Source organism: Streptomyces sp. NPDC005752, from assembly GCF_040630715.1.
GTDB lineage: Bacteria > Actinomycetota > Actinomycetes > Streptomycetales > Streptomycetaceae > Streptomyces.
Genome location: NZ_JBEXYB010000005.1, coordinates 1 through 56,992 on the forward strand (window position 1 = coordinate 1; position 56,992 = coordinate 56,992).

The window sequence follows — 56,992 nt, forward strand, 5'->3', positions numbered from 1 at the left end:
CGCGCGCGGCGCGCGACCCCCGCTGGCGGCCCCCCCCCGCGGCTCTTCGTACGTGCGTCTGGGGGAAAGCCCTCAGGGAGTCAGGGGATCAGCGGCGGGCGGTCCGCGCCCGGGCCGTCGTCGGGGCGGGGGCGCGCGGGTGTGCCGTCCTCCCGGATGACCTCCCCCTGGACCACCTTGCCGTCGGGCCGGTGGATACGGGCCTGCTGGAAGGCGCCCGAGATGCCTCCCGGAGCCGCCGCCCTCATCCGGCGGTCGAGGGAGCGTTCCGCGTAGCGTCCGAGCACGGAGCGGACGGGGGGCAGCAGGAGCAGCAGTCCCGCCGCGTCGGAGATCAAGCCGGGGATCAGCAGAAGCAGGCCGCCGAGCATCAGGAGGCCGTTGCCCTTGCTGCCGCTCCGGGGCTCGGCCGGGGTGGCGGGAGCGCCGGGCTGCCCCGGCATCTGCTGGAGGGTCTCGGTGAGGTTGCGGAAGGCCCGCCGGCCCGCCCGCTTGATCACCGCGGCACCGAGCACGGCGCCGGCGACCAGGATCAGCAGCACGGTGAAGCCGTTCGCCGCGTCGGCCACGACGGTCAGCAGCCAGATCTCCAGCACCAGCCAGGCGGCGACGCCCAGCGGCAGGAGGGTGCGGGCGCGTGAGCGCCGTGGACGGGTCGGAGGCGGTGTGCCGGTCGTCATGCCCCCAGTGTGCCTGTACCGGCGTGCAGGCGGCGTAAGGGGGTGATCATGAGGCCGCGGACGGGACCGGTCAGGGACCCTTGCGTCCCAGCACCTTGTTGGCCCGGCCGGTGATGCCCCAGCCGGTGACGCGCCACAGCGCCTCGACGAGGATGTCGCGGCTCATCTTGGAGTCGCCGATCTCCCGCTCCATGAAGGTGATCGGCACCTCGACGACGTGATAGCCCGCCTCGACGGCCCGCCGGGCGAGGTCGACCTGGAAGCAGTACCCCTGCGAGGCGACCTCGTCGAGACCGAGACCGTCCAGGGTCCCGGTGCGGAAGGCCCGGTAACCGCCGGTGACGTCGCGCACCGAGAGGCCCAGCAGCATCCGGGAGTAGAGGCTGCCGCCGCGCGAGATCATCTCGCGGTGCCTGGGCCAGTTGACCACCCGGCCGCCGGGGACCCATCGCGAGCCCAGGACCAGGTCGGCGCCCTTCAGCGCGGTGAGGAGTCGGGGCAGTTCCTCGGGCTGGTGCGAGCCGTCCGCGTCCATCTCGACCAGGACGCCGTAACCGTGCTCGGAGCCCCAGCGGAACCCGGCCAGATAGGCGGCGCCGAGCCCTTCCTTGCCCTTGCGGTGAAGGACGTGCACCTGGCTGTCGACGGCCGCGAGCTCGTCGGCGACCTTGCCGGTGCCGTCGGGGCTGTTGTCGTCGGCGACGAGGATGTCCGCTTCCGGAACGGCGGCGCGCACCCGGGCGACGATCAGCTTGACGTTCTCGGCCTCGTTGTAGGTCGGAATGATCACCAAGACTGTGCCGAGCGGGCCGAACTGCCTCTGACCGCCGTCGTTCACTACTGCCCCTTAAAGTCCGTACGCAGGTGCACACCATATCCAGCGGGCCGCACCCTGACTCCGCCGTGGTCACGGGGCGGCGTGTACCGCGGGGACAGAAGCGTGGAACTGCGGACAGAAGGAAGCACTGCGGGATGGGGGCCCGGCGTCCTTCGGGCCGACCTGGGATCCGCTGGCTGCGGGTCGACCGAGAGCCGTTGTCTACTGAACCTCCGGGCCCCACCCGGGTCACACCTGCCGTCCGGACGAAACCCTCCCTCGCCACCGAGGCGCCGGCGCTGAACCTGGCTGTCAGTGGTGGTGCACCGGTGCGGCACACCGCCCCATGACCCAGCGGCGTTCGACGACTGCGTGGAGGTTTGACCGGTCGGACGTCCAGTGGTGGACCCGGCCGAACCTACCGGCCCGCGGGCGCTTTCTGTCAATAGCCGTCCTACCTGCCGTTTCTCCCGAAAGCGCCTGGTCAGTGCGGAGGACTCGCAGGTCGCGGAAGAACCCTCGCGACTTCGATCGGCGGTACGAAATCTACCGACGTCACTCGTTCGGCCGTACGTAGACAGTTTGTCCGAAGACCACCGTGCGCAGACAGACCGGAAGTTCCGCGCCCGGAGAGAGATCGGGCAGGCCAGGGGTACCGGAGCGCGGATCGGTGGACCAGCGCGCCACCCGGTCGTCGGGGGTCTGGACCAGCAGTTCGCCACTACGCCAGACTGCGTAGTCGGCCGGCGCTCCCGGTACCAGAACGCCTCCGTCGTCCCGCCCCACGGCCCGCCAGCCGCCCCGCGTGTGGGCGGCGAAACCGGCCCGTACGGAGACACGGTGCTCAGGTGTGCGGTGATGGGCCGCGGCCCGCACGGTCCCCCAGGGGTCGAGCGGGGTGACCGGACTGTCCGAGCCGAAGGCGAGGGGCACCCCGGCGCGCAGCAGGGACGCGTACGGATTGAGGGTCGCCGCGCGCTCCGCGCCCAGACGACGGGCGTACATGCCGTCGTGCCCGCCCCAGGCCGCGTCGAAGGCCGGCTGGACGGATGCGGTGAGGCCGAGTTCGGCGAAGGCGGCGACGGTCTCGGGCGTGAGCATCTCGGCGTGTTCCACCCGGTGCCTGGCGGCCCGGACGCGGGCGAGTCCGAGGGACTCGGCGGCGGTCCGGACGCCCGCCACCACGGCGGAGACCGCCGCGTCGCCGATGGCGTGGAAACCGGCCTGGAGTCCCGCCTCGGTGCACGCCGTCACATGTGCGGCGATCCGCGCGGCGTCGAGCCGCGCGCTGCCGGTGTGCGGGGCGTCCGCGTACGGCTCGTGCAGGAGGGCGGTGTGCGAGCCCAGGGAGCCGTCGACGAAGAGGTCACCGGCCGCACCGAGGGCACCGAGCTCCCGGATCCGACGGGTCCCCTTCGCGTCCTCGACGGGCTCGGCCCAGTAACCGAAGACCCGGGGGCCGGGGTGCTCGGAGGCGAGCTCCAGAAGCCCGGTGAAGTCCTCCTCGTCCGAGATCTCGGGGCCCGCGCACTCGTGCACGGTCCCGATGCCGAGCGAGGCGGCGTGCGCCAGGGCGGCGCGCTGGGCCGCTGCCCGCTGCCGCGGCGTCACGGCACCGTGGGCCGCCGCGCGCACCGCGTGGTGGGCGTCGCCGGTCAGGGGGGCGTCGGGGTGGTAGCCGGACAGCTCGGTCACGCCCGGGACGAGGTCGAGCAGCGCGGTGGTCACGACGGCGGAGTGGACGTCCACACGCGGCAGGTAGACGGCCCTGCCGACTGCGGCGTCGTCGAGCTCCCGGCGCGTGGGAGGCCGCTGCTCGGGCCAGCGAGCCGCGTCCCATCCGTGCCCGAGGATCACCCCGCCCTCCGCATGACCGTCGGCGAACGCGCGTACGAGTCCGAGGGCCTCTGTGAGCGTGCGCGCACCGGAGAGGTCCAGCCCCGTGAGGGCGAGTCCGGTCGATGTGGTGTGGACGTGCGAGTCGGTGAACGCGGGGGTGACCAGCGCCCCTTCCAGGTCGATCACCTCGTCGACACCGCTCGCGAAGGCGTCGGCCGCCCCCTCCGAGCCCACCCAGGCGACATGGCCGCGTTCGACCACCATCGCTGTGGCGAACGGATCGGCGGGGCTGTGGACTTCTCCACCGCGCAGCAGCACGGTGCGGTGTTCGCTCTGGCGGGCGGTGCTCTCGGTCATGGGACCAGTCTCGCGCCTGCCCGGACCGGCCCCTCCCCCGGCCCCACCCCAGCGCCGGGCGGAAGACCTCAGACGCGCGGCGGCCGTGCCTCGTAGGGCGTGGAGAGAACGACGGTGGTCCGGGTGGACACGCCGGCCAGCGTGCGGATCCGGGTGAGCAGGTGCTCGAGCTCCAGCGGGCTGGAGACCCGCACCTTGAGGATGTAGTTCTCGTCACCCGCGACGCTGTGGCAGGCCTCCAGCTCCGGCACGCCGGCGAGCCGTTCGGCGATGTCGTCGGGCGCGCTCGGGTCGAAGGGTTTCACCGAGATGAACGCGGTGAGGGGCAGGCCCACGGCCTCGGGGTCGACGACCGCGGCGTAGCCCCGGATCACCCCGCGCTGCTCCAGCCGGCGGACACGCTGATGAACGGCCGAGGTGGACAGGCCGGTGGCCTTGCCCAGGTCGGTGTAGCTCATCCGCCCGTCCTTGACGAGCAACTCCACAATCTGACGGTCCAGCTCCTCCATGCGGATCAACCTATGCCCCGGTTCCCTCCAGGCACAGCCGCGGGAGCTCCGGAAGGGCACGATCAGGTGGCATGTGACGAATGCCACAGATTTACGGGTGGGTAGCTGACGGCCTCGCGGTTACGGCCGACTTCCGACGGGAAGTGCTTGCTGTGGCCGAGGCCGTGGCGCCTGGCCGGCCCACCCGAGGGGGGAAAGAACCCATGCAGAGCTTGAAGCTCACAGGACGTACCGAACCGGAACCCGACGCGGACCCCGCGTACTCCGCTCCGGACGAGGACACCGTCCTCGACGCGTACGACACGTTCGAGATGTACCGGGTGATCTGCCCGGACTGCGCACAGCCGATCGCCCTGCTGGCGGACGAGGACGTGCTTCCCGAGCACGCGCTGTGCCCCTCGCCGTGGAATCCGTTCGTCCTCACCGTCTGCCCCGGCACGAACCGCGACGCCTCGCGGGCCCGCCCCGCCGACGAGTCGCTGGAGGTCCAGGAGCAGGAAACGGCACTGCTGCTGACGCTGCCTCAGGGACTCGACTGGCGGATGCAGCCCTTCTCGCACGCCGGCGGCCCGGGTTCACGCCCGCTTCGGTACGCCTCGCAGACGCGGCGTACCGCCGCCTGACGCCGGCGCGCCCCGAGGGCGCGTACCTGCGCGCACCACGACGGCCGGGCCGGCGTGGTGCGGTCGGTCCACCGGACGGCCGGTGGCCGCGGCACCCGAGGAACGGGCGCGCGAATCGGCCGGACAGTGACCCCGGACCCCATGACGGCGTTGGTTCCGTATGACCACGCTCCATTCAGCGGCCGGCCCCGCCCGCCGCCGGCTCGCCGCACCGACGCCCGGAGAATCGGTTTCCCTGCCCGGACCGTCGTCCCGGGAGTCCGCACGGCAGTCCGTGCCGCACAGCACCGACCCGCCCATCTACCGGGCCATGCTGCGCCTTTGGGAGAGCGCGGGACGGACCCTGCCGGGCCGTCACGACCAGGAGTGGAACCGGATCATGACGACACCGGTCTGGTCCGACCGGCCGGTCCGGATCAGCGCGTCTCGGGACCCGCGAGGTGACGGGCGATGACCATGCGCTGGATCTGATTGGTGCCCTCGACGATCTGGAGCACCTTGGCCTCGCGCATCAGCCGCTCGACCGGGAAGTCGAGGGTGTAGCCGTATCCTCCGAGCACCTGGACCGCGTCGGTGGTCACCCGCATGGCCGCGTCGGTGCAGAAGAGCTTCGCCATCGCCGCCTGCCTCGAGAAGGGCCGGCCCGCGTCGCGGAGCCGAGCAGCCTCCAGGTAGAGCGCCCGGCCGGCCTCGATCTGGGTCGCCATGTCGGCGAGCATGAAGCGCAGCCCCTGGAAGTCCGCGACGGGCCGGCCGAACTGGCGCCGGTCGGTGGCGTATCGGACCGCCTCGTCCAGGGCGGCCTGCGCGACGCCGACGGCGCAGGCGGCGATCCCCAGCCGCCCCGAGTCGAGAGCGGACAGTGCGATGGCGAAGCCCTGGCCTTCGTCCCCGATACGGCGGTCGCCGGAGATCCGTACGCCGTCGAAGTGCAGCTGGGCGGTGGGTGAGCCCTTCATGCCCATCTTCTTCTCGGGCAGCGCCGCGTGGAGACCCTCGGCGTCTCCGGGGACGAGGAAGGCGGTGATCCCACGGGGGCCGTCCTCCCCGGTGCGGGCCAGGACCGTGCAGAAGTCGGCGATGCCGCCGTGAGTGATCCACGCCTTGGTCCCGGTGAGCACCCAGTCCTCGCCGTCCTTGACGGCCTTCGTGCGGAGCGAGGCCGCGTCGGAGCCCGAGGACGGCTCGGAGAGGCAGTACGCACCGAGCAGGCCGCCCGAGAGCATCGCGGGGAGGTGTGCGGCCCGCTGGGCCTCGGTGCCGTACCCGGCGAGGGCGTGGCAGGCGAGCGAGTGGACGCTGACGCCGAGGCCGACGGTGAGGCGGGCGGCCGCCAGCTCTTCGAGGACCTGGAGGTAGACCTCGTACGGCTGGTCGCCGCCGCCGTAGGCGGAGCCGTACGGCAGTCCGAGCAGGCCGGCTTCGGAGAGCAGCGAGAAGACCTGGCGCGGGAAGAGACCCGCTTCCTCCTCCTCCGCGGCCCGGGGGGCGATTTCCTTCGACACGATGTCGCGTACGAGCTCGACGAGCTGCCGGGACTCCTCGGTGGGCAGACGGCGTTCCACCGGCTGCGTGGCACGGTCGGACATGACGGCGCTCTCCTCCCTGTCGGGCGTGACGACGGACGCGCGCGGGGTGTGCGGCACCGCCGGGTGGTCCCGGGCGGTGCCCGGAAATCTACGGCTCCCCAGCCGATCCTGCCTTCCCGGATCACGGGAGGCGCTGGCCAGCGGCTGTGGCGCGTTGAGTATGCCCGATCGGAGCCCGTGCGTCACCGGGCAGCCGGGGCCCCGGTCGGCGAAATTGGTCCGAACCATTGACCCAACTGGTCTAGTCCTTCTACGGTCTCCCCCAACGCCTCATCGCGTCCATGCCAATTCGGATGGCCGAGGGCACACACCCCCCACACCCAAGCCCTCCCCCACGAGGAGCAACAATGACCGGACTTCACCGTCCTCGCGCCCGTCTCAGGGCGCTCGTCGCCACCGCCTGTACCGCCGCGCTCGGAGCCGCTCTCCTCGGCATCGCCGGTACGTCCTCGGCGGGCGCGGCCTCCGCCGCCCCCGAGGCCGTCGCACCGGCGGCCGCCCCCACCGCGGCCGGCGACAAGGTGGTCGGATACTTCACCAACTGGGGTGTCTACGACCGCAATTACCACGTCAAGAACATCGAGACGTCGGGTTCGGCCGACAAACTGACGCACATCAACTACGCCTTCGGTAACGTCCAGGGCGGCAAGTGCACCATCGGGGACAGCTACGCCGACCACGAGAAGGCGTACACGGCCGACCAGTCGGTGGACGGCGTCGCGGACACCTGGGACCAGGAACTGCGCGGCAACTTCAACCAGTTGCGCAAGCTGAAGAAGCTGCACCCGGACCTGAAGGTTCTCTGGTCCTTCGGCGGCTGGAGCTGGTCCGGCGGCTTCGCCGAGGCGGCGCAGAACCCCGCCGCCTTCGCCGAGTCCTGCTACGGCCTGGTCGAGGACCCGCGCTGGGCGGACGTCTTCGACGGCATCGACATCGACTGGGAGTACCCGAACGCCTGCGGCCTGACCTGCGACACCAGCGGCCGCGACGCCTACGGCGGCCTCCTGTCGGCCCTGCGGTCGAAGTTCGGCACGGACAACCTGATCACTTCGGCTATCACGGCGGACGGGTCCGACGGCGGCAAGATCGACGCGGCGGACTACGCGGGGGCGGCGCAGTACCTGGACTGGTACAACCCGATGACCTACGACTTCTTCGGCGCGTTCGCGGCACAGGGACCGACGGCTCCGCACTCACCTCTGACCTCCTACCCGGGCATCCCGACGGAGGGGTTCAACAGCGACGCGGCGATCTCCAAGCTCAAGGGCCTGGGTATCCCTTCGGAGAAGCTCCTGCTGGGCATCGGCTTCTACGGGCGCGGCTGGACCGGCGTCACCCAGGCGGAGCCGGGTGGCACTGCGACCGGGGCGGCCCCGGGGACGTACGAGGCGGGCATCGAGGACTACAAGGTCCTCAAGAGCAGCTGCCCGGCCACCGGCACGGTCGCCGGCACCGCGTACGCCCACTGCGGCACCAACTGGTGGAGCTACGACACCCCGGCCACCATCGCCACGAAGATGGACTACAAGAACGAGCAGGGCCTGGGCGGCACCTTCTTCTGGGAGCTCAGCGGCGACACCGCGAACGGTGAGCTCATCAAGGCCATCAACTAGCTCCGGCGGGGTACACGCACCGCAGGGCGGGTCAGGGGTGGGGTGCCGGGCGGGCACCCCACCTCACCCGTCCACGAGAGTGACGGCAGGTCAGACCCCTCCTCGCATCGCACTCGGTCGTCGTGACCCGGCCCGCCGTGGCCGGTGTCGCCGACCTCGTCCGGCTCTACACCCCACCTTCGGCGACGGGCCTACCCGCGACGCGACCGGAGTGCCGCCGGATACGGCCGGAGCGGTGCAGATCCCGTTCACAGCCGCCCGACGGCTGAGGCTCGATCCCCTCCCCTCCCCCACGTCACACGGGCGCCACCGGGCGTGAGCTCCCCCGCGCTGTCCGGCCGATGCGACGCCGGACGGGTGGATGGCCCCCGGCGACGGACCGACGCCGACGAGCGGCCGTAGCGGGTCCCCCGGACGCATGACGGATCACCCGCGCCCCTGTCGCCCGGAACGGCGGCCCGAGAAGGCGGCCGAGTGGCCACAAGCGTGGCTCGACAGGATTCCGCCGGACCACGCATCCCGCGGATCGAGGGCCGGGCCATCGGCACCGGACCGGCACTACGCCCGCGCGCCGCGCGCCCTGATCGCCGGCGGCGAGGCCTGACCGCCCCTCCTTGTCCCGCACGAACTCCCGCACGAACTGCCGCCCGACGTCGTCGCGGCCGGATGCAGGGGAGCGGGCCCCGGTCCACGCGGGCAAGGACCCGACGCGAGGGTGCCGACCGGGGACGCCGAACCGGCCCCTGCCGGAGCAGGCCGCCCGGCGGGGGCCAGGCAACTTCTACAAGCGAGTAGAAGCATAGAGTTGTCCCGGCGGGCCGGGGTGCGCTCCGAAAAACCCGCACGTACAGGTCGGAATCAAGCTCCTGAGCCGATCCCAGGGCCCCCTGACGGCGATCACCTCCTGAACGCCTGCCGGTGCCGGGCGGGCGCCATGTCTGTGCCGGACGGTGCGCCCGGTGGCCGGGAACGCGATTCCGGTCAGAATCGTTTTGCGTATGCACACCTAGTTGAGGAGCTCTCGCTTGTCCGCCAGATCGACGGACCCTTACGAACACAGTCCCCGGCCATCCCGCCCAGCGCTTACTGAGCACGGCACCCGGCGGGGTGGTGTCGGATGAGTGCCGCACAGGCCTGGCTCGGCGTGCTGTCCGTTTTCGTGCTGACCGCGGGAACGGGCTACTTCGTCGCCCAGGAGTTCGCCTACGTCTCCGCCGACCGGCTCGCGCTCGCCCGTCAGGCCGAGGCCGGTGACAGGAAGGCCGCCCGCGCACTGACGGTGCTGGGGCGGTTGTCGTTCATGCTCTCGGGCGCCCAGCTCGGCATCACGGTGACCGGTCTGGTCGTCGGCTTCATCGCCGAGCCGTCCGTCTCGGCCCTCCTGCGGCCGGTCCTGTCCGGCCTCGGCATTCCCGACGGCGCCGTGACCGGCATCTCCGTCGTACTCGCCTTCGTGCTCGCCACCGCGGTGCAGATGGTACTGGGCGAACTCGCCCCGAAGAACCTGGCCATCGCCGTCCCGGAGCGGCTGGCCAAGGCGCTGTCCGGCTCCACACTGGCGTACCTCAAGATCGTCGGACCCGTGGTGCGGATCTTCGACGGGGCGGCCAACAAGTTGCTTCGCAAGGTCGGTATCGAGCCGGTCGAGGAGCTGCACCACGGTGCCACCCTGGAGGAACTCGGCCATCTGATCGGCGAGTCCCACGAGCAGGGGCAGTTGCCGCGCGGTACGGCCGAACTGCTCGACCACGCTCTGGAGTTCTCCGAGCGGACGCTGCACACGGTGATGGTGCCGCGTGCCGACGCGGTCTTCGTCCGCAAGGACGCCACGGCCGCCGAGGCGATCGGTCTCATCGGCAAGCACGGCCACTCCAACTACCCGGTGCTCGGCGACCACCCCGACGACGTCGCGGGTGTGCTGGGTGTGCGGGAGCTCATGGGGCTGCCCGTGAGGCGGCTCACCGGCGCCACCGCCGGCGCCGTGGCACGCGGGGCGCTCCTGCTGCCGGACACGCTGCCCCTGCCGGGTGCCGTCGAGCGCATGCGGGAGCGGGACGACGAGTTCGCCGTGGTCCTGGACGAACACGGCGGTGTGGCGGGTGTCGTCACCTACGAGGACATCGCCGAGGAGCTGGTGGGTGACATCGCCGACGAGTCGGACACGGTCACCGCGGTGGCCGTCGCGGACGGCGACGGCTGGATCGTGGACGCCGGGCGCCGCCTGGACGAGGTGGCCGAGACCACCGGCATCGAACTGCCCGCCGAGGAGGACTACGACACCGTGGCCGGCCTGATCATCGACCGGCTCGGACGCTTCCCGGCCATCGGCGACCGTCTCACGGTGCCGCTGCCGCACGGCGCTGCAGCGGTGATCGACGTACGCGCCCTGGACCGGCACGTGCCGGAACGCATCCGTATCGAGCGTCTGGCCGACGAGCCGGAGGAGCAGGCATGAGTTTCCCGATGGCGCTCTTCGTCACCGTGCTGCTGCTGGTGGGCAGCGGTTTCTTCGTAGCGGCCGAGTTCGCGCTGGTGGCCGCCAAGCGGCACCGCATGGAAAGGGCCGTGGCCGAGGGACAGCGCGGCGCCAAGGCGGCGTTGGCCGGTATGCGTGAGCTGTCGCTGATGCTGGCCGGCGCCCAGCTCGGCATCACGGTGTGCACGCTGGGCCTGGGGTCGGTGTCGAAGCCGGCGATCTCCCACGAGTTGGACCCGCTGCTGCACGAGCTGGGGCTTCCCAGCGCGCTCAGTTACGGTGTCGCGTTCGCCGTGGCGATGATCGTGGTGGTGTTCCTGCACATGGTGCTCGGCGAGATGGCCCCCAAGTCCTGGGCCATCGCCCACCCCGAGCGCTCCGCGATGCTGCTCTCCCCACCCTTCCGGAGCGTCGTGAAGACCGTGCGCCCCCTGATCTGGGTCCTCAACAGGATGAGCAACGGCCTGGTGCGGCTGTGCCGGGTCGCCCCGCGCGACGAGCTGACCTCCGTCCACAACCGCGAGCAGCTCACGCACCTGGTGGAGGAGTCGGAGCGTCTCGGCCTGATCAGCGAGACCGACTCCGAACTGCTGACGCGCTCGCTGACCGAGCCGGAGACGCCGGTGCGCGATCTGCAGATCCCGGCCGCCGACATCTCCGCCGTCGACGGCGAGGCGGACGCGGAACAGATCCTGCGCCTGGCCGCAGACACCGACCGCACCCGGCTGCTGGTCCGCCGCCAGGGGACCGTCCTAGGGTCGGTGCACGCCCGTGACGTCCTCGTCGCGCGTGCCCAGGGAAGGGACACCGTCGCGCGTGAGCTGGCCCGTCCCGTGCCGGAACTGACGGAGGACGCCACGGTCGCCGAGGCGATCGAACTCCTGCGCAGGCGCCGGGCCTCGCTCGCCGTCGTCCGGGACGCATCAGGCACACTCACCGGCATGGTCAGCCTCGACGACCTGCTGGCCCGCTTCCTTCAGCCGCAGAAGGCGTAACCGGGGCGGATGTGCGAGCGTCCCGGCACGGTGCCGGGGCGCTCGCACACGCGGTACCGGCGCGATGCCGTCCAGAGCCGTGGCATGCCCGGGGCGACACCTCACCGGCCCGCTCAGCCGACCGCATCCGGCTCCGGGAGACAGCCGCCGGGTCGGCATGGCTGGACGGACCCCTCGGGGCGCGGGCTCCGATCCGGGCGCCGCTCACGGGGCTCCCCCACAGCCCCGGGGTCCAAGACCGGCGACCGGACCACCGCGTGCCGACCGCCGGCGGCGGGAGCGGCCGGCAACGGCCGGCAACGGCCGACGGTGGCATCACACGACACCGCGTGGCACCACTCTGGCGCCACCCACGGCCACCTCATACTTCTACGAACGTCCGCACCGGCGCGGCACCTCCAATTCTTGAACATGCAACACCGGATTCACGCAGGTCAAAGCGACAACGTCAGCAATCGGACACCAAAACGCCGGACCGCCGCTTGCGCATGGCGCCACAGTGATGCCACTATGGCGCCATGGACCTCACGCCGTATGTCGACACCTTGCGCCGCGAACTCGCGGTGGCCGCCGAAGCGGGCGGCGAAGAAGCCCGCGCCCTCGCAGACAGGCTCACCGCCCCCCTGGAGTCGGCGACCCGGCTGACCATGCTCAATGTGCTCTCCGCCGCGACGGACGAGATCACCCGTGAACTCGCCCCCGGGTCGGTCGACGTACGGCTGCGCGGGCTCGACCCCGACTTCGTGGTGACCCTGCCGGCCACCGGTGGAGGCGCACCCCCGGAAGCGGCAGCACCACGCGAACCGCTCACGAACCCGGCCCCGGCCGACGGCGACGAGGGGGGCACCGCCCGCGTCAACCTGCGCCTGCCCGCCCATCTCAAGGCCCGGGCCGAGGAAGCCGCCACCCGCGAGGGCCTGTCGGTCAACGCCTGGCTGGTGCGGGCCGTTTCGGCAGCGGTCGACGGCGGGACGCGACCGCGTACGACGGAGAAGGCGCAGACCGTCGGACAGAGCTTCACGGGCTGGGTGCGCTAGCCGAAACCTTCGCCCGCGCCACTTCACCCACACCACACCCCACCAGCGGGGACGACCTGAAGACCCAAGAGGACGGGACAGCCATGCCTTCTTTCGACACTCCCGAAGCGATCTCGGTCACGGCACACGTGGAGGCCGGTTCCATCCAGTTCACCGCGGGCGACCGCCTCGACACCGTGGTCGAGGTGCGACCCCGCGACCCGAAGAAGGAACTGGACGTGCGGACCGCCGACCAGACCGAGGCCACGTACGCGAACGGCGCTCTGACCGTCCGGACACCCAAGTCCAGTCTGTTCGGCCGGACCGGCACCGTCGACGTGACGGTCGAACTGCCCGCGGGTTCACGCATCGACATGACAGGTGCCTGGGCCCAGGTACTCAGCGAGGGCCGGCTCGGCGAGGTCCGGGCAAAGGTGTCGTCCGGTGACGTCCGCCTCGACACCACCGGGCCACTGCACCTGAAGGCGTCCCACGGATCGATCACCGTGGACCGGGTCGAGGGCATGGCCGAGATCACCACCAGCTCCGGCAGCCTGCGCGTCGGACTCGTCGACGGTCCCGCAGTCCTGAAGAACTCGCACGGCACCACGACTGTCGGCGCCGCGACCGGAGAGCTGCGGGTGAGCGGCGCCAACGGCGACATCGAGATCCGGCGAGCCGAAGGCTCGGTGACCGCCACCACCGCCCACGGCACCCTGCGGGTGGACGGAGTGGCACGCGGCACCGTCCAGTTGGAGACCGCGTACGGCGCCATCGACGTCAGCGTCCGTGAAGGCACGGCCGCCTGGCTCGACGTCCACGCGGGCTCCGGACAGGTGCGCAACTCGCTCACCTCGTCCGAGGCGCCGGAACCGTCCGAGGACACCATCAAGATCCGCGCCCGCACCCGGCACGGCAACATCGACATCCGGCGCGCCAAGGCCTGACCCCGACGGATCCGGCCCCTACTCCACCCCCCGTCAATCCACCCAAGACTTCTACCGGGAGGGCCACATGCCTTCTTCTGTCATGCCCACATCCAGTCAAGATGGAGCTCCACAGTCCCCCGCCGCCGTCTGCGCCGTAGGTCTGCGCAAGTCCTACGGCGACAGGACCGTCCTCGACGGCATCGATCTGTACATCCCTGCCGGGTCCGTGTTCGCACTGCTGGGTCCGAACGGCGCCGGGAAGACCACCGCGGTGAAGATCCTCTCCACGCTCGTCCCGGCCGACGGCGGGCAGGCCCACGTCGGTGGCCACGACATCGCCACCGCCCCACAGTCCGTGCGCGCCACGATCGGTGTCACCGGGCAGTTCTCCGCCGTGGACGGCCTGATCACCGGCGAGGAGAACATGCTCCTCATGGCGGACCTGCACCACCTGCCCAGGAACGAGGGCCGCCGCATCACCACCCGGCTCCTGGAACGCTTCGACCTGGTGGACGCCGCGAAGAAACCCGCCCAGAGCTACTCCGGCGGCATGAAACGCCGCCTCGACATCGCCATGACCCTCGTCGGCAGCCCGCGCATCATCTTCCTCGACGAACCCACCACCGGCCTCGACCCCCGCTCCCGCCACACCATGTGGGGAATCATCCGCGAACTCGTCACCGACGGCGTCACCGTCTTCCTCACCACCCAGTACCTCGAAGAAGCCGACGAACTCGCCGACCGCATCGCCGTCCTCAACAACGGCAGGATCGCCGCCGAAGGAAGCGCCGACGAACTCAAACGACTCATCCCCGGCGGCCACGTCCGCCTCCGCTTCACCGACCCCGCCACCTACCACGCCGCCGCATCCGCACTCCGCGAAGTCACCAGGAACGACGACGCACTCTCCCTCCACATCCCCAGCGACGGAAGCCAACGCGAACTGCGCTCCCTCCTCGACCGACTCGACTCCGCCGGCATCGAAGCCGACGAACTCACCGTCCACACACCCGACCTCGACGACGTCTTCTTCGCCCTGACCGGCGACACCGAACTCCCCCACCAGACCCACCAGAGCAACCCGAGCAACCGGACCGACCAGACCAAGGAGGACGTCCGATGAGCTCCCTCTCCCTCGCCGTACGCGACTCGACCACCATGCTGCGCCGCAACCTCCTGCACGCCCGGCGCTACCCGTCCATGACCCTCAACCTGCTGCTCACCCCCGTCATGCTCCTCCTGCTCTTCGTCTACGTCTTCGGCGAGGTGATGAGCGCGGGCATCGGGGACGGCGGGGCCGACCGGTCCGACTACATCGCGTATCTCATCCCGGGCATCCTGCTGATGACCGTCGGCGGCACCACGATCGGCACCGCGGTGTCCGTCTCCATGGACATGACCGAGGGCATCGTCGCCCGCTTCCGCACGATGGCCGTCAGCCGCGGTTCGGTCCTCATCGGGCACGTCGTCGGCAGCGTGCTGCAGTGCGTGGCGAGCGTGGTCCTCGTCGGGGCCGTGGGGGTGGCCATCGGGTTCCGTTCCACGGACGCCACAGCGCTGGAGTGGTTGGCGGCGCTCGGGCTGCTCGTACTGTTCTCCCTGGCGCTCACCTGGATCGCGGTCGGTATGGGGCTGTCCGGTCCGAACCCCGAGGCCGCCAGCAACAACGCCGTACCGCTCATCTTCCTGCCGCTCATCTCCAGCGCTTTCGTCCCGGTCGACGCGATGCCGGGATGGTTCCAGCCGGTCGCCGAGTACCAGCCGTTCACCCCGGCCATCGAGACCCTCCGGGGACTGCTGCTGGGCAGCGAGATCGGCCACAACGGCTGGCTTGCCGTCGCCTGGTGCCTGGGGCTCGTCGTCCTCGGTTACTTCTGGTCCCGGTCGCTGTTCGGCCGCGACCCCCGGTAGGGGAAGGACGGGTCAGCATTCCGTTCCGTTCCAGGGCGGCGGACTCCGACACCCGTCGGAGTGCGCCGCCCTGTCGTGGCTCGCGATCGGCGTCAACTCGGTTCAGGAGCTGAGCTTCCTCAGTTCCGCGGCGAGTAGTGACGCGGCCGGAAGCCCTGGAGAGGTCAACACCTAGCCATCGTGGCAGGTCACAAGGGCACCCGGTCTCTGCGGAGACATGTGAACGGTGGAGGCGTGCGGTCGCTTCAGGGCGTGTAGACGGCGTCGCTGCCGTACAGCTGCCTGGTGAACGCGGAGACATCGGCACTGCGATCGGCGCCGTCGAGGTTGTACGTCAGATAGACGCCGTAGCCCTCGCCGACGGTGCGGCGCGCGAGGTCAGTGACCGTGCTCTGCGAGGTCCGGCCGATCTCGACGGCCGCCGGGGACAGCTTCGACTTGGGCAGCGCCATGCCGGGGACCTGCCAGGTGCCGTAGTACGGGTTCCAGGCGTAGTCGAAGGCGGAGGAGACGTCCACACCGCCGTGGGACAGGCGCGACGCGGCCGGCCCGATGTTGTACAGGCTGATGATCTTGTCCGGCATGTCCGCGCGCAGTGCCGTCACCAGGTTCACGAACGAGCTGTCGTTGGGCTGGCCGGTGCCGTTGTTGCCGTAATCGGCGTATTCGTCGTCGAAGTCGATGCCGTCGAGGCCGTAGGTGGCCACGGTGTCCGACAGTTGTTGGGCGAACGCCGAAGCCGCTTGCTGGTCGGGGAAGTTGGCGAATCCCGCGCCCTGGTGGTTGCCGAGCACCGAGAGGACGACCTTGATGCCCTTCTGCTGCAACGGCCGTATCTGCGTGGCGGCGTTGTCGAGGACGTGCTGCACGTTCTCGTTGAAGGACAGGTACGCCGCCTTCGCGCCCGTGTCGTAGTTGATGTTCGCTGCGAAGATCACGGCGACGTCGAAGACGTTGCCTCCACCGCCGGCGAGGGTGTACTTGCCCACGTTGAGCATGCTGTTGTTGTTCACCTCGACGTAGGCCACCGAGGTCGGCCCCTGTTTCGCGGGAGCGGGGGCCGCTGCCGCGCCGGTCGTGGCGGTCGTACCGGAGGCGAGGACCGCGACGGCCGAGAGTGCGAGCGCGGCCGCCCGCAATCTGCTCCGTACCGGAGTGGACATTGCCGATCGGCCTCCCGTCGCATGGCCGGCGCCCGACCTGTCCGGGAAGCGCCGAGTGAGCCCTCCGAGCCTTCCGCTCCCGTGGGTGAATTTCGAGGATCTCGCGCGAACTCTCACCACACCCACGCACGTTCCACCTCAACCCGACACCTCTGCACGCGAAGTGACGTGTCCTCCAGCCATCCTCGCTGCCCACCGGTACACGGCCCGATGGTTCCCGGACCTGCAGCTTCTCTCCTGCATGGACCAACTGCCATGTTCTGTGGGCGACATGGCCGGGCTGGTCCTTCGCCCGACCAACCCGGAGCTCGTCGAGCCGGGACGCATCGGGGAGCGGGACGGACGGAGCTAACCTTTCCGCAACGACATCCGTGCGTTCGACCTACCGGTCAGGACGCCGGGCCCGGAGGCGCCGTACGCGGTTCCACGCACCGGGCCGCGTCTGTGCCCGGGACACCCGAGCGCTGGTCAGGCACGGTACGGAGGGGTAGCTCCAGGCCCTTGGCCCGAGCTCAGGAGAGTCCACCAACTGAGCAGTTGTGACCGGGTCGGACCGCCCTTGTGTAATCAGTGCGCATATTTTTCGCAGTGATACGCGCCCGTAGCCGCGTGCAACGTCATAGGATCATGCCGCCCCAGGGGGCCCGCCTACCCCAGGCAGCGCTGTCCCCCGACGCACGGTTCACCCCTTCCCGCACCGTCTGCCCGTCCTCAACGGCCGCGCCCTGCGCCGACGTCCCCCGACCGACGCCCCCCACAACCCGTTAACAGGTATCTGCGTGTCACCGATACTCAGCACCGGTTCCGGCAACGGAGCCGCGAAGTGAAAATCAATCGTCGCCTCGTCCTCCTCGTGACCGCGCCGCTCACCGTGGCCATCACCTTCTCGGTTCTGGCCCTCGCACCCGCCACCAACCAGGCGCTCCAGGCCAACCGGCTGACGTCGATGGTCGATGCCGCCACCGGCGCGGGGGAGTTGACCCACCAATTACAGCGTGAGCGGGCAGCGGCCACCGCCCTGGTCTCCGGGCAGGCGAGCTCGGACGCCTTCCGCGTCCGAGCCGACGCGACCGATGCGAGCATCGCGAGATTCCGGGACCGGACCGGCCACCTCTCCGGGGTGCCCGGCAACGCACAGGACGCCCTGGACCGCATCGACCGCTTCATCGACGAGATGCCCGCGCTCCGCGCGCAGGTGCGCTCGGGCAGCAGCACCATCTCCGCGCTCGCCTTCGGCTACCGGATCGTGATCGCCGACCTCAACGGCTACCGCGACGGCATCGCACAGGCGGACGGCGTCGATGCCGACATCGCGGACCGGATCCGCGCCGCCGCCGCACTGTCCGAGGCGTCCGAGCACACGGCCCAGCAGCAGGTCACCGTGATGAGGGCACAGGCCGCGGGCGGTTTCACCACCGCCTCCCAGCGGACGTTCGACGCGAGCCGGCTGGGCTACACCGAGTCGATCGGCGTCATGTTCGACCTCGGCCCCGGCCAGTGGCGGACCTGGCTGGAGCGCACGCTCTCCGGAGCGAAGGCACTGGAGGCGCGACGGCTCGAGGACGAGATCGGGCGTGCGGGGACCGGCACGGACCTCACGGTCACTCCGAAGGAGTGGCAGAAGGCCTCCAACGACCGGCAGACCCTGCTGCGTTCGGTGGAGAAACGGATCGACGAGTCCGTCTTCACCCTGGTCTCCGACACGCGCACCACGCTCATGTGGACGGCGGGTGCCGAGGTCGCCCTGGTCGTACTGACCCTGGTCGGCGCCGTCGTCGTCGCGATCCGCCTGGGCCGCGTCATGATCCGGCGGCTGCACGACCTGCGCAACGCCGCTCACGAGGTGGCCCATACCGGACTGCCCGCCGTGATGAGTGAGCTGTCCCAGCCAGGCGCACTGAGCGGGGCGACGCCGGAACAGGTGGCCCGGCGGACGGGTGACCCGGTCACCACGACGGGCGAGGACGAGATCGGTGAGGTCGGCGAGGCATTCAACGCCGTCCACCACGAAGCCGTCCGTCTGGCTGCCCAACAGGCACAGATTCACGAGCAGTTCGCCGAGACGCTGGTCGGCGTGGCCCGCAGGGGTGCGCAGTTGACCGCCGTCATGGTGTCCGAGCTGGACACGGTGCAGCGCGACGAGGCCGACCCCGTGCGGATGAGGACCCTCTTCGCCCTGGACCACCTCGCCGTCCGCATGGAGCGCAACACCAACAACCTCCTCGTGCTCGGCGGTTATGGGAACGCCCGGGTACGCGCGGCGGATGTCGGCTGTTCCACCGTCATCGTGGCCGCCGCTCAGCAGATCGAGCGATTCGAGCGCGTGTCCCTCGGGGCGATCGAAGCAGGAATCGGCATCACCGCCCGCGCCGTGCACGACGTGGCGCACATCCTTGCGGAGCTCCTGGACAACGCAACCCGCTTCTCGCCTCCTGACAAGCAGGTCGGGGTCGCCGTATGGCGGCTGTGGGACCGGGCCGTCGTGCAGGTCGTCGACGAAGGTGTGGGCATGACGGCGGACCGCCGCGCGGCCCACAACGCCGCGCTGCTCGAACCGCGGGCGGGCATCGGCGACGTACGGTCCATGGGGCTGCACGTGGTGGCACGGCTGGCCGCGCGCCACGGCATCGTCGTCGAACTGCGCGACTCGTCGGGCCCCGGCACCATCGCCGAGGTCACGCTGCCCGCGAAGGTGCTGTCCCTGGTGGCGCAGGAAGCCGCGCCCTCTCAGCCGGGCACGCTCGGTTCGGCCCCGGGCGGGGATCGTGGCAACGATGTCAGCTACGAGTCGCCCCGTCCCATCACACCGCCTGGACAGGCCGGTCGCCGACAGCCGGCCGCGACGGGCGCGTGGCCCGCCCGCAACGGTGCGTCCGCCGGTGCGGGCGCCGTCGGGGACCGTGCGCAGGCAGGCGACGACCACGCACCGGGCCGGACCGTCGTTGCCGCGGGCGCGGGCCGGGACGGCCGCGACCACAGCACGCCGCCCGGCCAGGAAGAGCCGGCTTCGCGCATCGCCGGAGTCAGCTCCTCAGGACTGCCCCTGCGGCAGCGCAAGACGACGCAGCAGTGGCCCACCCTGGGTAAACGGGACGGCGCCGACCAGCGGTCCGGCGCCACCGCACCGAAGCCGTCGCCCCGTCGCCGGGACTCCCGGCAGGTCTCCGACGTCCTGGCGGCCTACGCCCAGGGGATCAACAGGAGCACGAACCCCCGTGGGCGCTCCGCTACCGACGACGACACCGAACGGACCAAGAAATGACCTCTTCCACCGACCTGAGCTGGATCCTGAGCGATTTCGCCGGACGCATCCCGGAAGTCACCCAGGCGATAGCCGTGTCCGTGGACGGACTGGCGCTTGCCTACGCGGGCGTGGAGCGTGACGACGCCGAGCGGCTGGCCGCCATCGCGTCCGGCGTCGTCAACCTGCTCTCCGGTGCCGCCCAGTTGATGAACACCGATCCCGTCGAGCACAGCCTCACCGCGATGGACGGCGGCTACATGTTCTCGATGGCCGTCTCCAGCGGCGCTTCACTGCTGGTGAGCACGACCAGGGACGCGGACATCGGTGAGGTCAGCTACATGATGTCCGAACTGATCAACCAGGTCGGTGACGCACTGTCGCCCCAGGTCCGCGACGCGAGCCTGCCGCCGTTCCGCTGACCGCCGGGCAGGTCCCGTACGGCCGCACCACCCTTCCCCCAGCCAGTCCCGTCCGTCATGCTCGACACTCCTGATGAGAGCCCTCATGTTCTTCGACACACCCGCCTCCCGCCGCCGTCGATTCCGGCCGGCCGGCGCCGCCGCCCTCGCCCTCGGTCTGGCAGCCGTCACCGGTTGCAGCAGCGGCAGCGGCTCCGACGACGACACCGTGAAGGTGGGCCTGGTGGCCTCCCTGTCCGGCACCTACGAACCGGTCGGCGCCGACCTCCGCGCCGGCTTCGAGCTGTACCTGGACACCCACGACAACAAGCTGGGCGGACGCAAGGTCGAGCTCATCGTGGCGGACGAGGGCGACGGTCCGCCGACCGCAGTCCCCGCGGCCACCAAGCTGGTCAAGAAGGACAAGGTCGATGTGCTGACGGGCTTCGTCAGCGGCGGCTCGGTCAACGCGGTGCTGCCGCTGGTCAACCAGGCCAAGATCCCCTTCCTGGGGTCGAACGCCCGGCCGCCGGTGAAGGACCTCGAATACGTGTGGACGACGAGCTTCCTGTCCGACGAACCGGGCAAGGCCATCGCCCCGTACGTCAAGGAGAAGGTCGACGGGCCGGTCTACGCGATCGGCCCCGACTACCAGGGCGGCTACGACGAACTGCGCGGCTTCACCGACGAGTTCAAGCGCGTCAAGGGGAAGCTGGCCAACCCTGACGGCAAGACCACCTGGACGCCGTTCCCGAAGACCACCAACTTCATGCCGTACTTCGCGGAGATCGCCAAGACGGACGCCAAGGCGGTGTACTGCTTCTACGCCGGTAAGGCCGCCATCGACTTCGCCAAGCAGTACGCCCAGTCCGACATCGCCGATCTGCCGCTGTACACGGCCTTCGTCACCGAGGGCAGCGTGCTCCCGGCCCAGGGCGCCGCGGCCAAGGGCATCTACTCCGTCCTGAACTACGCGGCCGACCTCGACAACGAGGCCAACCGCACGTTCGCCGCGGACTGGACCGCCGAGCACGACACGCAGCCCACCACGTACGCGATGTCGTCGTACGACGCGGCCGCCGTGCTGGACAAGGCCGTCGCCGATGCGGCCAAGGGCGGCGAGGTGACACCGCGGACCATCAACGAGGCCATCGCGGACCTGGGTCAGATCGACAGCCCACGCGGCGCCTGGGAGTTCGGCGACAAGGCACACTCGCCGGTGCAGACCTGGTACCTGCGCCAGGTGCGGCCGGACGGTGCCCAGCTCGCCAACGTCATGGTCCAGGACCTGGCGACGCTCGGCAGCTGACATGGATCTCCTCGATGCCCACCTCGTACCGGCGGTGGACGGGGTGGCCTACGGGCTGTTGCTGTTCGTGGTCGCCGCCGGTCTGAGCCTCGCCTTCGGAACCGCCGGCGTACTGAACCTGTCGCACGGCACGCTGTACGCGATCGGTGCCTACACGGGAGCCGCACTGAGTGACGGGACCTGGGGCGGCCTCGTTCTCGGACTGGCCGCCGGGACCGCCGCGGCATGCGTCGCCGGGGCGGGTCTCTCGGCCGCGACGGCTCCGCTGGCCCGCCGTGGGCATCTCGCGCAGGCCCTGTTGACGTTCGGGCTGGCCTTGGTCGGCGGAGATCTGCTCATCCAGTTCTTCGGAGCGAACGATCTCCCCGTACGCGTCCCCGGGGCGCTCGATTCCTCGGTGACGCTGCTGGGCCACCGGTATCCCGCGTACCGTCTCGGATTTATCGTCATGGCTGTGCTGCTGGCGGCCTTCGGCACCTGGGTGCTGACCCGGACCCGTATGGGTGCGGCGGTACGCGCCGCCGCCGACGACCCGCAGATGCTCGCGACCACCGGTCACAACCCCCGGGCCGTGCACACCGGCGTGCTCGCGGCGGCAGGCGCGCTGGCCGGGGCGGCGGGTGTGCTCGGGGCACCGATCATCGGTCCCGGACCCGGCACGTCCGAGACGGTGCTGATGCTGTCCCTCGTGGTGGTCGTCCTCGGCGGGCTGCGCTCGCTGTGGGCGACGCTCGCAGCGGCGGTCGCCGTCGGCGAGGTCCAGACGCTCGGCGTCTCCCTGGCACCGGACCTGGCGCCGTACCTGCTCTTCGCCGCGATGGCGGCGGTGCTGGTGCTGCGCTCCCGCTTCGCGGAACCGGCGGCCGCGCACGACTCCCACGGCCCGTCCCCGGACCCGGTGGACCGGCTCCGCCGCCGCCTCGTCGCACGGTTGCGGCCCCGCACCACCCGCGGGGCGGCCGAAACGGGCCCGCGCAACGGTACGGACGCCGCGAAACCCCTTACGGGGGCACTGGGCTCACGGGCACCGGCGGGCGCGCCCGCCAGGGCCGGGGGGCTTTGGCGCGGGGCCGCGTGGCGGCAGGCCGCTCCGCTGCTCGTCCTGCTCGTGGTACTGATCGCGCTGCCGGGGCTGCTCGATTCGTACAGCATCTCGCTGGCCGGTTCCGCCCTGGCCCTGGGACTGCTCGCGGTCAGTGTCACCGTTCTCACCGGCTACGCCGGACTGCCCACGCTCGGGCAGACCGCGCCGTTCGCCGTGGGCGCGTACGCCACCGCGAACCTCGCGGACGCCGGGTGGACCGCGGGACCCGTACAGCTCGTCCTCTCGGCACTCGCCGCCGCCGTCTTCTCCGCGGTGGTCGGACCCGCCGTGATCCGGGCCCGCGGCACCACCGTGCTGATGATCACGCTCGCCGTCGGTGAGCTGACCGGTGCGGTCATCAATCAGCTCAAGTCCGTCACCGGGGGCGCCGACGGTCTCGTCGGCTTCCCGGCCACGCAGGCGCTGTGGGGCGGGGAGGGGATGACCGAGGAGAGTGAGCTCTACACCTACGCCCTCGTCGTCGCCGCCGTCGCCGTCACCGCCACCCTGCTCGTGCTGCGCTCCCCGGCCGGGAAGCTGTTGACCGGAACCCGGAGCGCCGAAGCCCGCATGCGTGCCTCGGGACACCCGGTGGGCCGCTACCTGCTGGTGGCACACATCGGCGCCGGGGCGCTGGCCGGCGTGGGCGGCTCGCTGATGGTCACCGTCCAGCAGTACCTCTCCCCCGCCGACGTCGGCTTCGAGATCGCCGCTTTCGCCTTGCTGGCGGCCGTCATCGGCGGCACGACGTCCGTGATCGGCGCTCTGATGGGCGCCGGGCTCATCGTGATCACCCGCGACTGGGTCGCCGGAGCGTGGCCCGGTCACGGCCCGCTGCTGCTCGGCACGCTGTTCGTCGCAGCCGTGTACCTGCTGCCCCGTGGTCTGGCCGGCCTGCGGGGCGGATCCGGCCGGAGCGGTCCGGCCCCCGAGGGGGCGGCATCCGACGAGCGGCCCCCGGCCGCCCCCGCCCCGACCCCCACCGGGAAGGTCTCGCCATGACGCCCGCACAGCACGCCGCCTCGGCGCCTCCGGTCCTCGACCTGGCCCGGCTCACCCGCAGATACGGCAGTCTCACCGCTGTCGACGACATCAGCCTGCGGCTCCCCGCGGGCGCCCGGCACGCGGTCATCGGCCCCAACGGCGCCGGTAAGACCACCCTGCTCAACCTCATCGCGGGCACCGACCGGCCCGACCACGGCACGATCGCCCTGAACGGCACGGACATCACCCGTACGGCCACGGCCAGACGCAGCCGCCTCGGCATCGCCCGTAGCTTCCAGCAGCCTTCGGTGATAGCCGAGCTGTCCGTGCTGGACAACGTCGTCCTGGCGGGCTGGCCGCACCACCCCAAGCGCCGCGGCGCCTGGCGCAGTCCGTCCCGCTACCGGCAGCACACCGAGTCCGCCGGCCGCCATCTGGAGGCCGTCGGCCTCGCGGACAGCGCCCACCGGCCGGCCTCCACGCTCTCCCACGGACAGCGCCGCATGCTCGACCTCGCCGCCGCGCTGGCGGGCGAACCGCGCCTGCTGCTGCTGGACGAGCCGGCGGCGGGGCTGACCGACGGCGACATCGGCCGGCTCCTCGGCATCCTCGGCGGTCTGCCGGAGAGTGTCGCCATCATCCTGGTCGAGCACCATGTCGACGTGGTCGTCCAGCTCGCCTCCTCCGTCAGTGTGCTGGCAGCGGGACGGGTTCTCGTCACGGGGCCGACCCGGGAGGCGCTCGCGCACCCGGAGGTCCGCGACGCGTACCACACCACCGGTTCGACGCTTTCCGCCTCCACCGCCTCCACCGGCGAAGCGAAAGGATGACCGCCTCCCGATGCTCGAACTCACCGGACTGACCGCGGGCTACCACGGCGGCACCGTCCTGCACGGTCTGGACCTGTCGGTGCCCGCCGGCACGGTCCACGCCGTCGTCGGCCACAACGGCGCCGGCAAGACCACCCTCGTCCACACCGTCGCCGGACTGATGCGTCCGAGCGCCGGGACCGTACGCCTGGACGGCCGGGATGTGACGGGGCAGCCCGCGCACCGGATCGCCCGCGCCGGGATCGGACTCGTACCGCAGGGCCGCCGTGTGTTCGCCGGGCTCACGGTCGCCGAACACCTGCGGCTCTCCTACCGTCCGCCGCGTGGCGACGACACCACGCGCCCCAGCGTATGGACGCCCGCCCGCGTCCTGGAACTGCTGCCCCGGCTGGGCGAGCGCCGCGGCAACCGGGGCACGGATCTGTCCGGCGGCGAACAGCAGATGCTGGCGCTGGCCCGCGCGCTGCTGGGCTCGCCACGTGTTCTGCTGCTCGACGAACCGACCGAGGGCCTGGCACCCGTGCTCGTCCGGCAGGTCTACGAGCTGGTGACCACGCTGGCGGACGAGGGCATCGCCGTACTGCTGGTGTCCCCGAGCCCCACCCAGGCCGCCGAGTGCGCCCGTACGCTCACGGTCCTCACCTCGGGGCGGATGACACTGCGCGTGGACGGGGAGGACGCCCGCGCCGACGGCACCGCGCTGCACGCCGCGCTCGAACTCGCGCCGACGTCGGCCTGAGACGCGAGCGGCACGGACGGGCAGGCGGGGGCGGGGGCCGGTACACGGCCGCCGCCCCGTCGCGCTCCGCGTCTAGCCGGCCTTGATGCTGTGTCCGCCGAAGCCGCTGCGCCGGTCCGAGCCCTTGTTCTGGTCCTGCCACCACACGTCGAACTCCGGCTGGCCCATGGCCGACCAGTCGGGGGTGTTCTCGACCTGCGCGCTGCCCATCCGGCGTGCCAGCGCGACCATCTCCGCCCCGACGGGGCCGCGGCTCGCGTCGTAGCTCGCGAGGACCTCCTTCCAGCTGTCCCCGGCCACCCAGGCGGCCTCGAGCGCGGTGGCGTCCTGGAGCGCCTTCACGCTGCCGCCACCGATGTGCGGCCGCGCGACACTGGCGGCGTCACCGACGAGCAGCATCCGGCCCGCGGTGTAGTGCGGCACCTCCAGGTCGTAGATGGGCTGGATGAAGGTGGTCTCGGCGGGTGTGCGGAGCACCCTGGCGGCCCAGTACGGCGGGAAGTTGTCGGCGACCAGTGCGCGCAGGTGCGCGGTGAGCTCCGAGTTGAGCCGACCCGGCGGCAGGGATGTCGGGGTCCGCAGGTCGGGGTGGAGACCGTCGGTCTGCGGGGGCACGGTGTAGAGGACCCAGTTGAGCAGGTGCCCGCCGGCGCCGTCCGGGATGCGGTAGACCATGCAGTGGCCGCCGGGAAAGACGATGTTGTGCGCGTCGTAGCCGTCCGAGGGGAGGTCCGCGACGTCCGACGACGTACCCCGCCAGCCTATGTATCCGGCGTACGTCGCGTCGGCGCCGGAGAACATGGCCTCGCGGACGACGGAGCGGTAGCCGTCGGCCCCGATCACGACGTCGAAGCGCTCCTGGTATCCGTCGGCGAGCCGGAGCGTCACACCGTCGGCGTCGGGCTCCACGCCGGTGACCACCGAGCCGGACCGGTAGGAGACCTCCTCCGGCACCCGACGGCGCAGTTCACTCCAGAGGGAGCCCCAGCTGTAGGCGCGGAAGGGAAACGGCTGCTCGCCGATGACACGGCCGTGGTCCGCTTCGCCGTCGCGCGCGCTCCACACGCGCCGGGTCAGGGGCGCCCAGGGCATCTCGGGAGCCACGTACCCGGCGTCCTTCAGCTCGTCGTACCGGTCGCTGTGCAGAGCGATACCCACTCCTCTGTCACGGAGTTGGGCGTCGGCGCGCTCGAAGACGGTGATCTTCTCGGCTCCGCCGCGCGACGCGGCCAGCGCCGCGGCACACCCCGCTATGCTGCCGCCGACCACGGCGATGCTGCCTCCACGCATGACTGGCACTCCACTCACTCGGTGTTGCGGGCGCCGTTCCGGGATGATGTCTCCGCAACGGCGCGTCCGGCCGTAAATCGCCTTCTATCGGCGGTTGTTGACCCGTTTCCCCTGAGGGCTGGGGCCACGCGGAATCCTATCGAGGAGCGTTCGGTACCGCCCGCGCGCCATTCTCTGGCGGGGGCGTCGTCGCGACCTGCGGGAAGAGGCACCTGCCGGCGTCGACCGAAGGGTTCGGTGGAGCAGGACGGCCGCCTGACGCAGGACGGCCGCGAAGGGCGCCGTCCTGCGTCAGGCGGCCGTGGGGCCGCACAGGCTCAGGCCAGGCCGAGCGACCGCAGGACGCGGCGCTGACCCGGTGCCGGGTCAGTCGGCCAGTAGACGTAACAGACCCCGCCCGTACCGCCTCTGACCGCACCGTTCGCGTCGTAGCGCTTCGTTCGCAACCAGATGTTCTCCCACTCGCGCCGCTGGTAGACGCGGCGCACCGCGTCGTTGGACGGGGACGCCGGGTCGTTGGCGATCACGTCGCCGTCCGCCGTGAAGCCGATGACGGTCATCAGGTGGCCGGATGTTCCGTAACCCGCCCCCGTCAGCTCGCCCTTGAGGAACGACTGGGACGTTATGACCGGGATGCCGGCAGCGATCAGCTTCTCCAGGTCGTCGAGCGACCCGAGCCTGGTGACCACCGCGTTCATGTCCTTGTAGGTCGCGGCGTAGGCGGCGTTGAAGGGCCAGTTGCCGCATCCGTCGTACTGGTAGTCGAACGTGTAGCGGGCCGCGTGGCAGACCTGAGGGTCGGCGAGATCCGGTTTGACCCAGGCCAGGTCCTCGGCGGTGGGCCTGCGCCCCCAGTACTCGACGATCATCTGCGAGGAGGTGGGGCTGCACCAGGCCTCGCCCCCGTCGTCGTACTCCGGGTACTCCCCCACGTGCACGTTCTGCGAGTAGCGGGGCACCGCCAGCTCGCGGATGGTGCCGGGTGCGGTGGCGGGGACGGTGAAGCGGTCGGGGACGTCCGAGGCCATGGCGCCGATCCGGTGCACCGTGGGCGTGAGGCGAGTGCCGGGCGTCCGGTACAGGGTGAGCCGCAGCCGGTACGACACCAGCCGCAGCCCGCTCGCCGCGTCGTCGAGCGAGAAGGTGTCGGTCCAGACGGTGCTCTTCCCGTCCGTCTGGTCGTCGACGGAGGTCCGCCGGATGTCCGTGTCGGCCGAGGCCCAGCGGCCCATCACGTACCAGGGCGTGTCGGTCCCGTCCGAGTAGCTGCCGCGCAGCTCGATCTGGATCCAGGTGCCCTTCGGGGTGTGGGCGTTCCAGGAGGCGATCACCTCGGTGGCGGGGACGGAGGAACGGTGGACCGGTGAGGTCCAGGTCGCGTACTCCCAGCTGCCGCCCGTGCCGGTGTGCGGGTCGGTGTAGTCGGTGCTTCCGGCGGGCGTGGCGATCACCAGGCCGGGGCGGCGGCCGGCGACCGCGCGGGTCCCGGCCGAGGCGCCGCAGCGCCAGTCGGTGTACGTGTTCCAGAAACGGTTGTCCACGAGCGAGGCCGCCGCCGGGGATGAGGAGGTACGGGAGGAGGCGGCGCTCGCCGGGCCGGCCGAGGCAGCGGTGCCCGCGCCGGCCGCAGCCGCGAGCGCGGCGGTGAGTACGGTTCTGCGTGAAGTCGGTCGTGTCATGGGCGGGACCCCCGGTCGTTGGGCGGATTGGGGCTGCGGATGCCGAACGGTGCGCCAACTATCGCGGGTCAGGGCCGGATCCGGCCAGTGATTCGACCCGCGCCGCGGCACAAATATTGGTCTGGTCCACTGGCGTGACCTGCGCGGAACCCAGCGGCGGGCCCTCGGAGCCTCGTAAAGTGGAGACATGGACGACCTGGCGGGCCACGCGCGACGGCTGCGTTCCCTGCCCCCGTCGTGCGGGCCGGTGCGGCTGATCGCGGTCGACGGCCACGCGGGGTCGGGCAAGAGCACCTTCTCCGCCCGGCTGGCCTCAGCCCTCGGCGAGGCCCCCGTGCTCCGCCTGGACGACCTGGCCACGCACGAGGAGCTCTTCACCTGGACGGACAGGCTCCGGACGCAGGTCCTGGCCCCTCTCTCGCGGGGCGAGCCCGCGCGATACGCACCGTACGACTGGACGGCCCGCCGCTTCGGGCCGCCGCGGACGCTCGAGCCCGCCCCCGTGGTGCTGATCGAGGGAGTCGGGGCGGGCCGCACCGCGGTGCGGCCGTTTCTCGCGGGGCTGTTGTGGATCGAGGGGGACAGCGAAGCGTCCTGGGAGCGGGGCAGGCAGCGCGACGGCCCCGGACTCTCGGAGTTCTGGGACGGGTGGACAGCGGCGGAGCAGCGGCATTTCGCCGCCGACCCCTCGTACCCCTTCGCCGATGCGGTGATTCGGCGGATGCCCGAGGGCTACATGTGGCTGGAAGGGCCTCTTGAGTCAGCGGTGACGAGTCGGATCATCACGGACAGTGAAGCCTGAGACCAGCCGTACCGCCGGGCGGGAGAAAGCCCGGCAAGCGCTCCAACTCGGCTTGACCGAGGGGCCTTACAGGTCTTACGTTCTCAATGTGCGGCTTTTCGGAGCCCCCGCAGACGCGAAGCCCCCGGTTGTTCCCCCGTGATCGGGGGCTTCGTCCTGCCCTCCCACCCCAGCTCAGCGGACCCTGCGCTCACCCTCGGTCACTGCCGCTGGAGCGCCGGGATCACCCTTAACCGCTCACTCCCTGTGCAGGTACGATGCCTCTCGGGTGCGGTCAATTCCCTTCCCCGGCACGGTGATTAGGTGCGCATCGGTGGGCATGCTGTGCGGGCGGGACATTCCGGGGGCACGCTTTGTGGGGGACCTGATGGACATCGGCACGCCGGGCATGCAGGCCCCGGCCGACCTTGCCTGGCTGCGCGGGGTGGACGCCTACACCATGGGCGCGTACCCGCAGGCCGAGGAGGAGTTCAGAAACGCGGTCCGTCTAGACCCCGGCATGGCGGACGGCTGGCTGGGACTGCACGCGCTGCGGATCGACACCACCACGGCACTGTTACGCATGTACCGCCATCGCGACCGCTTCGGCGAGCAGCGCACCCGACATCGCCGCACGCTCAACTCGTGGTACTGGCTGGGGTGGTGGGTGCAGCCGGTGCTGGAGAGCCCGCGCGACCTGCTCCTCGCGCACGCCTCGCATTGGCTCGACGGTCGCCATGTCGCCGAGCTGGACCGGGCGTTGGCGGGGCTTCCGCCCGTAGACACCGATACCCAGGTGCGGTTCCTGCACGCCTGCCGCTCCTATCTGGTCAAGGACTGGGAGCAGTTGGTGCGCAGCACCGAGCAGCTCGTCGATGATCCGCTGCTCGGCATCGAGGCGGGTCTCTTCGGGGGGATGGCCCGGGTACGCCTGGAGATGTACGGGCAGGCGGAGCCCCTGCTGTCCGCCGCGCTGATGCGCTGTCGCAGCGAGCAGCCGCAGCGCAAGGAACTGCGCTACTGGCTGGCACGGGCCCACGAGGGCACCGGCCGCAGCGCGGCGGCCCTGCCGCTGTACCGCGCGGTGCACCGTGTGGACCCGGCGTTCATGGACACCTCGGCCAGACTGGCGGCGATATCCGAGGGAGACGGCTACGACGAGGCCGTCGATCTCGCCCCGGTCTCGCTGGCCGGCTTCGGTTCGGACGGCTCGGGTGTGGAGGCCCGGACGGACGGGGACACGGCGCTCGGCACCGACCTGGTGGACGGCCCCGAGCCCTGGCTCGGCGGCGCCCCGCCGGGCCTGCCCGGAGCCTCGGCGCCGCCCTCCGGGTCAGGCGGTGCGGGGGCGCGCCGAAAGCCGGGGGCGCCGCCGTCCGCGGTCTTCCCAGCGGGGCCGAGCGACCCGGTGATGCTTGCGGAGGCCCTGGCCAAGCTGGAGCGCATGGTCGGGCTCGAACCCGTGAAACGCCAGGTCAAAGCCCTGTCCGCCCAGCTGAACATGGCGCGGCTACGGGCTGAGCAGGGGCTGCCGGTACAGCCGCCGAAGCGCCACTTCGTCTTCTCGGGCCCCTCAGGGACGGGCAAGACCACGGTCGCCCGCATCCTGGGCCGGGTGTTCTACGCGCTCGGGCTGCTGGGCGGCGACCACCTGGTCGAGGCCCAACGCTCGGACCTGGTGGGCGAGTTCCTCGGACAGACCGCGGTGAAGGCCAACGAGCTGATCGACTCGGCACTCGGCGGGGTGCTGTTCGTGGACGAGGCGTACAGCCTCTCCAACTCCGGTTACAGCAAGGGCGACGCGTACGGCGACGAGGCCCTGCAGGTGCTCCTCAAACGGGCCGAGGACAACAGGGACCACCTGGTCGTCATCCTCGCCGGCTACCCGGAGGGCATGGACCGGCTCCTCTCCACCAACCCGGGACTCTCCTCACGCTTCACCACGCGGGTCGACTTCCCCAGCTACCGCCCCCTCGAACTCACCGCGATCGGCGGGGTGCTGGCCTCGGACAACGGCGACGTGTGGGACGAGGAGTCCCACGACGAACTGCGCAGCATCAGCGGCCACGTGGTCGAGCAGGGCTGGATCGACGAGCTGGGCAACGGCCGTTTCCTGCGCACCCTGTACGAGAAGAGCTGCGCCTACCGTGATCTGCGGCTGTCCGGTTACACCGCCGCACCGACCCGGGACGACCTGGCCACCCTGCGGCTGCCGGACCTGATGCAGGCGTACGGCGAGGTGCTGTCGGGGCGCGGTCCGGCGGACCGGGGGAGGCAGGAGCCCGGGGCCCTGTGAAACCGCCGTCGGGCGGCCCGGTGGGGCCGCCCGACGGCGGAGGTGATCACCTGGGCGCGGTCACCCCGAGGGGGCCATCGCCTTCGTCGCCTCCACCGCGCGGCGGGGCACCGAGACGCGGTGGGCCGGGTCGCGGACCTCGCCCACGAGCATCTCCAGTACGTCCTCCATGGCGACCAGACCGAGCACCTTGCCCGACGCGTCGGCGACCTGAGCGAGGTGTGTGGCCGCGCGCCGCATGACCGTCAGGGCGTCGTCCAGAGGCAGTTCCGCCCGCACGGTGGCCATCGGGCGCCAGATCTGCTGGGGAACGGCCCGCTCGCCGTCCTCCAGCTCCAGGACGTCCTTGACGTGCAGATAACCCATGAACGGGCCGCCGCCCTCCGCACAGACCGGGAAGCGTGAGTAGCCGGTCCGTACGGTCAGCTCCTCCACCCGGCGCGGGGTGACGGACGGGTCCACCGTCACCAGGGACGCCCGGTCGAGCAGCACGTCGGTCACCGGCCTGCTGCCCAGCTCGAGCGCGTCCCCGAGCCGTTCCTGTGCCTCCGGCTCAAGCAGGCCGGCCATGCCCGCGTCCTCCACCAGCCGGTTGAGCTGCTCACTGGTGAAGACGGCCTCGACCTCGTCCTTCGGCTCCACGTTGAAGAGCCTCAGCACGAGCCTGGCGCACGCCCCGAGCGCGGAGGTGACGGGCCTGCAGAGCCGGGCGAACCCGACCAGGCCGGGGCTGAGCCACATCGCGGTCTTCTCGGGGGCCGCCATCGCCAGGTTCTTCGGGACCATCTCGCCGATGACGAGATGGAGGAAGACCACGGAGACGAGGGCGACCGCGAAGCCGAGCGGGTGGACGAGCCCTGCGGGCACGTGCGCCGCGTGGAAGACCGGTTCCAGGAGATGGGCGACGGTCGGCTCGGCGACCGCGCCGAGCGTGAGGGAGCAGATGGTGATGCCGAACTGTGCGGCGGCCATCATCTGCGGCAGGTTCTCCAGGCCGTACAGGACCTGTCTGGCCCGGTTCGACCCTCCTGCCGCGAGGGGTTCGACCTGGCTGCGCCGTACGGAGACGAGCGCGAACTCGGCGCCGACGAAGAAGCCGTTCGCCAGCACGAGGAGACCTGCGAGGACCAGCTGTACGAGGCTCATCGCACTGCCTCCAGCAGGTCCTGGGTGAGCCGCTCCGGGCGCTCCGGCTCGTCCGGTCGTTCAGCCGGGGGTACCGGTATGCCGGTCAGCCGGACGAAGCGGACCTGTTCGGCGCGGTAGTGGCCGACCTGGCGGACGGAGACCCGCCAGCCGGGCAGTTCGGCGCGGTCACCGGGTGCGGGGATGCGTCCCAGCAGATCGGCGACCAGTCCCGCCACGGTCTCGTACGGCCCTTCTGGTACGTCGAGGCCTATCCGCCGCAGGGTCAGCACCCGGGTGCTGCCCTCCACGTCCCATCCGGCCCGTCCGTCGTCCGCGACGACGGGCGTCAGCTCGGGGCGGTCGGCGCCTTCGACGTCGTGCTCGTCCCTGACCTCGCCGACGAGCTCCTCGATGATGTCCTCGAGGGTGACGACACCGGCTGTGCCGCCGTACTCGTCGACCACGACGGCGATCGGCTGCTCGCTGCGCAACCGCTTGAGCAGCTGCTCGACCGGCAGGCTCTCCGGCACCAGGAGCGGCGCCACGGCGATCCGGCTCACCGGGGTGCGCAACCGCTCCTGGGAGGGGACGGCCAGCGCGTTCTTGAGGTGGACCATGCCGACGACCTCGTCGATGCGGTCCCGGTAGACGGGGAAGCGGGACAGGCCGGTGGCCCTCGTGAGGTTGAGGACGTCCGCCGCGGTCGCCGACGCCTGCAGTGCGCTGACCTTCACCCGCGGGGTCATGACGTGCTGCGCGGTGAGTCCGGCGAGGGACAGGGTCCGCACGAAGAGATCGGCGGTGTCCTGCTCCAGGGTGCCGGCCTCGGCGGAGTGCCGGGCCAGGGAGACGAGTTCGCCCGGGGTCCTGGCGGAGGCCAGTTCGGCGGTGGGTTCGACACCCAGCAGTCTCACCAGCCGGTTGGCCACGGTGTTCAGGGCGGTGATCACCGGCCGGAAGAGGGTGGAGAAGCGGTGCTGGGGCCCGGCGACGAACCGGGCGACCTGGAGCGGCCGCGACACCGCCCAGTTCTTCGGGACCAGCTCGCCGATCACCATCTGCACGGCGGAGGCGAAGAGCATGCCGATCACGACACTCACCCCGGGAACGGCCCCCGAGGGCAGTCCGGTGGCGGTGAGCGGTCCGGCGAGCAGCTGGGCGAGCGCCGGTTCGGCGAGCATGCCGACGACCAGCGAGGTGATGGTGATGCCGAGCTGGGTGCCGGAGAGCTGGAAGGAGAGTTCGCGCAGGGCGGCGACGACGGTGCGCGCCCGGCGGTCGCCTTCGGCGGCGGCGCGTTCGGCGTCCGGCCGTTCCACCGTGACGAGCCCGAATTCGGCTGCCACGAAGAACCCGTTGGCGAGGATGAGAAGGAATGCCGCGAGGAGCAGCAACAGGGGGGTGGTCATGCCGCCGCCTCCGGGGAGAGGGCGGCGCAGGTACTACCGGACGATCCGTCCATTGCTGGAGGGAGTCACTCCTTGGGTCGCAGGAATGTGCCCCGCGGGCCTCGAGGGCCTTCTGGTGCGGGGCGGGGCGCACCGGGTGCGCCACCGGTCCCAGAATAATCGGGATCGGGCCGTACTGGGCAGGGGGCTCAGCTGTTCTCCGTCACGTCGTTCACTCCGCTGCCGTGGAACTCGGTGAGGGCGCGGAGTGTCCGCGCGTCCCGGATGGCCCTTTCCTTGGCGATGCCGGGCTGGATGCCGAGGGCGGGCATGCTGGTGCCGTCGCTGAGGTCGAGGAAGACCCACGGGTCACCGGCGCGCAGATTGACGCGGAGGATCTCCGCCCAGGCGAGTCGGCGGGTACGGGTGATGTTGACCACCGTGATGCCTGCCTCGTCGGCTGTGATGCGGGGCCGGCTGAGAAGGGCGAGGACGCCGAAGAAGAGCAGGGCGACGAAGACGAAGCTGGTCCGCTCCCCCGCGCTGAGGTTCTCCAGGATCATCGCGACCGCGGTGATCACGACGAACATCGCCGCCCCCACGGCCAGCAGGACCACCCGGGTGAGGGTGGGCCGGAAGGTGGCCGGGAGGTCGGGGAGTCCGGGCGGCGGGGGCGCGGGGGCGGACATGGCTCTGTCGTCCTCGGGTTCGCGGGTGGTCCGGCCGTCAGAGGCGGCAGGCGTGGATGGCCGTCGTGAGGATGGCGCGCGCACCCAGCTCGTACAGGTCGTCCATGATCCGCTGGGCCTCCTTCGAGGCGACCATGGAGCGGACGGCGACCCAGCCCTCGTGGTGCAGCGGGGAGATGGTCGGCGACTCCAGGCCGGGAGTGAGGGCGACGGCGCGCTCCAGGTGCTCGACCCGGCAGTCGTAGTCCATCATCACGTAGCTGCGGGCCACCAGGACGCCCTGGAGACGGCGCAGGAACTGCTGCACCTTGGGGTCCTCGGTGTCGGCGCCCTTGCGGCGGATCACCACGGCTTCCGACTTCATGATCGGCTCGCCGATGATCTCCAGGCCCGCGTTGCGCATGCTGGTGCCGGTCTCGACGACGTCGGCGATGACCTGCGCGACGCCCAGCTCGATGGCGGTCTCGACGGCGCCGTCGAGGTGCACGACGGAGGCGTCGACGCCCTCGTCGGCGAGGTGCTTCGCCACGATGCCCTCGTAGGACGTGGCGATCGTCATGCCGGTGAAGTCCTTGGGGCCGGTGGCCGTGCCGGGCTTCGTGGCATAGCGGAAGGTGGACCGGGCGAAGCCGAGCTGGAGGATCTCCTCGGCCTCGGCGCCGGAGTCCAGCAGCAGGTCACGGCCGGTGATGCCGATGTCCAGCCGACCCGCGCTGACGTAGATCGCGATGTCGCGCGGCCTCAGGTAGAAGAACTCGACCTCGTTCGTGGGGTCGACGAGGACCAGTTCCTTCGACTCCTTGCGCTGCCGGTAGCCCGCCTCATGGAGCATCGCCATCGCAGGCCCGGAGATTGCACCCTTGTTGGGGACGGCGATGCGCAGCATGAGGTCAGGTTTCCTTTGTGCGGAGGGAGTTCCGGGGCGTGCTGGGGTGTGCTCAGAGGTGGGCGTAGACGTCGTCGAGGGAGATGCCGCGGGCGACCATCATCACCTGGACGTGGTAGAGCAGCTGCGAGATCTCCTCGGCGGCGGCTTCCTTGCCCTCGTATTCGGCGGCCATCCAGACCTCGGCGGCCTCCTCGACGACCTTCTTGCCGATGGCATGCACACCCTTGTCCACCAGCTCGGCGGTGCGGGAGGTGGAGGGGTCGCCGCCGGCGGCCTTGAGCTGGAGCTCGGCGAAGAGCTCTTCGAAGGTTTTGTTGGCCATGATGGTCCTTAGAATACGGGGTCCCGGAGGACTGCTCAGCGCCAGGGTTCGCTGACGGTACGCAGCGTGGCGGCGGTGGCCACGGCGGCGGTGACCGCCTCGTGTCCCTTGTCCTCGTTGGATCCCTCGAGTCCGGCCCGGTCCAGCGCCTGCTCCTCGTTGTCACAGGTGAGCACCCCGAAGCCGACGGGCACTCCGGTGTCGACGGTGACCTGGGTCAGGCCGTTGGTGACGCCATGGGACACGTATTCGAAGTGCGGGGTGCCCCCACGGATGATCACTCCGAGGGCGACGATCGCGTCGTATCCACGGCCTGCGAGCACCTTGGCCACCACCGGGAGCTCGAAACTGCCGGGGACGCGGAGCAGGGTCGGCTCGTCGATCCCGAGGTCGTGCAGGGCGCGCAGGGCGCCGTCGACGAGTCCGTCCATGACCTTCTCGTGCCACTGGGCCGCGATCACCGCCACCCGCAGGTCTCCGCAGTTGCGTACGGACAGTTCGGGTGCGCCCTTGCCGCTCATGTCTCTCCTGTGTGTTCGTGTGTGCGTCGGTGCTTACTGGTTGCCGCAGGCCGACGCGGAGGCGTCGAGCCACGGCAGGTCGTGTCCCATCCGGTCCCGCTTGGTGCGCAGGTACCGCAGGTTGTGCTCGCCGGCCTGGACGGGCATCGGCTCGCGTCCGGTGATCTCGAGTCCGTACCGCACGAGTGCGGCGGTCTTGTCCGGGTTGTTCGTCATCAGGCGCAGGGTCCGCACACCGAGGTCGCTCAGGATCTGGGCGCCCGCCGCGTAGTCCCGGGCGTCGGCGGGCAGGCCGAGTTCCAGATTGGCGTCGAGGGTGTCGGAGCCGCGCTCCTGGAGTTCGTACGCGCGCAGCTTGGACAGCAGTCCGATACCACGGCCCTCGTGGCCGCGCAGGTAGACGACGACCCCGCGGCCCTCGGCCGTGATGCGTTCCATGGAGGTGTGCAGCTGGGGGCCGCAGTCGCAGCGCTGGGACTGGAAGATGTCACCGGTGAGGCATTCGGAGTGGACCCGGACGAGGACGTCCTGGCCGTCGCCGATGTCACCGTGGACGAGTGCGACGTGCTCGACGCCGTCGACGAGGGACCGGTAGCCGTACGCGGTGAACGCGCCGAAGCTGGTGGGCAGCCGGACCTCGGCCTCGCGGCGCACCGTGGGCTCGGCACTGCGGCGGTAGGCGATCAGGTCCTCGATGGAGATGATCGTGAGGCCGTGCTTGCGGGCGAACGGGATGAGCTCGGGCAGCCGCAGCATCACTCCGTCCTCACCGGCGATCTCGACGATGGCACCGGCGGGGCGCAGCCCGGCGAGCCTGGCCAGGTCGACCGCGGCCTCGGTGTGGCCGTTGCGGACGAGGACGCCGCCGGATCGGGCGCGGAGCGGGAAGACGTGGCCGGGGCGTACGAAGTCGCCGGGGCCCGCCGTGCCGCCTGCCAGCATCCGGAGCGTGGTGGCGCGGTCGGCCGCGGAGATGCCGGTGGTCACCCCGTGCTCGGCGGAGGCGTCGACCGAGACGGTGAAGGCGGTCTTCATCGACTCGGTGTTGTGCGTGACCATCTGCGGGAGGTCGAGGCGTTCGAGCTCGTCGTCCTCCATGGGCGCGCAGATCAGTCCGCGGCACTCGCTCATCATGAAGGCGATGATCTCGGGGGTCGCCTTCTCGGCGGCGATGACGAGGTCGCCCTCGTTCTCCCGGTCCTCGTCGTCGACGACCACGACGGGCCGTCCGGCGGCGATGTCGCGGATCGCCTGTTCTACGGGGTCGAGCGAGAGGTCCTCGAGGGTGCGGTCGTGCAACCAGGCGGGCTGGGCAGTCATGCCGTGGCTCCCTTCAGAGCGGGTGTCCGCGTACGCAGCCACCAGTCGCGCATGCCCCACAGGACGAGGGCGCCGTAGACGACGTAGATGAGGCCGGAGAAGGCGAGTCCGCTGTGGAAGTTGAGCGGTACGCCGACGAGGTCGACGAGGAGCCAGGCGAACCAGAACTCGACCATGCCGCGGGCCTGGGCGATCATCGCCACGAGGGTGCCGGCGAAGATGTAGGCGTCGGCCCACGGGCTCCAGGAGAGCGACGGGAAGGCAGTGAACAGCCCGCCGACCGCCAGCGTGCCCAGGGCGGCGCCGCCCACCAGGTATCCACGCTCGCGCCAGGTGGCGAAGCGCACGGCGATGGACCCGTCCTGCGCCTTCTTCCTGCCCCGGGTCCACTGCTGCCAGCCCCAGACGGCGACGGCGACGACGATCAGCTGCTTGCCGACGCTGCCCGCCTGCTGCACGGAGACGTTGGCGGCGACCAGGACGACGCCGGACAGGAGCTGCGCGGGCCAGGTCCAGACGGAACGGAGCCAGCCGAGGGCCAGGGCGATCAGACCGATCGTGTTGCCGATCATGTCGGACCAGATGATGTGCTGCCCGAAGGCGGTGAACGCCTCCGAGTTCAGCCAGTCCAGGGCGCTCATGCGACCGGCTCCCCGGCTTCCGGCGCGGCACCGTGGCCGAGCAGACGTTCGACGTACTTGGCCAGTACGTCCACCTCCAGGTTGACCGGGTCGCCGGGCTCCTTGATGCCGAGCGTGGTCAGCGCGAGGGTGGTGGGGATGAGACTGATGGTGAAGTGGTCCCGGCCCGCCTCGACGACGGTCAGGCTCACACCGTCGACGGTGATGGAGCCCTTCTCCACCACGTAGCGGCTCAGGCCGTCGGGCAGGGAGACCTTGACGATCTCCCAGTTCTCGGAGACCCGGCGCTCGACGATGCGGCCCGTGCCGTCCACGTGTCCCTGGACGATGTGGCCGCCGAGGCGGCCGCCGAGGGCCATCGGGCGCTCGAGGTTGACGCGGGAGCCGGCCTCCAGCGCGCCGAGGCTGGAGCGGTCCAGCGTCTCGGCCATGACGTCGGCGGTGAACTCGTTCTCCCCGAGGTCCACGACGGTGAGGCAGACTCCGTTGACTGCGATGGAGTCGCCGTGCTTGGCGCCCTCCGTCACGACGGGGCCGCGCAGTCGGAAGCGGGAGGCGTCGTCGAGTTTCTCGACGGCGGTGACCTCGCCCAGTTCTTCGACGATTCCGGTGAACACTCAGTTTCCCTTCCGAGCAGGAACAGGGACGGCGGTGATGCGCAGATCGGGGCCGATACGGACGGTCTCGGTCACATCGAGGCGCAACGCCTGGGAGATGGTGGAGATTCCGGCGTCGGCGAGGGCGGCGGGGCCCGCGCCGAGGAGGACCGGGGCGAGGTAGCCGACGACGGTGTCGACCGCCCCCGCGGCGACGAAGGCGCCCGCCAGGACGGGCCCGCCTTCGAGGAGTACGGAGCGGATGCCCCGGCCGTGGAGGGCGGCGAGCAGCGCGCCGATGTCCAGGCCGGGCCCGGTGGCGGCGCGCGGCAGGCGCAGCACGGCCTCCTCGGGGAGGTGGCCGGCCTCGGCGTCCTCGGCGACCGCGACCAGGGTGGGCGCGGACCCGTCGAGGACCCGGGCTCCGGGCCGTACGGCGGTGGCGCCGGTGTCGACGACCACGCGGAGCGGCTGGGTGGCACCCTCGATGCCGCGTACGCCCAGCTGGGGGTCGTCGGCCCGGGCGGTGCCGGAGCCGACCACCACGGCGTCGGCCTCGGCACGCAGGCGGTGGACGTCGGCACGGGCCTCGGGGGAGGTGATCCAGCGGCTGGTGGCGTCGGCGGCGGCGATCCGGCCGTCGAGGGTCGCCGCGTACTTCCACAGGACGTACGGACGGCCGAGACGGACGGAGGTGAGCCACGCGGTGTTGCCGGCCTCGGCCTCGTCGGCGAGGAGACCCTGCTCCACCTTGACGCCTGCGGCGCGCAGGGTGTCCGCGCCGCCGGTGGCCTGGGGGTTCGGGTCGCCCACCGCGTACACGACGCGGCGGACACCGGCCTCGGTGAGCGCCTGGGCGCAGGGTCCGGTGCGTCCGGTGTGGTTACAGGGTTCGAGGGTGACGAACGCGGTGCCGCCACGGGCCCGCTCGCCGGCCGCGCGCAGGGCGTGGACCTCGGCGTGCGGCCCTCCGGCGCGCTGGTGGAAGCCTTCACCGGCCTGTTCCCCGGCGGCGTCGAGGATGACGCATCCGACGACCGGATTCGGGCTGGTGGAGCCGAGCCCGCGGGCTGCGAGCATGATCGCCCGCCGCATGGCGGCTGTTTCGGCTGCGGTGGCCACCGGGTCCTCCTGCCTCTTCGGGCACGGACTCCGGGGCCTGTCGATGACGACAGATGAAGCGGAACGCAACAGGGGAACGCCGAAACCGAAGACACGGATGTGGTCGCCCCGGAACATCCCGGAACGTCCGGGAACTCCCGGAAAGCATCCGCCTACGGCGGCGTACCTGTGACGGCCCGCCGCGCACTGCCTCCCATCCGGACTTTCACCGTCGGTCCAGGAATCTCACCTGGTCAACCGGCCGCTGGATGCGGACGGGTCGCGGACTATAACCGCCGGTTCGGAATTACACCGACCCCGGAGTGCGCTGCTGCTGGTACACGGTCATTGTGCCACGACGCGCAGTGATCCGAACGGGTGGCTCTTGTGGAGCGACTCACAGTTCCCGCTGCGGCTGCGGCGTACCACCGCCGCGTGCCGCGCGGCTTCCGTACCGTGGGGCTTCCGTACCGTGGGGACATGAAGAACGCTCCGGACAGCACGCCCATGGTCATCCACGTGGGCCGCGAAGAGCTCGTCATCAAGCGACGCTACGAAGTCACCAGTATCGCCAACGACGCTCTCATCGCCCTGTGGTTCATCACAGGCAGCATCATGTTCTTCTCCGAAGAGTGGACCACCGCAGGCACCTGGTGCTTCCTCATCGGCAGCATCGAGCTACTCATCCGGCCCGCGATCCGTCTCACCCGCCACCTGCACCTGCAGCGCGTTCACTCCCGCACGCTCTGGTCCCGCTCTCAGGCTGCACCACCCACCGACGGCTCACAGGACTACTGAGCGCCCGCTCAGACCCTCGTCGACGGGGTGCGGCCCGGGCACGACGGCCCGTGCGGAGCTGACACCCGGCGGACTGACCAGCGGCCGGCCGGGTCGAGGTGCGGCGGCCGGCCCTGCGGGAGCCGGTTACATGGCCGACCACATCGAGACGACCGCCGGCATAGGGCGCCAGTACTTCGGCCCCGACAAGAGCTTCCGGTCCAACCTGGACCGCAGCGCACGCCGGGCCGCGTGGCGGATGATCCGCCGCGAGGAGAACGTGGACGAGTAGGCACAGTACGGACGGGAGGGCAGGCGCTGCGGCGGGCCCTCCCGATACGTTGCTCAGCCGGTAACTAGCCCGACGAACCCGGCCCATGCATCGGGCCCGACAGTCAGCACGGGGCCGCTGACCTGCTTCGAGTCCCGGACGTGTACGTGCGTGGCAGCGGCTGCGAAATCCACGCACTCGCCACCTTCAGCCCCGCTGTAGCTGCTCTTACGCCAGGCGACCTCAACGCAGTCGCCACCTTCAGCCCCGCTGTAGCTGCTCTTGTACCAAGCAAGCTCCTGCGAGGCAGAGACTTCGGCGGTGTTCATAGCTCTCCCAGCAACTTCTCGATGAACCCCAAGGACTCTCGCGGAGTGAGAGCCTGGCTCCGGATGATCCCATAGCGGGCTGCGGCGAGCCGCGTCTCGTCCCGATCGCTCAGCCAGTTACTGCGCCCTTGCGCCTCGGTATACACGAGCTGTTCCCCGCCCTTACGCGTAACCACTGTGAAGGCGCCGTCCACCCCGGCGTTGTCGTCGCGATCGAGCGGCATCACTTGGATTTCAACGTTACGGAACCGGCCGAACTTCAGCAGCTGCGCAAGCTGCCCATGCAGAACAGCTCGACCCCCCAACGGGCGTCGCAGAACGGGCTCCTCAACAACAAAGCTCATGAGTGGTGCGGGCCAGCGGCTGAAAACCTCCTGCCGCGCCAAGCGTGCAGATACTCGTTGCTCAATGGTGTCCTCATCGAGCAACGGTCGTCGCATGGCGAGAACGGCCCGCATGTACTCCTCAGTCTGCAAGAGGCCCTTGACCATGTGCGTGTCGTACGCGCAAAGCTCGACCGCCTCTGCCTCCAGTCGCGCCATGTCCCGGAAGAACGCCGGGTACTGCGATCGCGCCAACTCCTCCTTCAATGCAACCAGCAGTCCCCCGGCGTCCAGCACCCGGTCCGCCTTGTCAATGAACTCCGGCTGCGGAATTCGCCGCCCCTGCTCGAACGAGGCCACCGACTGCGCCGCATACCCCAGCCGCTTCCCGAACTCCGCCCGGTCCAGCCCCGCCCGGACCCGCAGCAGCTTCAACTGCCGCCCGAACGCGACCGCCACGCCGTTCTCCGGCTTGCCCTCCGGCTGCGTCCCTGATGAGGTCACCGCCCCCGCACCCATGGCCGCCTCGTCCTGCGTCATCGCCACCGCCTGTCCCACGTGCGTACACGCCTCGGCCTATCGCGTACAACCCGCTTGCTAGGGACAGCTCTTCGAGGTCCCGTCCCACCGACGGCACCGGCCCCGGAAGGCAGCGCCCGCCCCGGCTCGTCCCACTCGGGCACCGTAACGACCCGCCCTCCCGCACGCACACCATTCCGACCGCGTTCCATCGAAGGAGTGGCCCGACGCTCGACACCCGAGAGCCGAGCTTCGAGTCTCGGAACCGGTTCGTTCACTCGTTGGGAGGAGGCGATCAAGGGCGCGGGCCCGACGCTTGAGCTTCGGGATTCGGGGGTCGGGATGCGAGCTTCGAGATCCGAGCGATGTTGTTCACCCGGTAGGTAAAAGAAGGGTTTTGGGAAAACCTCCCCACCCTCCCTACCCCGCCACGGCCAGCTGATATGACTAAATGTGATCAGCTTGCGGCGCACTGTCACGCCTGCTTACGGTGCCCCCAACGAATCGACCCCGACGCGGTGCGGAAACACCAGGCCGGGGTCTCACCCCAAGATCGAATCGAGCGATCTCGTGGCTACCGAGCACCCTAGCCCTGCCCTCCACGCCCCCGCATCCTCACGCCCGTACGCGAAAGCACGCCCCGGCTACGGCAAGCGCACCGCGTCAGGGCAACGCACGCCCCACGCGGCCGACTTCGCCCTGATGCCGGAGCGTGAGCGGTACATCGCCGGATACGTCGACCGGCTCCCCGACGGTGCGGCCATGGACATCAAGTCACTGGCCAAGAGCCTCCCGCTGTACGGCCAGATGGCCGTCTCCAGCGCGTTGAAGGCCCTCGGAGCGGCTGGACATCTACGGCGCGTGCGTTGCCTGGCGGGCGCGGGGGAACAGGTCCGCTGGGTCTCCCGCACCTACTGGTCCCGTACGGCCCGCGACAACGAGTGGTGGGACACGTTCCTGACCGCCGAGGGCAGTCACTCCGCGCCGGAGGCGACGCCCACGGCCCCGCCGCCCAGCGACACCGTCCCGGCCTCCTCCCTGCGGGCGACCTCAACACCAACCACCACACCCGAGCCCACCGCGCCTCCGACGCCACCTGCTCCCGCGCCAGCATCACCCGCCCTGCCCAAGCAGCGCACCTCGGTGACACCAGCGGTCGCCGCCTCCCCCGCGTACCTGGCCCTGGCCCAACTCGGCCGCAGGGACACGCGCCTGGCTCTCTCCGCAGCAGACTGCCGCGCCCTGGAGCCCCTGGCCGCCGAATGGTTCGCACGCGGGGTAAATGCCGACTGCCTCACCCAAGCCCTCACGGCGGGCCTCCCCGCCCAGGTCGACTCCCCCGTCGGCCTTGTACGCCGCCGCCTCACCGACAAACTGCCGCCGCACACGGCCGGCATCCCGGCCCCCGCCACGACCGTCACCCCGAAGCGCCGCCTTCTCGCGGAGTGCACCGAATGCGGCCGCCCCGGCGCGCCCGAAGCGCTCCCCGACGGCCTGTGCCGCCCCTGCCGCACCACACCGCAGGAGGCGTCCGCCGCTCCACCTGCCGAGCGCGACGTCCACGCCCTGGTCAGCCAGCTACGCGACTTGACCCGCCTGCCCTGACCCTCCGTTGGCGCTTCAACGCCGACACCGGCAGCACGCAAGTGGACGTGTTCGCCGTGCCCCTCCTGCGTACATGCCCTGCACACTCCGCGTACATCCGCCCCGTGGCGGTGCGTCACCCCTGGCCACGTTGAGTCACGTCGATCAGTGTTGAGGAATGACCGACAAGCAGCCGCTTCTCCCCGTACGACCGAAGCGCGGCCTTCGCGCCCGATTCTCCTGGCACCACTTCACAATGCGCTTCAGCTCCACCCCGCGTGGAGCCCGCCTCGCCCGTCGGCTGGCCGGCGAGCGCCTCGACGCCTGGGGCATCCCGTACGGGTGCGACGCGCACGATGCGTTGCTGCTGACCGTCGCCGAGCTCAGCAGCAACGCGGTGCGCCACGGTCACGTATCCGGCCGCGACTTCCGCCTCCGCCTCTTCGCCGAGGGCACGGCCATCCGCATCGAGGTCACCGACACCCGGGGCGAGTGCCTCCCGACTTCTGCCGCGCCGGCCGCGCCCGACCAGGAGGGAGGCCGCGGCCTCCTGTTGGTCGCCGCCCTGGCCGACCGCTGGGGCTGGTACCCCAGCGTGGACGGGCCGGGCAAGACGGTATGGGCGGTCCTCGAAGTCTCCCCGTGCCCGGAACAGCAGGATTCCAGCCAGTAGGCAGTATCACGTTGCACTCGAAAATCCGTGCGTGTGATGATCCTGCGCATGCCCACGGGTGGGGACGAGATACCGGAACAGCAGCGCAGGCGGTCACGGCTGGCAGACCTGGACGATCTTCCGGGGCCGCCCCCCGACAGAGAACCCCTCGCGACGTCGGGCAAGGCCGAACAGGACCAACTGCGTACGGCTCGGCGTGAGTTTGCTGTGTTGCTGGGCGAGTTCCGGCGAACGGCGGTGCTGGTGCCGCTGGACGAGGCCGGTGACCTGTGGTCGGCGGAGCAGAACGGTGTGCGCTGGATCTGTGCGTTCTCGGATGAGGAGGCGTTGGCCCGGTTCGCGTTGGTCCGTGGGGATGCCGGGCGGGAGTGGACGTACCAGGCCGTTCTGGGGGCGCGGTTGCTGGATGTGATGGTGCCGCTGCTGCCGGGGCCGGCGGGAGTGGCGCTCGATGCGGGCAGTACGGACGGGATGTTGTTCCCGCCGGTGGCGGGCATCGTGCCGGACGCGGTCGCGGTGGATCTCGGGGGGATGCGGTGAGCGGGGAGAACGCGGATCTTCAGGTGCCGCCGGCAGCGTTGGCGGAGATCGCGAAGGGGATCGATCTGGCGCATGCGGAGCTGAAGGAGCTCGGGTTCATCGGTGAGGCGTCTGTGGGGCGGGGGTTTTCGGATCTTGCCTTGTCGGGCCTGGAGTTGGGGCATGGCGGGCTGACGTCGGAGTTCGAGACGTTCTGCGACCGGTGGGAGTGGGGTGTGCGGGCCCTGACGCAGAAGGGCAACGGATTCGCGCTGGGGGTGGGGTTGTCGGCGGGTTCGTTCGCGGAGCAGGAGCAGTACGTCAAGGACTCGATCAAGATCGGTGTGAACTCCCTGAACGGGAACCCGCACGCGTCCGAGGACGACGTCAAGGGGATGAGCTGGGACACGATCAGCACCCAGTCCGCGTACGACAACCCGGACTACAGCCGCGAGTCATGGGATGCGGCCCACGCCGAGGTGAAGCAGACCTGGAAGGACACCACCTACGACGTGGAGGACGCCGCGCTCGACTCGATGGAGCGCAACGGGCTGATGGACCCGGAGGTACGGGACGCGGCGGACGAGCGGCTGCGGGAGCAGCTTGATCCGTCGCAGGAGACGATCGATCAGGCTGAGCAGCCGCGGTGGGGGGAGAGTCGCTGATGGTGGACTGGGGGAAGTGGGGCGACGCCCTGTACGACGGTGCGGGCAATCTCGTCGACAAGGGCAAGGAAGTCGTCGGCGAGGGGATCGACAAGGGCACCGATGTGCTCGGGTCGGGCCTGCAGAAGGTCGGTGCGGACGAGTGGGCGGACGCAGTCGAGGACTGGGGCGATGAGACCGCGTCCTCACTGGGTGCGGACGTCGGGGAGCAGCAGCTCGGTCAGACCGAGGAGGCCGACGAGCTGATCCACGGTCGGCCGGAGAAGATCAGTGCGGCGGTGAAGAACCTCCGGGACTTCCAGAAGGCGTTCGATCTCGTCGGTGGCGGGATGAAGAAGCTGGATTCCGGTCACTGGAAGGGTGAGGCGGCCGATGCCTTCCGGGCCAAGTTCCAGACGCTGCCCACCGACTGGCTGCGCGCGGCGGATGCGTTCGAGAATGCGGCCAATGCCTTGGAAACGTTCGCCGGGACGGTCACCAGCGCTCAGGCCAAGGCCGGTGAGGCGATCGCGCTGTACAAGGACGGCAAGCAGGACTACGAAACTGCGGCAGCTGCCTTCAAGGAGAAGGCGGAGGCGTACAACGCGGTCCGCAACACCGACCATCCCCTCCCGCATCCGGGGACGTTCTCCGACCCGGGCGCGGCCAAGCGCCGGCACGCTCAGGAGATCCTGCAGCGCGCCCGGCAGGCGCGTAACGACGCCGGCGAGGCCGCCAAGGGTGCGATCACCGCGGCGATGGCACATGCCCCGAAGGAGCCCACCGGCCTGGACCGGGCCAAACAGGAGCTCCTCGACTACGGGGTCGGCCAGGGCATGGAGCTGGCGCACTTCGGTGGTGGTGTCGTCAAGGGCACCGCGGGGCTGCTGAACTTCGTACGATCGGTCAACCCGGGCGATCCGTACAACCTGACGCACCCGGCCGAGTACTACAAGGGCGTCAACATGACGCTCGCCGGCCTCACGTCCACCGTCGCCAACCCCGACCGCGCACTGAAGAACGCCTGGGACGCGGCCAAGGGTGACCCCTCAGAATTCCTCGGCCGACTTGTGCCCGAACTGTTCGGCACCAAGGGCGGGGGTTTCATCAAGGGCGGCCTGCGGGCCGGTGTGAAAGACCTCCGCGACCCCCCTAAGGGCCCAAACCGCCAAGGCCACGAGAACAACCCCGACTCCAACGGGCAGCAGTGCAGCAAGGTCGAGTGCGACGGAGACCCCGTCGACGTGGCCACCGGGCGCATGCTGCTCCCGCAGACGGACATCGTGCTCCCGGGCTCACTCCCGTTGGTATTCGAGCGTGTCTTCGACTCCTCGCGCCGGGCCGGCCGCTGGTTCGGCACCGGCTGGTCGAGCACGGTCGACCAGCGGCTGGAGATCGACGCGGAAGGCGTGGTCTTCAGCTGCAACGAAGGCAGCCTGCTCGCCTACCCGCACCCGGCGCCTGGTGTCCCCGTCATGCCCACGCACGGCCGGCGCTGGCCCCTGGACAGAGTGCAGGACGGCTACACGATCACCGATCCGGAAACCGGCCAGGTCCGGCACTTCGTCGACCAGCCCACCGGAGAGCTGGCGCTCCTGGCCCAGATCGACGACCACAACGGCCGCTGGATCGCCTTCGAGCACGACGAGGAGGGTGCTCCGACGTCGATCGTGCACCACGGCGGCTACCACCTGAAACTCACCACGCACGAAGGCAGGGTCACCGCCCTGCACCTGGCAGGCGCCGCCCCCGACGGCACCGACCAGGAGATCCTCCGCTACGGCTACACCGACGGCCACCTCACCGCCGTCACCAACTCATCGGGCAAGCCCCTGCGCTTCGACTGCGACGAACTGGGCCGCATCACCGCGTGGACGGACACCAACGGCAGCCGGTACGAGTACGTCTACGACGAACACGACCGCTGCGTCTACCAGACCGGCACCAACGGCCACCTCGAAGCCCACTTCACCTGGGACGACACCGATACCGAGACCGGCCTGCGTATGACGTCCATGACGGACGGTATGGGCCACACCACACGTTATGTGATCAACGAGCGAGCTCAGGTCGTCGCCGAGATTGATCCGCTGGGGGCAGTCACCCGCTATGAGCACGACCGCTATCACCGACTGATGTCTGTCACGGACCCACTTGGACACACCACCCGTTCCACATACGACGAATACGGTCGGGCGACCGTGGTGGAGCGACCGGATGGAACCCTGTCGAGGGCGCGGTACAACGGGCTCGGGCTTCCGGTGCGGATCACCGACACGGCGGGATCGGTAACGCGTCAGACGTTCGATCAGCAAGGCAACCGCACATCGGTCACCGATCCCTCCGGGGGTGTGACGTCCTTCTCGTACGACGCGCGGGGGCATCTCGCCTCGGTTACTGACGCCCTGGGGCAAACCTCGCTCGTGGCCTGTGACAGAGCAGGGCTCACCATCGGACTCACCGACGCACTGGGCGCCATCAGCCGACTCGGACGTGACGCTTTCGGCCGTACGACGAGCATTACTGACGCTGCCGGCGCGACCACGCGTTTCGAATGGACGGTGGAGGGCCAACTGGAACGCCAGGTCGAGTCGGATGGCAGCGAGCAAAGTTGGGTGTTCGACGGTGAAGGCAACTGTCTGGCGCACGTCGACGCGATGGGAAGAATAACCAGGTCCCAGTACGGCGACTTCGATCTCCTCATAGCCCGGACAGAGCCTGACGGGGCGCTTTTCGAGTTCACTCATGATGTCAACTTGCGATTGACAGAAGTCATCAATCCTCAAGGCCTGCAGTGGCGCTACGCGTACGACCCTGCTGGACGCCTCACGTCCGAGTGCGACTTCGACGGTCGCATCGTCACATACGCCTACGACTCGTCCAACCAGATGGTCTCGAGGACCAACAGTCTCAACCAGACGATCCGGTTCGAGCACAACAGCCTCGGCAAGGTAGTTCTCAAGGATGCTGACGGCGACACGACCACCCTCGAATACGACGCCTTTGGCGAGCTTGCCACGGCAGTCGGCACCGATATGACGTTGTCCCGGCTGCGAGACCGGCACGGCCGTCTGCACTCAGAGACGGTGAACGGACGAACGACGACCTACCAATACGACAAACTAGGTCGGCGCGTCGGAAGGACGACTGCCTGCGGCGCTGTGAGTGAGTGGACCTTTGATGCGGCAGGGCGCCGGAACCATCTCACGACATCCGGACGGGAATTGTCATTCGAGAGAGACCCTGCCGGGCGGGAACTGGTCCGCCACATCAGTGAGACCATCACGCTGACGCACACCTTGGATGCGTCCGGACGCCTCGCCGTCCAGGATGTCACAGCTCGGGGGAAACGCCTTCAACGCCGCGACCACAGCTACCACGCTGATGGCAGCGTCGCACGAATCGTTGATCAACTCGCCGGCGCAAGAACATACGACCTGGATGCCGCCGGGCGCGTTACAGAGGTGCACGCTGCCGATTGGACAGAGCAGTACGCATACGACGCGGCTGGAAACCAGACGTCGGCAACCTGGTCATCACGTACTTGGGGTCACGAAGCGACGGGGGCACGTTCTTACCGAGGTACCAGCATCGAGCGTGCTGGGCGCATTCGCTACATGCACGACGACATGGGGCGAATGATCCTTCGCCAGAAGGCGCGCCTCTCACGTAAACCCGACACCTGGCACTACGAGTGGGATGCTGAGGATCGCCTCATCTCGGTCACCACCCCCGGCGGTCAGAAGTGGCGGTACAGCTACGACGTGCTCGGGCGGCGCATCGCCAAGCGCCGAGTCGCGGAAGACGGACACACCGTCCTGGAGCAGATTCGGTTCACCTGGGACGGCGCCATCCTCTGCGAACAGATCCACGAAGGCGAGGGATTGCCGCACCCCGTCAGCCTCACATGGGATCACGATGGCCTTCGCCCGATATCTCAGACAGAACGCATAATCGCCGTAGACGCATCACAAGAAGTAATTGATGAACGTTTTTTTGCCATAATCACCGACCTGGTGGGAACCCCCAGCGAGCTCATCGATGAGTCGGGTACGCTCGCATGGCGAAGTCGCCGCACTCTTTGGGGGGCAACTGCATGGGCAACCAACAGTTCGACGTACACACCGCTTCGGTTCCCGGGTCAGTACTTCGATCCTGAAACCGGACTACACTTCAACTTTCATCGTCACTATGATCCGGAAACTGCTCGATACATTTCACCGGACCCCCTCGGTCTCATTCCGGCACCCAATCCTGTCACATACGTTCTAAATCCTCTCCTATGGATTGACCCGCTCGGACTCAAGGCTTGCATCGGGGAAGCTGACCCCGCAAGCCAGGCGGGCGATCTCAGCATGCTTGCCGACAAGATTGCTGCGCACGGCGACATCAACAAGCGAGGAATTCCAGGCATCGACGACCTGGATGTGCCGGAGTACCTCGAAGATATGATGACTGCAAAACCTGGTATTAAAATGAGAGACTCCCCGTCGGGAAACCATCGTTGGGCATGGTGGGACGAAGCGAGCAAGACAATGCTCATCCGCGAGGGGTTCAACGGCACCTTCATGCAACCGAGTGACGGCTTCAACTATTTCATGCGCCAACTCCAGGAGTAACACCATGAACGAAATTTTGAGACTTCAACACGAATCATCGGATTCCCCCCACACAGACGCAACCTGGTCCCTACTGTCCGAGTCGGCAATCAACAGCATCGCTCAGTACGACGCCTATCGACTGGAAATCGAGCTGGAAGGACTTGCCCCCCAAATCCGTGAGAAAATCATGGAACCACTGTATTCCATGAGAAGACTGCTCTCTTCCTGGGAGCATCTCGTGCGGAGGATGGAGTCAGACTGGAAACTGCCGGGACAGTATCCGATCAGCGCCTACATCAACGATCTGGATTCACGTAGCCGGTTGCAGATTGCCATGGCCACACTTAATGACGAGGCTCAGGCAGCACTGTCCCCTTTGCTGGCAGAGTTGGACAATCGCTTCCTGCACGAGTCGGTGCCTGACGAATCGGGCGAGCTCCGGCCCTGGCTGAAACCGTCGTCAGGTGAAGAGCCGCAGGGATTTTGGCTGCGCAAACCTCATAGGCACCCCTGGTAGGCCGCCGCCCCGCCCACCGGCGAGGGTGACGGGCGCCGCAGCAAAGGGCTCCTATGTCCCAAGGACCGAGCTGCGCACACCAACCGTTCCCGCTCCGGTGACCGGAAAGTAACGTCCCCTTCCTCGCTCCCACGGCTTCGCTGGACTGGAGATCGCCGCTCGGAGAGACTTGCCCCACCATGTCGGGTCCGCACACCAACACGCGCGGGCCATCAGCGCACGCACACACGGGGGCAAGGTGCCAGACCAGCCGATCGCCGGGCGGTACGAGCTCCTGGAGGAGCTCAACAGCGGCGGTATGGGCGACGTGTGGCGCGGTCACGACGCCGTGCTGGACCGGCCCGTCGCGGTGAAGGTGGTCCGGCGGCAGGCCGTCGCCGGCTCACCGCAGCTGGCTGAGGAGTTCGCCAAGCGGTTCAAGCGCGAGGCCCGCATCACCGCGCGCATCCAGCATCCCGGTGTGCCTCAGGTATTCGACGCCGTGCTGGATGACGCCTTTGAGCGGCTGTTCCTCGTCATGGAGCTGGTCGACGGCGTCCCGCTGTCCGCGTACATCCACCCGGATCATCCGCTGCCCGTCAGCTGGGCCGTGGCCGTCGCCGCGCAGGTCGCCAACGTGCTGTCGCACGCCCACGAGGTGCCCGTGATCCACCGCGACCTCAAGCCGGGCAACATCCTGGTCGCGCAGGACGGGACGGTGAAGGTCCTCGACTTCGGGATCGCGGCGATCCTGCGTACGGACGTCACCAAGCTGACCGCGACCGGCAGCCCCATCGGGACGTACCAGTACATGGCGCCGGAGCAGGTTCGCGGAGGGCGGACCAGTCCGCAGACCGACCTGTACGCGCTGGGTTGCGTACTGCACGAACTGCTCAGCGGGAGGCGCTTGTTCACCGCCGACAGCGAGTATCTGGTGATGTACCAGCACGTGAACGCCGCCCCGACCCCGCTGCGCCTGCTTCGGCTGGACGTACCGGCGCCCCTGGAAGACCTCGTCCTGCACCTGTTGCTCAAGGCGCCTGAGGCCCGGCCCGTCGACGTACAGGAGGTGTACGAGCGGCTCCGGCCCTTCCTGCCGTCGCCCGGCGAGAGGCCTGCGCCCGGTGAGGCGGGGCCGCGGGGAGCGCCCGATCCGACGGGCGTCTTCCGTCAGCCGTACGCGCCGCGCGCCCGCGCCGGTACGAGCAGGGCCGTACCCACCACAGTCGACCCGAACGCCACGCCTCCGGTTCCCGTTGCCGTACCGGAGCAACTGCGGGAGGAGATCGCGGAGGCGTACGCGCACTCCGACGCGCTGCTGGACGAGGAGCGGTTCGCTCAGGCCGCCGAGGTGCTGAGCGAGATCATCGAGCCGGCCGCACGCGCCCTCGGTGCCGAGAACAAGAAGGTCCTGGAGCTCCGGACTCAGCGCGCCGCGATCCAGCTACTCGGTGGGGACTACCGGGCTCCGGCACGTGGTCGTCGACGAGGCACAGGACCTGCACCCCGCCCAGTGGCGGCTGCTGCGCGCCGCGGCCCCGGCCCGGCCGGACGACCTCTTCATCGCGGGTGACCCCCACCAGCGCATCTACGACACGAAGGTGTCGCTGAAGGCGGTCGGCGTCCGTGTCTCCGGGCGGTCCACGAAGATGCGCAAGAACTACCGGTCCACCCACGAGATCCTCAGTTGGTCGACCGCCCTCCTCATCGGCCGGCCCTTCGAGCAACTGGCGGACGATGCCCGCAACGAGACGCTGCTCGGCTATCGGTCGGCCCTGCACGGCACCGGGCCCGAAATGTTCGGCGGGAACTCGGAAGCCGCCGAACTCGACGCCCTCGTCGCGCGGGTGCGCGCGTGGCTCGACAGTGGGATCCAGCCGGGTGAGATCGGAATCGGCTCCCGGTTCAACAAGAGTTGCGACAAGGTGGTCGAACGTCTCACAACAGCGGGGATCCGCGCGGCACGCCTACGGGGCGATGCCGTCTCCGACCCGGCCACGGTCCAGGTCGGCACCATGCATGCGTTCAAGGGGCTGGAGTTCCGGTGTGTTGCCGTCGTAGGCGTGAGCAGCGGCGCCCTGCCGTATCCGAGGGCCGTGACCCCGGCAGACGTCGACCGGCTGCAGCACGACGCGGACCTTCTTGCTGAGCGCTGTCTGCTGTTCGTCGCCTGCACCCGCGCGCGGGACGGTCTGTACGTGTCGTGGTGGGGCGAGCCGAGCGACTTCCTGGTGCAGACGGGGGCCGTGAGTCACCACGATGTCCCGCACCGGAGCTGAGGAGCCGTCCCGGACCTGACTCGGGCATGCCCCCGCCAGGGACCCTCATCCCCCTGCGCCGAAGAGGACGTCCTGCGCCGCCTCGCGCGCTGCGAACAGCGCGCCGCGCAGCACCGCCCCACCGCCCAGCGTCCCGGCCCTGACCTCCGTACGCAGTGGTGACATCCGGGCCAGCCGCTCCTCCACCCGCGCGGCGAGGACGTCGCCGCCGGCCCGTCCGACCTCGCCGGCCAGCACGAGGCAGCCGGGGTCGAGTACGGAGACGACGGACGCGGCGCCGAGCGCGAGGCGGCCGGCGAGCTCCTCCAGGAAGGCGCCACCGTCCGCGTCGCCGGAACGCAGCGCGGCCCGTACGGCGAACGCCGCAGCGGGGTCCTGCTCCCGCACCCCGCCCACCGAGGGGTCCGACACCTTGATGCCGTGGTCCGCGGCGAGCCCGCAGATGGCGGCGGAGCCCACCAGGGAGTGAAAGCCGCCGTCGCAGTCGACCGCGGAGGGGACCCCGGAGGTGCCCGGCACCGGGAGGAAACCGATCTCTCCCGCTCCGCCCGAGGCGCCGCGGCGCAGCTTCCCGTCGAGCATGACGGCGGCGCCGATCCCGTGGCCGAGCCAGAGCAGCACGAAGGTGTCGCGGTCCTGGGCGGCTCCGATGCGGTGTTCGGCGACGGCGGCGAGATTGGTCTCGTTCTCCACGAGGACCGTGGCGGGCAGCCGCCGCTGGAGCTCCCGCACCAGGCCCCGGTGCCAGGCGGGGAGCCCGGCGGTGTTCCTGAGCTCGCCGGTGACCGGGTCGATCAGGCCGGGGGCTCCGATGCCGACGCTGTGCAGCGGGGCCGATCCCGCGGTGCGGGCGGTGCGCTCCAGCATGGCCACGGCCCGCTCGACGGCGGGCTGCGTCCCGGTGTCACTGCCGATGGGCAGGGTGGCCTCGGCGAGGGTGACGCCCAGCAGGTCCGCCACGGCCACGGCGACGCTGTCCGTTCGTACGTCGAGGGCGGCCAGGTGGGCGCGGTCGGCGACGATCCCGTACAGCCGGGCATTGGGTCCACGGCGGTCCGAGCCGCTCTCCCCGACGACCCGGACCAGGCCGGCGTCCTGCAGGCGGTCGACCAGGTCGGCGACCGTGGGGCGGGACAGTCCGGTCAGGACCTTCAGCTGAGTGGCCGTCAGCGGGCCGTCCTGCTGGAGGTGCCGCAGGGCGAGCCGGTCGTTGATGGCCCGGGCGGTGCTCGGGGATGCGGGCATGCCGGGATCCTTCCAGATCACTGACGGTCCGCCGTCTCGGGGTTATTTATCAGGCAGGGTTCCTGATAGTTTACGGCCCGCATCGCGCATCGGCGCCGGGGACACCCCGGGCCGGACTTTTCAGGGGAGGGCATGGCGGATGACGACGGAACCAGCGATACCGGTCTTCGGCACGGAGCAGATCAGGCGGGCCAGGTACGCGGTCGCCGCGGTCTTCGCCGTGCACGGGGCGGTGACCGGCAGCTTCGCCACCCGGGTCCCCTGGATCCAGGACCACGCCTCGGTCAGCGCGGGTCAGTTGGGTCTCGCGCTGGCCTTCCCCGCGATCGGCGCCTCGCTGGCCATGCCGATGGCGGGCAGTGTCAGCCACAGGTTCGGCGCCCGTACCGCGCTGCGCGGGCTGCTCGCGCTCTGGACCCTGGCACTGGTCCTCCCGGCGCTGGCCCCGAACCTGCTCACGCTCTGCCTCGCGCTGTTCGTGTACGGAGCGACCGCAGGAATGTCCGACGTGGCGATGAACGCACTGGGCGTCGAGGTGGAGAACCGGCTCGACAGGTCGATCATGTCCGGGCTCCACGGCATGTGGAGCGTGGGCGCCCTCGTCGGTTCGGCAGCGGGCACGGTCGCGGCGCACATGGGTGCCGACGCACGGCTGCACCACACGCTGGCCGCGCTGGTACTGACCGCCCTCGGCCTGGCCGCCTGCCAGGGCGTCCTGGACCTGCGCAGCGAGCCCGACGAGGAGCCGCCGCCGCGCTTCACCCTGCCGCCGAAGTCCGCACTGGCCATCGGGGCGGTGGGCTTCTGCGCGGTGTTCGCCGAAGGGGCGAGCATGGACTGGTCGGCGGTCTACCTCCGGGACGTCATGGGCAGCTCCGCGGGGCTCGCCGCGGCGTCGACCACCGCGTTCGCCCTGATGATGGCCATCGCCCGGATCGCCGGCGACAGGGTCGTCGACCGTTTCGGCGCGGTGCGCACCGTACGGGCCGGAGGGGTCCTGGCGACGGCCGGCGGACTGCTCGTGGTCCTGTCGTCCGGTCCCGCCCCGGCGCTCGTCGGCTTCGGGCTGCTGGGCCTCGGCGTGGCGGTGGTCGTCCCGCTGGCGTTCGCCGCGGCCGGGCGCAGCGGCACGAACCCGAGCCGGGCCATCGCGGGCGTCGCCACCATCACGTACACCTCCGGGCTCATCGCGCCGTCCGCGATCGGTTCACTGGCCGAGGCGACCTCGCTGCTCGTGTCGTTCGGGCTGGTGACGGTGCTGGCGTTCGGACTGGTCCTGGGGGCGGGCGTGCTGCGGGCGGGTGACCGCAAGGTCGCCGAAGGCGGGACGGCGAGGCCGGCGCCGGCCCGGAGCCCGTCGGACGGCTGACCGGCACGGCCGCGTGGCGTGGCTCCGGGCCGCCTCGTCCCGTGTGGGGGTCGCCCCTATGTGAGTGGTCAAGATCGAGGCCCGGTCGGACGCGCAGTCCACGGCGGCACGGCGTTCGTCCACCGGCCCGGCCACCGCACTCCCCCGAGAACGCGTTTCCCGTCGCGCCGGCACAAGGTGCGACGGATATCCATCGGCGATTCACTGGAATGGAGGCCTGCCTCACGCACGGCACGAAGGCGGGCTCGAGCCTTCGAACGCCGACCCCGAGCCGTCGCCCGTGACGGCACCGGCGGAGATGAGGAAGGGGCCTGCCCGTGACCACGCTTCCCGGCTACCACAGCAACAGGATCTCCGAGCTGATGGACGCGCCTGCCGGCCACCGCGACGCCGACTGGCTGAAGGAATCGCTCCAGCAGGCCCTGATGCTCGAACTCGCCACCTTGCCGCCCTACTTGTGTGCGATGTGGTCGATCGACGACCAGGACCACGACGCGGCCGCCGCTGTCCGGCGGATCGTCTTCGACGAGATGAGCCATCTGGGCCTCGTGGGGAATCTGCTCACCACCGTCGGCGGCGAGCCCCGACTCGCGGACGCCAGGACCGTGCCCACCTACCCGGGACCGCTGCCCGGCGGTGTACGCCCGGGCCTGACGGTGTACCTGAGCGGGTTCTCGAAGGATTCACTCGACCTCTACTCCCGCATCGAGGCACCCGACGACCCGGTGGCGGAGGGGCAAAAACACACCTCGATCGGCGCCTTCTACTCCGCGATACTGGCCGCGTTCCGCGACAGCCCGGAGCTGATCACGGGACATCATCAGCTGACCCGGAACATGTCCCACCACGGGCAGGGCAACGACCTCGTCGCCGTCGCCTCCCTCGCCGACGTCGAGAAGGTCGTCGCCGTCATCAAGGAACAGGGTGAGGGCACCTCCGCGTCGCCGGAGAACCCGCACCCCGGCGAGAGCGGTGAGCTGGCCCACTTCTACGTCTTCCGCGAGCTCTTCCACGGCCGCCGGCTGGTGAGGACCGCCCGGAACCCGGACCGCTGGGAGTTCACCGGCGACAAGATCGCGATGCCGTCGGCCCGCCCGATGGGGACCGTCCCCGCAGGCGGCTGGGGGGCGGTGGATCCGGAGACCGCGGAGCCGCGCGAGGCCGGCAACCGCGCGTACAGCGAGATGCTCCGCTTCCTCGAAGCGGCCTGGCAGGCCGATCTGCCTGCCAGGGCCAAGGAACTGCTGACCAAGGCCGTCGGCCGGATGCGCTTCCTCGAGGGACCGGCACGGACTCTGATGGAACGTCCGCTGCCCGACGGAAGCGGACGTACCTACGGCCCCGAGTTCCGCTACACCCCCGCGTGAACCGCGTGAACTCCGCTGCGGTGCCCATGCGGGCGAGAGCGGCTCCACTCAGCCGAAGACCCACATCCTGGTCACCACGCCCTGCAGCAGGGACTGCACCGCCGCCCCGCCGATTCCGGTGGACCGGTCGCTGAACACCCAGATGCCCGCGTTGAAGGTGTACCCGCGGCCCGGCTGGATCGTGAACTGGAGTTCCGGCCCGGCCATCAGGACCGGGCCCTGACCTCCGGACGAGGATTCGCCCGCACTG

At 70.1% G+C, this 56,992-nt stretch carries 48 protein-coding genes, 2 pseudogenes and 1 riboswitch (1 of these 51 cut by a window edge); of the genes and pseudogenes, 28 read left to right on the forward strand and 22 right to left on the reverse strand.

Annotated elements, in window-relative coordinates:
- Positions 1-80: 80 nt before the first annotated feature.
- The 4 genes from fxsA to ABZ441_RS05810 all read right to left on the reverse strand — a co-directional run bounded on the left by fxsA (position 81) and on the right by ABZ441_RS05810 (position 4,202).
- The gene (gene fxsA, locus ABZ441_RS05795) at positions 81-680 is read right to left on the reverse strand and encodes an FxsA family membrane protein (protein WP_358968835.1); all 600 of its coding nucleotides are present in this window, start codon (positions 678-680) and stop codon (positions 81-83) included.
- A 70-nt stretch (positions 681-750) separates the two neighbouring features.
- Positions 751-1,518 carry a polyprenol monophosphomannose synthase gene (locus tag ABZ441_RS05800; RefSeq protein WP_358968837.1) on the reverse strand — a complete coding sequence of 256 codons (768 nt, stop codon included), beginning with the start codon at positions 1,516-1,518 and terminating at the stop codon, positions 751-753.
- Between the two features lie 534 nt (positions 1,519-2,052).
- Positions 2,053-3,693, reverse strand: coding sequence for an amidohydrolase (locus ABZ441_RS05805; protein ID WP_358968838.1), 1,641 nt, complete (start codon positions 3,691-3,693; stop codon positions 2,053-2,055).
- A 68-nt stretch (positions 3,694-3,761) separates the two neighbouring features.
- Positions 3,762-4,202: an Lrp/AsnC family transcriptional regulator gene (locus tag ABZ441_RS05810; protein WP_014157449.1), complete on the reverse strand. Its 441-nt coding sequence runs from the start codon at positions 4,200-4,202 to the stop codon at positions 3,762-3,764.
- A 203-nt stretch (positions 4,203-4,405) separates the two neighbouring features.
- Between ABZ441_RS05810 and ABZ441_RS05815 the strand changes: the two genes are divergently transcribed.
- On the forward strand, positions 4,406-4,825 hold the full coding sequence (locus tag ABZ441_RS05815) for a hypothetical protein (RefSeq protein WP_358968840.1): 420 nt from the start codon (positions 4,406-4,408) through the stop codon (positions 4,823-4,825).
- 416 nt (positions 4,826-5,241) lie between these two features.
- Here ABZ441_RS05815 and ABZ441_RS05820 read toward each other — a convergent pair whose 3' ends face one another.
- A complete protein-coding gene (locus ABZ441_RS05820) occupies positions 5,242-6,414 on the reverse strand; it encodes an acyl-CoA dehydrogenase family protein (RefSeq protein WP_358968842.1) in 1,173 nt (390 codons plus the stop codon).
- Between the two features lie 347 nt (positions 6,415-6,761).
- Between ABZ441_RS05820 and ABZ441_RS05825 the strand changes: the two genes are divergently transcribed.
- The 7 genes from ABZ441_RS05825 to ABZ441_RS05855 all read left to right on the forward strand — a co-directional run bounded on the left by ABZ441_RS05825 (position 6,762) and on the right by ABZ441_RS05855 (position 15,354).
- Positions 6,762-8,027, forward strand: a complete 1,266-nt coding sequence (locus ABZ441_RS05825; protein ID WP_358968844.1) for a glycoside hydrolase family 18 protein — start codon at positions 6,762-6,764, stop codon at positions 8,025-8,027.
- A 1,117-nt stretch (positions 8,028-9,144) separates the two neighbouring features.
- Positions 9,145-10,482 (forward strand): hemolysin family protein, encoded by a 1,338-nt coding sequence (locus ABZ441_RS05830; protein ID WP_358968846.1) that lies wholly within the window; start codon positions 9,145-9,147, stop codon positions 10,480-10,482.
- Positions 10,479-11,498, forward strand: a complete 1,020-nt coding sequence (locus tag ABZ441_RS05835; protein ID WP_358968848.1) for a hemolysin family protein — start codon at positions 10,479-10,481, stop codon at positions 11,496-11,498. Before ABZ441_RS05830 ends, ABZ441_RS05835 begins: the two co-directional genes overlap by 4 nt.
- Positions 11,499-12,016: 518 nt before the next feature.
- Positions 12,017-12,535, forward strand: a complete 519-nt coding sequence (locus ABZ441_RS05840) for a toxin-antitoxin system HicB family antitoxin (RefSeq protein WP_358968850.1) — start codon at positions 12,017-12,019, stop codon at positions 12,533-12,535.
- Between the two features lie 83 nt (positions 12,536-12,618).
- On the forward strand, positions 12,619-13,461 hold the full coding sequence (locus tag ABZ441_RS05845; protein WP_358968852.1) for a DUF4097 family beta strand repeat-containing protein: 843 nt from the start codon (positions 12,619-12,621) through the stop codon (positions 13,459-13,461).
- A gap of 82 nt (positions 13,462-13,543) precedes the next feature.
- Positions 13,544-14,566, forward strand: a complete 1,023-nt coding sequence (locus ABZ441_RS05850) for an ATP-binding cassette domain-containing protein (RefSeq protein ID WP_358968854.1) — start codon at positions 13,544-13,546, stop codon at positions 14,564-14,566.
- Positions 14,563-15,354, forward strand: a complete 792-nt coding sequence (locus tag ABZ441_RS05855; protein ID WP_358968856.1) for an ABC transporter permease — start codon at positions 14,563-14,565, stop codon at positions 15,352-15,354. The genes ABZ441_RS05850 and ABZ441_RS05855 overlap by 4 nt, the downstream gene beginning before the upstream one ends.
- Positions 15,355-15,599: 245 nt before the next feature.
- Here the strand turns inward: ABZ441_RS05855 and ABZ441_RS05860 are convergent, their stop codons facing one another.
- Positions 15,600-16,517 carry an endo-beta-N-acetylglucosaminidase H gene (locus ABZ441_RS05860; RefSeq protein WP_358968858.1) on the reverse strand — a complete coding sequence of 306 codons (918 nt, stop codon included), beginning with the start codon at positions 16,515-16,517 and terminating at the stop codon, positions 15,600-15,602.
- 823 nt (positions 16,518-17,340) lie between these two features.
- Here ABZ441_RS05860 and ABZ441_RS05865 point away from each other — a divergent pair.
- From ABZ441_RS05865 to ABZ441_RS05890, 6 genes are all read left to right on the forward strand, one after another.
- Complete coding sequence (locus tag ABZ441_RS05865) at positions 17,341-19,779, forward strand: nitrate- and nitrite sensing domain-containing protein (protein ID WP_358968860.1); 2,439 nt, start codon at positions 17,341-17,343, stop codon at positions 19,777-19,779.
- Positions 19,776-20,180, forward strand: coding sequence for a roadblock/LC7 domain-containing protein (locus ABZ441_RS05870; RefSeq protein ID WP_205022000.1), 405 nt, complete (start codon positions 19,776-19,778; stop codon positions 20,178-20,180). Before ABZ441_RS05865 ends, ABZ441_RS05870 begins: the two co-directional genes overlap by 4 nt.
- A gap of 85 nt (positions 20,181-20,265) precedes the next feature.
- On the forward strand, positions 20,266-21,468 hold the full coding sequence (locus tag ABZ441_RS05875; protein WP_358969215.1) for an ABC transporter substrate-binding protein: 1,203 nt from the start codon (positions 20,266-20,268) through the stop codon (positions 21,466-21,468).
- Position 21,469: 1 nt separating this feature from the next.
- Complete coding sequence (locus ABZ441_RS05880; RefSeq protein WP_358968862.1) at positions 21,470-23,554, forward strand: ABC transporter permease; 2,085 nt, start codon at positions 21,470-21,472, stop codon at positions 23,552-23,554.
- Complete coding sequence (locus tag ABZ441_RS05885) at positions 23,551-24,366, forward strand: ABC transporter ATP-binding protein (protein WP_358968864.1); 816 nt, start codon at positions 23,551-23,553, stop codon at positions 24,364-24,366. The genes ABZ441_RS05880 and ABZ441_RS05885 overlap by 4 nt, the downstream gene beginning before the upstream one ends.
- A 10-nt stretch (positions 24,367-24,376) precedes the next feature.
- Positions 24,377-25,105 carry an ABC transporter ATP-binding protein gene (locus tag ABZ441_RS05890; protein ID WP_358968866.1) on the forward strand — a complete coding sequence of 243 codons (729 nt, stop codon included), beginning with the start codon at positions 24,377-24,379 and terminating at the stop codon, positions 25,103-25,105.
- 72 nt (positions 25,106-25,177) lie between these two features.
- On the opposite strand, the gene ABZ441_RS05895 is transcribed toward ABZ441_RS05890, so the two are convergent.
- Together ABZ441_RS05895 and ABZ441_RS05900 are read right to left on the reverse strand one after the other, a co-directional pair.
- Positions 25,178-26,395 carry an FAD-dependent monooxygenase gene (locus ABZ441_RS05895; protein WP_358968868.1) on the reverse strand — a complete coding sequence of 406 codons (1,218 nt, stop codon included), beginning with the start codon at positions 26,393-26,395 and terminating at the stop codon, positions 25,178-25,180.
- 317 nt (positions 26,396-26,712) lie between these two features.
- Positions 26,713-28,074: a peptidase C39 family protein gene (locus ABZ441_RS05900; RefSeq protein WP_358968870.1), complete on the reverse strand. Its 1,362-nt coding sequence runs from the start codon at positions 28,072-28,074 to the stop codon at positions 26,713-26,715.
- A 187-nt stretch (positions 28,075-28,261) separates the two neighbouring features.
- Between ABZ441_RS05900 and ABZ441_RS05905 the strand changes: the two genes are divergently transcribed.
- Both ABZ441_RS05905 and ABZ441_RS05910 read left to right on the forward strand, forming a co-directional pair.
- Positions 28,262-28,876 (forward strand): hypothetical protein, encoded by a 615-nt coding sequence (locus ABZ441_RS05905; protein WP_358968872.1) that lies wholly within the window; start codon positions 28,262-28,264, stop codon positions 28,874-28,876.
- A gap of 367 nt (positions 28,877-29,243) precedes the next feature.
- Entirely contained in the window at positions 29,244-31,151 is a 1,908-nt protein-coding gene (locus ABZ441_RS05910) for an AAA family ATPase (protein ID WP_358968874.1), read from the forward strand.
- A 60-nt stretch (positions 31,152-31,211) separates the two neighbouring features.
- On the opposite strand, the gene ABZ441_RS05915 is transcribed toward ABZ441_RS05910, so the two are convergent.
- From ABZ441_RS05915 to ribD, 10 genes are all read right to left on the reverse strand, one after another.
- Positions 31,212-32,297: a hemolysin family protein gene (locus ABZ441_RS05915; RefSeq protein WP_358968876.1), complete on the reverse strand. Its 1,086-nt coding sequence runs from the start codon at positions 32,295-32,297 to the stop codon at positions 31,212-31,214.
- On the reverse strand, positions 32,294-33,688 hold the full coding sequence (locus ABZ441_RS05920; RefSeq protein ID WP_358968878.1) for a hemolysin family protein: 1,395 nt from the start codon (positions 33,686-33,688) through the stop codon (positions 32,294-32,296). The genes ABZ441_RS05915 and ABZ441_RS05920 overlap by 4 nt, the downstream gene beginning before the upstream one ends.
- 188 nt (positions 33,689-33,876) lie before the next feature.
- Positions 33,877-34,356 carry a PH domain-containing protein gene (locus ABZ441_RS05925; RefSeq protein WP_358968879.1) on the reverse strand — a complete coding sequence of 160 codons (480 nt, stop codon included), beginning with the start codon at positions 34,354-34,356 and terminating at the stop codon, positions 33,877-33,879.
- A 37-nt stretch (positions 34,357-34,393) separates the two neighbouring features.
- Entirely contained in the window at positions 34,394-35,242 is an 849-nt protein-coding gene (gene hisG, locus ABZ441_RS05930; protein ID WP_358968881.1) for an ATP phosphoribosyltransferase, read from the reverse strand.
- Positions 35,243-35,294: 52 nt separating this feature from the next.
- Positions 35,295-35,567: a phosphoribosyl-ATP diphosphatase gene (locus tag ABZ441_RS05935; RefSeq protein WP_358968883.1), complete on the reverse strand. Its 273-nt coding sequence runs from the start codon at positions 35,565-35,567 to the stop codon at positions 35,295-35,297.
- Between the two features lie 35 nt (positions 35,568-35,602).
- Complete coding sequence (gene ribH, locus ABZ441_RS05940) at positions 35,603-36,088, reverse strand: 6,7-dimethyl-8-ribityllumazine synthase (RefSeq protein ID WP_358968885.1); 486 nt, start codon at positions 36,086-36,088, stop codon at positions 35,603-35,605.
- A 33-nt stretch (positions 36,089-36,121) separates the two neighbouring features.
- Positions 36,122-37,408 carry a bifunctional 3,4-dihydroxy-2-butanone-4-phosphate synthase/GTP cyclohydrolase II gene (locus ABZ441_RS05945; protein ID WP_358968886.1) on the reverse strand — a complete coding sequence of 429 codons (1,287 nt, stop codon included), beginning with the start codon at positions 37,406-37,408 and terminating at the stop codon, positions 36,122-36,124.
- Positions 37,405-38,049, reverse strand: coding sequence for a nicotinamide mononucleotide transporter family protein (locus tag ABZ441_RS05950; RefSeq protein ID WP_358968888.1), 645 nt, complete (start codon positions 38,047-38,049; stop codon positions 37,405-37,407). The genes ABZ441_RS05945 and ABZ441_RS05950 overlap by 4 nt, the downstream gene beginning before the upstream one ends.
- Positions 38,046-38,666, reverse strand: coding sequence for a riboflavin synthase (locus ABZ441_RS05955; RefSeq protein ID WP_358968890.1), 621 nt, complete (start codon positions 38,664-38,666; stop codon positions 38,046-38,048). The genes ABZ441_RS05950 and ABZ441_RS05955 overlap by 4 nt, the downstream gene beginning before the upstream one ends.
- Positions 38,667-39,767, reverse strand: a complete 1,101-nt coding sequence (gene ribD, locus ABZ441_RS05960) for a bifunctional diaminohydroxyphosphoribosylaminopyrimidine deaminase/5-amino-6-(5-phosphoribosylamino)uracil reductase RibD (RefSeq protein ID WP_358968891.1) — start codon at positions 39,765-39,767, stop codon at positions 38,667-38,669.
- A gap of 179 nt (positions 39,768-39,946) precedes the next feature.
- A riboswitch (FMN riboswitch) is annotated at positions 39,947-40,077 on the reverse strand.
- Positions 40,078-40,226: 149 nt separating this feature from the next.
- Between ribD and ABZ441_RS05965 the strand changes: the two genes are divergently transcribed.
- Positions 40,227-40,544 carry a YrhK family protein gene (locus ABZ441_RS05965; protein ID WP_358968893.1) on the forward strand — a complete coding sequence of 106 codons (318 nt, stop codon included), beginning with the start codon at positions 40,227-40,229 and terminating at the stop codon, positions 40,542-40,544.
- Between the two features lie 130 nt (positions 40,545-40,674).
- Complete coding sequence (locus ABZ441_RS05970; RefSeq protein ID WP_358968895.1) at positions 40,675-40,815, forward strand: hypothetical protein; 141 nt, start codon at positions 40,675-40,677, stop codon at positions 40,813-40,815.
- Positions 40,816-40,868: 53 nt separating this feature from the next.
- Here the strand turns inward: ABZ441_RS05970 and ABZ441_RS05975 are convergent, their stop codons facing one another.
- Complete coding sequence (locus ABZ441_RS05975; protein WP_358968896.1) at positions 40,869-41,123, reverse strand: DUF397 domain-containing protein; 255 nt, start codon at positions 41,121-41,123, stop codon at positions 40,869-40,871.
- Positions 41,120-41,986 carry a helix-turn-helix transcriptional regulator gene (locus ABZ441_RS05980; protein WP_358968898.1) on the reverse strand — a complete coding sequence of 289 codons (867 nt, stop codon included), beginning with the start codon at positions 41,984-41,986 and terminating at the stop codon, positions 41,120-41,122. The genes ABZ441_RS05975 and ABZ441_RS05980 overlap by 4 nt, the downstream gene beginning before the upstream one ends.
- 549 nt (positions 41,987-42,535) lie before the next feature.
- On the opposite strand from ABZ441_RS05980, the gene ABZ441_RS05985 reads away from it, so the two are divergent.
- The 8 genes and pseudogenes from ABZ441_RS05985 to ABZ441_RS06020 all read left to right on the forward strand — a co-directional run.
- Positions 42,536-43,570, forward strand: coding sequence for a MarR family transcriptional regulator (locus ABZ441_RS05985; RefSeq protein ID WP_358968900.1), 1,035 nt, complete (start codon positions 42,536-42,538; stop codon positions 43,568-43,570).
- Positions 43,571-43,727: 157 nt separating this feature from the next.
- Positions 43,728-44,222, forward strand: coding sequence for an ATP-binding protein (locus ABZ441_RS05990; RefSeq protein WP_358968901.1), 495 nt, complete (start codon positions 43,728-43,730; stop codon positions 44,220-44,222).
- A gap of 48 nt (positions 44,223-44,270) precedes the next feature.
- A complete protein-coding gene (locus tag ABZ441_RS05995; protein ID WP_358968902.1) occupies positions 44,271-44,762 on the forward strand; it encodes an SseB family protein in 492 nt (163 codons plus the stop codon).
- Positions 44,759-45,406 (forward strand): hypothetical protein, encoded by a 648-nt coding sequence (locus ABZ441_RS06000; RefSeq protein ID WP_358968908.1) that lies wholly within the window; start codon positions 44,759-44,761, stop codon positions 45,404-45,406. The genes ABZ441_RS05995 and ABZ441_RS06000 overlap by 4 nt, the downstream gene beginning before the upstream one ends.
- Entirely contained in the window at positions 45,406-50,004 is a 4,599-nt protein-coding gene (locus tag ABZ441_RS06005; RefSeq protein WP_358968914.1) for a putative T7SS-secreted protein, read from the forward strand. Before ABZ441_RS06000 ends, ABZ441_RS06005 begins: the two co-directional genes overlap by 1 nt.
- Before the next feature lie 4 nt (positions 50,005-50,008).
- The gene (locus ABZ441_RS06010; RefSeq protein ID WP_358968917.1) at positions 50,009-50,503 is read left to right on the forward strand and encodes a hypothetical protein; all 495 of its coding nucleotides are present in this window, start codon (positions 50,009-50,011) and stop codon (positions 50,501-50,503) included.
- A 238-nt stretch (positions 50,504-50,741) separates the two neighbouring features.
- Positions 50,742-51,950 (forward strand): annotated as a pseudogene (locus ABZ441_RS06015) (protein kinase); the annotation flags it as partial.
- 1 nt (position 51,951) lies between these two features.
- Positions 51,952-52,761, forward strand: a pseudogene (locus ABZ441_RS06020) (3'-5' exonuclease); the annotation flags it as partial.
- A gap of 45 nt (positions 52,762-52,806) precedes the next feature.
- On the opposite strand, the gene ABZ441_RS06025 reads toward ABZ441_RS06020, so the two are convergent.
- A complete protein-coding gene (locus ABZ441_RS06025; protein WP_358968919.1) occupies positions 52,807-54,006 on the reverse strand; it encodes an ROK family transcriptional regulator in 1,200 nt (399 codons plus the stop codon).
- Positions 54,007-54,145: 139 nt separating this feature from the next.
- On the opposite strand from ABZ441_RS06025, the gene ABZ441_RS06030 reads away from it, so the two are divergent.
- Together ABZ441_RS06030 and ABZ441_RS06035 are read left to right on the forward strand one after the other, a co-directional pair.
- Positions 54,146-55,375 (forward strand): MFS transporter, encoded by a 1,230-nt coding sequence (locus tag ABZ441_RS06030; RefSeq protein WP_358968920.1) that lies wholly within the window; start codon positions 54,146-54,148, stop codon positions 55,373-55,375.
- Positions 55,376-55,692: 317 nt separating this feature from the next.
- Positions 55,693-56,742 (forward strand): ferritin-like protein, encoded by a 1,050-nt coding sequence (locus tag ABZ441_RS06035; protein ID WP_358968922.1) that lies wholly within the window; start codon positions 55,693-55,695, stop codon positions 56,740-56,742.
- Positions 56,743-56,790: 48 nt separating this feature from the next.
- Here the strand turns inward: ABZ441_RS06035 and ABZ441_RS06040 are convergent, their stop codons facing one another.
- A protein-coding gene (locus tag ABZ441_RS06040) for a hypothetical protein (RefSeq protein WP_358968924.1) crosses the window boundary here: on the reverse strand, positions 56,791-56,992 show its 3' portion. 734 nt of this gene lie beyond the right edge of the window; the window shows 202 of its 936 coding nt (coding positions 735-936); its start codon lies beyond the right edge, outside the window — the gene reads right to left on this strand; it ends in the stop codon at positions 56,791-56,793.

Bases quoted from the DNA above. Each gene is read 5' to 3' on its own strand.
- fxsA (WP_358968835.1), bottom strand. From the start codon at position 680: ATGACGACCGGCACACCGCCTCCGACCCGTCCACGGCGCTCACGCGCC.
- ABZ441_RS05805 (WP_358968838.1), bottom strand. From the start codon at position 3,693: ATGACCGAGAGCACCGCCCGCCAGAGCGAACACCGCACCGTGCTGCTG.
- ABZ441_RS05810 (WP_014157449.1), bottom strand. From the start codon at position 4,202: ATGGAGGAGCTGGACCGTCAGATTGTGGAGTTGCTCGTCAAGGACGGG.
- ABZ441_RS05815 (WP_358968840.1), top strand. From the start codon at position 4,406: ATGCAGAGCTTGAAGCTCACAGGACGTACCGAACCGGAACCCGACGCG.
- ABZ441_RS05820 (WP_358968842.1), bottom strand. From the start codon at position 6,414: ATGTCCGACCGTGCCACGCAGCCGGTGGAACGCCGTCTGCCCACCGAG.
- ABZ441_RS05825 (WP_358968844.1), top strand. From the start codon at position 6,762: ATGACCGGACTTCACCGTCCTCGCGCCCGTCTCAGGGCGCTCGTCGCC.
- ABZ441_RS05830 (WP_358968846.1), top strand. From the start codon at position 9,145: ATGAGTGCCGCACAGGCCTGGCTCGGCGTGCTGTCCGTTTTCGTGCTG.
- ABZ441_RS05835 (WP_358968848.1), top strand. From the start codon at position 10,479: ATGAGTTTCCCGATGGCGCTCTTCGTCACCGTGCTGCTGCTGGTGGGC.
- ABZ441_RS05840 (WP_358968850.1), top strand. From the start codon at position 12,017: ATGGACCTCACGCCGTATGTCGACACCTTGCGCCGCGAACTCGCGGTG.
- ABZ441_RS05845 (WP_358968852.1), top strand. From the start codon at position 12,619: ATGCCTTCTTTCGACACTCCCGAAGCGATCTCGGTCACGGCACACGTG.
- ABZ441_RS05850 (WP_358968854.1), top strand. From the start codon at position 13,544: ATGCCCACATCCAGTCAAGATGGAGCTCCACAGTCCCCCGCCGCCGTC.
- ABZ441_RS05855 (WP_358968856.1), top strand. From the start codon at position 14,563: ATGAGCTCCCTCTCCCTCGCCGTACGCGACTCGACCACCATGCTGCGC.
- ABZ441_RS05860 (WP_358968858.1), bottom strand. From the start codon at position 16,517: ATGTCCACTCCGGTACGGAGCAGATTGCGGGCGGCCGCGCTCGCACTC.
- ABZ441_RS05870 (WP_205022000.1), top strand. From the start codon at position 19,776: ATGACCTCTTCCACCGACCTGAGCTGGATCCTGAGCGATTTCGCCGGA.
- ABZ441_RS05875 (WP_358969215.1), top strand. From the start codon at position 20,266: ATGTTCTTCGACACACCCGCCTCCCGCCGCCGTCGATTCCGGCCGGCC.
- ABZ441_RS05880 (WP_358968862.1), top strand. From the start codon at position 21,470: ATGGATCTCCTCGATGCCCACCTCGTACCGGCGGTGGACGGGGTGGCC.
- ABZ441_RS05885 (WP_358968864.1), top strand. From the start codon at position 23,551: ATGACGCCCGCACAGCACGCCGCCTCGGCGCCTCCGGTCCTCGACCTG.
- ABZ441_RS05890 (WP_358968866.1), top strand. From the start codon at position 24,377: ATGCTCGAACTCACCGGACTGACCGCGGGCTACCACGGCGGCACCGTC.
- ABZ441_RS05895 (WP_358968868.1), bottom strand. From the start codon at position 26,395: ATGCGTGGAGGCAGCATCGCCGTGGTCGGCGGCAGCATAGCGGGGTGT.
- ABZ441_RS05900 (WP_358968870.1), bottom strand. From the start codon at position 28,074: ATGACACGACCGACTTCACGCAGAACCGTACTCACCGCCGCGCTCGCG.
- ABZ441_RS05905 (WP_358968872.1), top strand. From the start codon at position 28,262: ATGGACGACCTGGCGGGCCACGCGCGACGGCTGCGTTCCCTGCCCCCG.
- ABZ441_RS05910 (WP_358968874.1), top strand. From the start codon at position 29,244: ATGGACATCGGCACGCCGGGCATGCAGGCCCCGGCCGACCTTGCCTGG.
- ABZ441_RS05915 (WP_358968876.1), bottom strand. From the start codon at position 32,297: ATGAGCCTCGTACAGCTGGTCCTCGCAGGTCTCCTCGTGCTGGCGAAC.
- ABZ441_RS05920 (WP_358968878.1), bottom strand. From the start codon at position 33,688: ATGACCACCCCCCTGTTGCTGCTCCTCGCGGCATTCCTTCTCATCCTC.
- ABZ441_RS05925 (WP_358968879.1), bottom strand. From the start codon at position 34,356: ATGTCCGCCCCCGCGCCCCCGCCGCCCGGACTCCCCGACCTCCCGGCC.
- hisG (WP_358968881.1), bottom strand. From the start codon at position 35,242: ATGCTGCGCATCGCCGTCCCCAACAAGGGTGCAATCTCCGGGCCTGCG.
- ABZ441_RS05935 (WP_358968883.1), bottom strand. From the start codon at position 35,567: ATGGCCAACAAAACCTTCGAAGAGCTCTTCGCCGAGCTCCAGCTCAAG.
- ribH (WP_358968885.1), bottom strand. From the start codon at position 36,088: ATGAGCGGCAAGGGCGCACCCGAACTGTCCGTACGCAACTGCGGAGAC.
- ABZ441_RS05945 (WP_358968886.1), bottom strand. From the start codon at position 37,408: ATGACTGCCCAGCCCGCCTGGTTGCACGACCGCACCCTCGAGGACCTC.
- ABZ441_RS05950 (WP_358968888.1), bottom strand. From the start codon at position 38,049: ATGAGCGCCCTGGACTGGCTGAACTCGGAGGCGTTCACCGCCTTCGGG.
- ABZ441_RS05965 (WP_358968893.1), top strand. From the start codon at position 40,227: ATGAAGAACGCTCCGGACAGCACGCCCATGGTCATCCACGTGGGCCGC.
- ABZ441_RS05970 (WP_358968895.1), top strand. From the start codon at position 40,675: ATGGCCGACCACATCGAGACGACCGCCGGCATAGGGCGCCAGTACTTC.
- ABZ441_RS05975 (WP_358968896.1), bottom strand. From the start codon at position 41,123: ATGAACACCGCCGAAGTCTCTGCCTCGCAGGAGCTTGCTTGGTACAAG.
- ABZ441_RS05980 (WP_358968898.1), bottom strand. From the start codon at position 41,986: ATGACGCAGGACGAGGCGGCCATGGGTGCGGGGGCGGTGACCTCATCA.
- ABZ441_RS05990 (WP_358968901.1), top strand. From the start codon at position 43,728: ATGACCGACAAGCAGCCGCTTCTCCCCGTACGACCGAAGCGCGGCCTT.
- ABZ441_RS05995 (WP_358968902.1), top strand. From the start codon at position 44,271: ATGCCCACGGGTGGGGACGAGATACCGGAACAGCAGCGCAGGCGGTCA.
- ABZ441_RS06005 (WP_358968914.1), top strand. From the start codon at position 45,406: ATGGTGGACTGGGGGAAGTGGGGCGACGCCCTGTACGACGGTGCGGGC.
- ABZ441_RS06010 (WP_358968917.1), top strand. From the start codon at position 50,009: ATGAACGAAATTTTGAGACTTCAACACGAATCATCGGATTCCCCCCAC.
- ABZ441_RS06025 (WP_358968919.1), bottom strand. From the start codon at position 54,006: ATGCCCGCATCCCCGAGCACCGCCCGGGCCATCAACGACCGGCTCGCC.
- ABZ441_RS06030 (WP_358968920.1), top strand. From the start codon at position 54,146: ATGACGACGGAACCAGCGATACCGGTCTTCGGCACGGAGCAGATCAGG.